The following is a 55,471-nucleotide window of genomic DNA, read 5'->3' as shown; positions in this document are numbered from 1 at the left end:
AAAGCGACCACCACCACGAGGACGACGATGAGAGCGACGATCGAACGGGGCATGGGCTCACAACCTGCAACAAACTGAAAATGGGCAACGACCAAGCTTTTGCCCGAGACGCAGGTGCGCTGTATAGCGCTCGCTTCGATGTTGCAAAGCCCCGCCCCCTCCCCGCCCGAACCGCCCATCTGGACCGGCCAGCCGATCGTGCTGGTGGGATTGATGGGGGCCGGCAAATCGACCGTCGGGCGCAGGCTCGCCACGCGCCTCGGCCTCCCCTTCGTCGACGCCGATAGCGAGATCGAGATCGCCGCCGGCATGGCGGTGTCCGAAATCTTCGAGCGATTCGGCGAAGCGCATTTCCGCGACGGCGAACGCCGCGTGATCGCCCGCCTGATGGACGGCGAGCGCCGCGTCATCGCGACCGGCGGCGGCGCCTTTGTCGATCCGCAGACGCGCGCCGCGATCCTGTCGAACGGCTTTGCGATCTGGCTCGACGCCAAGCCTGCGGTGCTCGTCGAGCGCGTCTCGCGCCGCGACACCCGCCCGCTGCTGCGCAACCGCGATCCGCTCGCGGTGCTCGAAGAACTGGCGCGCGTCCGCAACCCGTTCTACGCGACGGCACACCTCCGCGTCTCGAGCCACCGCGCGCCGCATGACGCGACCGTCAACGCCATCCTGAAAGCGCTCGGCAAGATATGACGACCATCCCAGTGGCGCTCGGTTCGCGCAGTTACGACGTCGTGATCGAAGCCGGCGTGCTCGCGCGTGCGGCCGAGTGGTTGAAGCCCTTGTCGCGCGGCCGACGGATGGCGATCGTCACCGACGAGAACGTCCTGCCGCACTTGGCGACGCTGCAAGCCGCCCTCTCCGCCGCCGGCGTCGAAAGCGAAGCGATCGTGCTCCCGCCGGGCGAAGGCACCAAGAGCTGGGCGATGCTCGAACAGCTCACCGACCGGCTGCTCGAGCTCGGCGTGGAGCGCGGCGACCATGTCGTCGCGCTCGGCGGCGGCGTGATCGGCGATCTCGTCGGCTTCGCGTGCAGCATCGTCAAGCGCGGCTGCGGCTTCGTCCAGATCCCGACGACGCTGCTCGCACAGGTCGATTCGTCGGTCGGCGGCAAGACCGCGATTAACTCCCGCGCCGGCAAGAACCTGGTCGGCGCGTTCCACCAGCCCGCCTTGGTGCTGATCGACCCGGATGTGCTCGACACGCTGCCGCTGCGCCACGTCCGCGCGGGCTATGCCGAAGTCGTGAAATACGGCCTGATCGACGATCCCGCCTTTTTCGACTGGTGCGAAGCCAACGCGCCCGCGCTGCTCGCGGGCGACCCCGCCGCGCGCGCCTACGCCATCGCGCATTCGGTCGCCGCCAAGGCGCGGATCGTCGCCGAGGACGAGCGCGAGACGACCGGCAAACGCGCGCTGCTCAACCTCGGCCACACCTTCGGCCATGCGCTCGAGGCCGAGGCCGGTTTCTCCGACCGCTTGCTCCACGGCGAGGGCGTCGCCGCCGGGATGGCGCTGGCGTTCGGCTATTCGGCGGCGCACGGGCTCGCCCCCGCCGCCGATGCCGATCGCGTCGCGGCGCATTTGCGCGCGATCGGCTTGCCCGATGGTGTAGCGGCGGCCGGGATCGAGGCCGATGGCGAGACGCTCGTCGCGCACATGCTCCACGACAAAAAGATGGACGCGGGCAAGCTCCCCTTCCTGCTCGCGCGCGGGATCGGCGGGACCTACCTCGACACATCGGTGAACCTCGCCGACGTCCGGGCGTTTCTCGACGCCTGAGCGTCGGTCCACGCGCAGCACCAGGAAGGCCCACTCATGCCCCAAGGCATCGCCAAGGCGAACCTGCCCGAAAAGACCTGCCCGGTCTGCCAGCGCCCCTTCGCCTGGCGCAAGAAATGGGCGCGCGACTGGGACAACGTCGTCTATTGCTCGGAACGCTGTCGCCGCGCCGCAAAGAGCGGGTGACGGCGCGCGGGAGGGTTTGGCGGCGATCGCTGGTGGCAATCCCACCGACATCGCCAAGCGGGCTCGTTACGCTATCAGGCTCGGAAAGTCCGCAGCGACAGCACCGCAAACCCCATGTCGAGCGTGAAGATGATCCAGCATCATCCCGGCTCGTCGTCACGATTGGGCGCACACCATTCTGCTGTCCTACAACCCACCGCACATGATATTGTCGCAGCGGCGTTTTAAAGGGTCCCCTGGGATCCAGCATCGGTACGAAGACGGAAACGATCGCCCCGGTCGATCGCGCGCCTAGGGGGCAATCGCGTCGACCGATCCGAGCTTCGCTTACCCCCGGGCGATCCAGGCCAGCCACAGCCAGCCCGCGATCAGCGCTGCGCCACCGATCGGCGTGATCGCGCCGAACCAGCGCGGCGCGCCGAGCGCCATCAGGTAGAGCGAGCCCGCAAAGATCGCGCCACCGGCGAGGAACAGCCACGCCGGCCCGCGCGCTTCCAGCTTCAGCGCGACGAGCGCCGCGACCGCATGGATCAGCTGATAATGAGCGCCGGTCTTGAGCCATTCGGCCGGCTGCCCGCTCACGCCGTGCGCACCGAACGCCCCTGCCCCGACGGCGATCGCGCCCGACAGTGCAGCGAGAATGGCGATCCAGTTCATCGTGGTTCCTCCACCGACGCTTCGTCTTCGGGAAGCGCCGATTCGCGTTCGTCCTGCGTGATGATCTTCTCGCGCGCGGCGCGGATGTCGCCCGCGGCGACTTGCGCGCGCAGCCGCTCCTTGTCCTTGCGGCGATAGGTATCCTCGGTGCGGTCGATCTCGGCCTGGTCGACGCCGATGCTCTTGAGCGCCATCCGCCCCATCTTGACCGCCGATTCGAGCACTTCGCGCACCACCCCGTCGAGCGGCGCGCCCTTGAGCTTGATCACCGCGCGGCGATCATAGGCGCGGACGTAGATCGAAGCGTGCGGAAAGGCCTCCTTCACGCCCTTGACGAGATCGGCAGAAATCTGGTCGCCATCCATGCAGAACATGATCAGCTCGGCCTCGCCCGCCCCCGCCTGGCGCAGCATGTCGAGCCGCGTCCCGTCGCCATAATAGACCTTCGCGCCGAACTCGCTGGCGATGTCGATCATCTCGATATCGGTGTCGATCAGCGTCACCGGCACCCCTTGCGCGATCAGCATCTGCGCGACGGTCTGGCCGAAGCGCCCATAGCCGACGATCAACGCATTGGCGCCGTCCGCGGTCGGCCCGTCGCGCTCGCCGGCGATGATCGGCTCTTCGCGAATGCGCTGCGTGATCATCATCAGGAACGGCGTCGTCGCCATCGACAGCGTGACGATCGCGCCGAACAGGCTCGCCGCCTCGGGCGCGATCAGGAAGGCGTGCTGCGCCTGCGCGAACAGCACGAAGCCGAACTCGCCGCCCTGGCTCAGCAACAGCCCGAGCGCGAGCGCGGCGCGCCACTTCATCTTGAACAATATGCCGATGCCGAAGATGATCAGCGCCTTGGTCGCGATCAGCGCGAGCGCCATGCCGATGACGAAGAACGGCCGCTCGGCGATCGCGTGGAGATCGAGCATCATCCCGACCGCGAGGAAGAACAGTCCCAGCAGGATCGAGCGGAACGGCTCGACGTCTGCTTCCAGTTCATGCCGATACGGGCTGTCGGCGAGCATCACGCCCGCGACGAACGCGCCGAGCGCGGTCGACAGGCCAAGCGATTCCATGATCGCCGCCGCGCCGATCACGGTGAACAAAGCGGCAAACACGAACATCTCGCGCTCGCCCATATTGCCGATGATGCGGAACAGCGGCCGCAGCAGGAAGCGTCCGGCGGCGACCAGCCCAGCCACCGCACCGACGGTGTAGAGGAACAGCAGCCATCCCGGTGGCCCACCGGCATCGGCGGGATTGCGCGACAACACCGTGACGAGCGTGATCAAAGGAACGATCGACAGATCCTGGAACAGCAGGATCGAGAAGGCGCGCTCCCCGAACGGTGTGCGCAGCCGCCCCGCCGATTGCAGCATCGGCAAAACCTGCGCGGTCGACGACAAGGCAAGCGGCAGGCCCAGCACGAGGGCGGCGGCCCAAGAGAAATGCTGCGGCGATCCGCCGAGCCGCGTCGAAAGCCAGACCACGCCCGTCACCGCGAGCCCGCACAGCACGACCTGCATCAGGCCAAGCCCGAAGATTTCCTTCTTGAGCGCCCACAGCCGCGTCGGGTTGAGCTCGAGCCCGACGATGAACAGCAGCAAGGTGATGCCGAGCTCGGCGATGCCCATCTTCGATTCGGCATTGCCGACAAGATGCAGCACTTGCGGCCCGACCACCGCGCCCGCGACCAGATAACCGAGCGTCGCACCGAGCCCGAAGCGACGGAAGATCAGGACGAAGACGAGCGCGAAGCCGCCGAGGATGACGCCATCGAGCAGCAGCGATTCGCTCATGCCGGTGCCTTGCTGGCAGCGGCTTGCGCCGCCTCGGCCGCCGCCTCGAAGGCGAGCCGGATCGAGGCATGGCGCGCGCTGTGCGGCAGCGCGGGCGCGAACAGCTCGAGCCCCGTCCAGCGCGGCGGCGGCCCCTCGCTCGCCAGCCAGGCAGCCAGCGCATCGCGCGCTGCGACGAGTTCGGCGGGGGTCTTGCCGATCACTTCGGCTCCCATCAGCGATGCCGAAGCCTGGCCCAGCGCACAGGCGCGCACCAGCATCCCGAGCTCGGCGACCCGCCCGTCGCGATCCATGTTGACGTCGACCGTCACACGGCTGCCGCACACCGGCGAGCGCTTCTCCGACGAGCCCATCGGATCGGGCAAGCGTTGGTGGTGCGGAATCGTCGTCGAGAGGCGGAGGATCTCGGTGGTGTAGAGCGGCGCGGTCATGTCGCCTATGTAGGCGGGCTCGCCGCGCGCGTCACCCCGCCGCGGTCAGTCGGCGGCGTTGTCGGGCTCGGCGGCGCGCGGCGTCCGCACATGGGCCGGGCCGAACACCGGCTCGCCACGGCGCCGACGGTCGACGAAGTCGGCGATGCTCGCGCTCGTCGTGTTGAGCAACGGATAGACCTTGGCCTGGGTCAGCCACTCGGGCCGGTGCGTCGGGCCGCCGCTCATCGTGTCGGTCATCAGCACGACGAGCAGGAAGGCGAGGCTCGCCAAGATCAGCCCCTTCAGCGCACCGAAGCCGAAGCCGAGCGCACGGTCGACCGGCCCGAGAATCGAATCGCGCGTGCGCGCACCGATCGCATTGGCGACCATCCGCCCCCCGAAATAGGTCACGCCGCCAAGGATCGCAAAGGCGAGCACCGCAGCGCCCGTTGTGGTGCCGACCATGCCGGTCAGCGCGTGCGTCAGCGGCACATGGAACAGCTTGAGCGCAAAGACGATCGCCACCCAGGCGAACAGCGAGAGCACTTCGGTGACGAACCCGCGCACGAGCCCGAGCGTGGCCGATCCGCCGACGGTGAGCAGGACAAGGATATCGAGCGCGGTAAGATGCATCCCCGCGCCTTATCGCCGAGCGATGGGTTAAGTCGAGGGGCTGCTATCGTCCAAGCATATGCTCGACGAAACTCCCGAGCGTGCGGAAGCCGGTCAGCTTCAACCCGCTCTTGTCGTCCTGCACCGCGGCGGGCAGCAACGCGCGCTCGAAACCGAGCTTGCCCGCTTCCTTCAGACGCAGCGCGCCGTGCGCGACCGGGCGCACCTCGCCCGACAGCGCAAGCTCGCCGAACACCACCGCATCGGCGGGCACCGGCCGCTCGGACAGCGCCGAGATCAACGCCGCCGCCACCGCGAGATCGGCCGCCGGATCCTGCACGCGGTAGCCGCCCGCAATGTTGAGATAGACTTCGCTCGACGAGAAACTCAGGCCACACCGCGCCTCGAGCACCGCGAGCACCATCGCCAGCCGCCCGCTGTCCCAGCCGACCACCGCGCGCCGCGGCGTCGCCCCGCTCGCGAGCCGGACCACCAGCGCCTGGATCTCGACCAACACCGGCCGCGTCCCCTCGAGCGCGGGGAACACCGTCGTCCCCGTCATCCCCTCGTCGCGCTGCGTCAGGAACAGCGCCGAGGGATTGCCGACTTCGGACAAGCCTTCCGAGACCATCGCGAACACGCCGATCTCGTCGGTCCCGCCGAAGCGGTTCTTGATCGCGCGCAGGATGCGATATTGGTGGCTGCGCTCGCCCTCGAAGCTCAGCACGGTGTCGACCATATGTTCGAGCACACGTGGCCCCGCGATCGAGCCGTCCTTGGTGACATGGCCGACCAGCACCACTGCCGTCCCGCGTTCCTTCGCGAAGCGGATCAACTCCTGCGCCGAAGCCCGTACCTGGCTGACGGTGCCCGGCGCACCTTCGATCAGGTCACTGTGCATCGTCTGGATCGAATCGATCACGAGCAAGGCGGGCGGCTGCCCCTGCCCCAGCGTCGTCAGGATATCGCGCGTAGAACTCGCCGCCGCGAGCTGGACCGGCGCGTGCCCCAATCCCAGACGTCGCGCGCGCAGGCGGACCTGATCGGCCGCCTCCTCGCCCGAGACGTACGCAACGCTCAGTCCCGCGAGCGCCATCTTCGCCGCCGCCTGGAGCAGCAACGTCGACTTGCCGATCCCGGGATCGCCGCCGATCAGCGTCGCCGATCCCTCGACAAAGCCACCGCCAAGCGCGCGGTCGAGCTCGGCAATTCCCGACGTCATCCGTTCGGGCAGCGCGATCTCGGCATCGAGTCCGACCAGCGTCATCGTCCGCCCGCCCGACTGGAGGTTATGCTTGGCCTGGAACGGCGTCACGGTGCCGCCGCCTGCCTCCTCGACCAGCGTGTTCCATTCGGCGCAATCGGCGCACTGCCCCTGCCAGCGGTGCGACACCGATCCACAGGCCTGGCAGACATAGCGTTTTTGAGGTTTTGCCATGGGACGAGCATAGCGAGCAGAGAACGAGAGGGGAACAGATTTTCCGACGCGTTACCTTTATGCGCTTTCAAAATGTCGTAGCGCGAGATCTTAACCGTTCTTTCGCGCTTTGCGCAGAAACCGGAGGTTCCAGGTCTGGAGCGTAAGCATGCAGCGTCTTATCTATATAAGCAGCACGAGATCCCCGCTCACGACGGCGGAACTCGATGCTATCCTGATCGCCTCACGCCGTAACAATGCCGCGGTCGGCGTGACCGGCCTGCTCGTCGCGGGTGGACGCCGCTTCCTCCAGGCGCTCGAAGGCCCGGAAGCTGCCGTCGAGACCGTCTTCAACAGGATCAAGGCCGATCCGCGCCACCACGCCGTCGTCATCCTCTCGCGCACGACAATCGATACGCCGACCTTTGGCCAATGGGCGATGGGCTTCAACCGCGGCGGCACGGGAAGCGGCGATGCAATAACGCTCCCCGAAACCGTCGCCACGCTGGTCGAGCCGATCACCGACCCGACCGTGCGCGGCTATTTCGAAGGCTTTGCGCAAGTCCACGCCGCCGCGTGAGCGCTACCCGCGCGCCGGGATAGTGAGCCCACGCTGCACCGCCGGCCGCGCGAGGCCACGCGCGAGCCACGCCTTGACGTTGGTGAAGTCGTCGAACCCGACAAGCTCGCCCGCGCCGTAAAAGTCGACAACCGCGTTCACCCAACCCAGCATCGCGATATCGGCGATCGTATAGTCCTCGCCAACGAACCAGCGCTTGTCGGCGAGCGCAACATCCATCACGCCGAGCAAGCGCCTGGCCTCGGCGACATAGCGGTCGCGCGGACGCTTGTCCTCGAAGTCCTTGCCGGCGAACTTCACGAAGAAGCCCATCTGGCCGAACATCGGGCCGACGCCGCCCATCTGGAACATCACCCATTGGATCGCCTCAAGCCGCGCGACCGGGTCGCTCGGCAGGAACTGGCCGGTCTTCTCGGCAAGGTAGAGCAGGATCGCACCCGATTCGAACAAGGCCAGCGGCGTGCCGCCCGGGCCGTCGGGATCGAGGATCGCGGGGATCTTGCCATTGGGGTTGAGCGATTCGAATTCGGGGGTCTTCTGGTCGTCCTTCGCGAAATCGACCAGGTGCGGCTCGTACGGCAGCCCGGTTTCCTCGAGCATGATCGAGACCTTGACGCCATTCGGGGTCGGCAACGAATAGAGCTGCAACCGCTCGGGATGCTGTGCCGGCCAGCGCTTGGTGATCGGGAAAGCGGAAAGATCGGGCATTGCGAACTCCTTTGGCGCGCCACGATGGCGTGCAGGAGATAGTCACGCGCCCCGCGCTTCGCTATGGCGCCATCCGATGCAAGCTTCCGATCTCCGTGTCGCGCTCTTCAGCGGCAACTATAACTATACCCGCGATGGTGCGAACCAGACGCTCAATTTGCTCGTCGGCCATTTGCTAAGCCGCGGTGTGAAGGTGCGCATCTATGCCCCGACCAGCCGCAAGCCGGCTTTCCCGCCAACCGGCGATCTGGTCAGCGCACCCTCGATCAAGATCCCCCTGCGCGGCGAATACAAGCTGACGCGCGGCATGGGCAATCGCGTGCGACGCGATCTGGCGGCGTTCGCGCCGAACCTGATCCACCTCTCGGCGCCCGACTGGCTCGGCCACAAGGCGCTCGCTTATGCCGAGAAGCACGACATCGCGTGCGTCGCTTCGTACCATACGCGCTTCGAGACCTATATGAGCTATTACGGGCTCGGGTTCCTCGTGCCGATGATGATCCGCGCGCAACAGCGCTTCTACAGCCGCGTCGACGAAGTGCTCGCGCCGAGCCAGATGATGGGCGAGATCCTGCACGACTGGGGCGTTCCGACGCCGGTCACGCGCTGGTCGCGCGGCGTCAATCACGAACGCTTCAATCCCGCGCGGCGCGATCTCGCGTGGCGCCGCAGCCTCGGCATCGCCGATGACGAGATCGCGGTCGGGTTCCTCGGCCGGCTGGTCAAGGAAAAGGGCCTCGACGTGTTCGCGCAGGCGCTCCGCGCGCTCGACCAGCGCGGCGTCAAGCATCGCACCTTCGTCGTCGGCGAAGGCCCCGCGCGCGACTGGTTCGCGCAGCAAGCGCCCAATGCGGTGTTCGCAGGCTATCTGACCGGCGACGATCTCGGGCGTGCGGTCGCGTCGATGGATGTGTTCTTCAACCCGAGCCTCACCGAGACCTTCGGCAACGTCACGCTCGAGGCGATGGCGGCGGGCGTACCCGTGGTCGCGGCGCGCGCGTCGGGTGCGGTCGGGCTGATCGCCGATGGCGTGACCGGACTGATCGTCCCGCCGACCGATATCGAAGGCTATGCCGATGCGCTCCAGCGCTTCTGCGAGGATGACGCGTTCCGCCACAGCGCGGGCGCCGCGGGCCACGCGGCGGCGGCGGCCTATCAGTGGGAGCGAATCAACCAGGTCGTGCTCGATACCTATCTCAAAGTGCTCGAGCGCCGCGCGTCCGGGCACCCGACCGGCGCCGCGCACGCCGCGTAAAGCGGTCGTTGCCCGCGATCCGTCACTCCCTTGCGGGAAGCGCGGATCGCGGGTCAACCACACGGCGGTCAGGGCCTAGCGCCAGTCATAGCTCAGCGGCGCCTCGCGAAACGCGAAGCGATCGACATGGCGCGCGACGGCACCCTTCAGCCCCTCGAGCTGCTCGACCGACGTCGCGTCGATCCGCACCTCAAGCACATCGGGATGCGCGTCGAACGTGACCGTCGCATCGCCGGGATGCGCGGCGCCGCGCGCATCCTTGGGGAAGACGATCGTCCCATGGTCGGGGGTGAACACCACCGCCAGATTGTGCTCCCAATGCTTGCACGTCTGCTGGAGGTATTTGCTCGCCGAGGCGGTCGGCACGCGGGCGGTTGCGGTATAGGCCATCACAGCCGCTCGATCTTCTGCGCGGCGTCGTCGATCAGCGCGACGATCTGGTGGAGCGTTTCCTGCTCGACCTGCTCGTGGCGCAGCTTGTGCACCAGCACCTCGCGCAGATTGCCCATCGCGCGGCGCACCGCCGAACTCTCGGTCCGCGCCCGCTCGGCACCGACCTCGGCGAGCCGCGCGAACAGCGCCTCGACCAATTCGCCATTCTCGGCGAGCAGCGCCGTCCCGCCCTCGGTGATCGCGAAGAGCTTCTTCGCCCCCTCGGCCTGCCGCGCCTCGATCAGCTCCATTTCGTCGAGCAGCGTCAGCGTCGGATAGACCACCCCCGGGCTCGGCGCGTAGGCGCCACCGGTGAGATCCTCGATCGAGCGGATCAGGTCATAGCCGTGGCGCGGCTCGTCGGCGATCAGCTTGAGCAAGACGAGCCGCAGCTCGCCGCCGTCGAACATCCGCCGGCCGCGCGGGCCACCGCGCCCCTCACCCTCGACCCGACCGCTGCCATGCCCGGCGCCGCGCCCGCCACCGAAGTGCCGCCCGCCGCCCGGTCCACCGCGCATGCCCATACGGCCGTGCCCGGGTTGGCAGCCGTGGCTGCCGCGTTCTGAAAATCCAAACATATCGTTCCTTCTGTATAACACGATGGCACTAAGATATATCTTAATGCACTCTTCGCAAGAGCTGCCCCGCACTTTTTTGAGACCCGGCTCGCGCCTCGCCCGCCCGAACCAGCCCTGGCCCCATCCGCCACGGGTGGTTAGCGCCCGTAGGAACGCCTATCTTGCCTGGATGCCCGATCTTTTCGCCGCCTTCGATCCGCCCGCCGCCGAGGCTGTCAGCGCGACTGCCCCGCTCGCCGATCGCCTCCGCCCGACCACGCTCGCCGAGGTCGTCGGGCAGGAGCACATCACCGGCCCCGAGGGCGCGATCGGGCGGATGGTCGCCGCCGGGCGGCTGTCGTCGATGATCCTGTGGGGCCCGCCCGGCACCGGCAAGACGACGATCGCGCGGCTGCTCGCCGATGCCGTCGGCCTGCGCTTCGTCGCGATCTCGGCGGTGTTTTCAGGCGTCGCCGACCTCAAGAAAGCCTTTGCCGAGGCGCGCGACCATGCCCGGCTGGGCAAGCGGACCTTGCTGTTCGTCGACGAGATCCACCGCTTCAATCGCGCGCAGCAGGACGGCTTCCTGCCCTATGTCGAGGACGGTACCGTCACCCTGGTCGGCGCAACGACCGAGAATCCGTCGTTCGAGCTCAACGCCGCCGTGCTCAGCCGCGCGCAAGTGCTGATCCTCCACCGGCTCGACCACGCCGCGCTCGGCAAATTGCTCGACCGCGCCGAGCAGATCGAGGACCAGCCGCTCCCGCTCACCGCGCCCGCGCGCGACGCGATGATCGCCAGCGCCGATGGCGACGGCCGCTTCCTGCTCAACCAGGCCGAGACGCTGTTCGCGGTCAACCTGCCCGAGCCGCTCGACCCCGCCGGCCTTTCCGCGTTCCTGCAGCGTCGCGTCGCGGTCTACGACAAGGATCGCGAGGGGCATTACAACCTCATTTCCGCGCTCCATAAAGCGGTGCGCGGATCGGACCCGCAGGCCGCGCTCTACTATCTCGCGCGCATGCTCACCGCGGGCGAGGAACCGCTCTATCTGCTGCGCCGGATGGTCCGCATGGCGGTCGAGGATATCGGACTCGCCGATCCGAACGCGTTGACGCAGTGCCTCGCCGCCAAGGACGCCTACGATTTCCTGGGATCGCCCGAGGGTGAGCTCGCGATCGCGCAGGCATGCCTGTATCTCGCCACCGCACCCAAATCGAACGCCGCCTACAAGGCGCAGAAGGCGGCGTGGAAATCGGCACGCGAGACCGGATCGCTGATGCCGCCCGAGAACATCCTCAATGCGCCGACCAAGCTGATGAAGGAGATCGGCTACGGCAAGGGCTATGCGTACGATCACGATACGGCCGATGGCTTTTCAGGATCGAACTATTGGCCTGCGCAGATGGAGCCGCAGACCTTCTATGTCCCGACCGATCGCGGCGTCGAAAAGCGCATCGCCGACCGCATGGCATGGTGGGCGAGCTTGAAAGACGCGCAATGAAGGACTGGGCTTCGCGCGCCGCCGCCGCGTTGACCTTGCCCGACACGATCGCCGCGACGCCAGATGACGGCGCGGCGGTGAAGGTCGGATCGAACGGCCGGACCTTCGTCTCGATCAGCTGGCCCACCCTGCTCGTCCGCCACGGCAGCGACGATCCCGACCGCGTCCAGGCGGCTGCGCGCAAACGCAGCAAACCGCGAACAAGGGCGTGATCCCGACGCACTTCACTCGCTTTGCCGCGATCGATTGGTCGGGGGCGAAAGGCGCGCGCCACCCCGGCATCGCGCTCGCGCTGTGCGAGACGGGCGCGGCGGCCCCGACGCTCGTCTCGCCGCCGCGCGGTGTCTGGTCGCGCGCCGACATCCTGCACTGGCTGCACGATCAGGCAGAAACGCCGCTGCTCGTCGGCTTCGACTTCAGCTTTGCGCCGCCTTATGTCGAGCGCGGCGCCTATCTGCCCGGCGAGGCCACGCCGACGACCGCGCGCGCCTTCTGGGGCTATGTCGATGCGCACGCCCCCGATGCCGATCTCGGCGCTGCCTCGTTCCTCGAATTGCGCCGCGGGACGCATTTCTATCTCGGCGCCGCCGACGGCACGAAGGCCGATTTCCTCCACTTCCGCCGCTGCGAGGCGCATTACAATGCCGCCGGGTTCGGCAAGCCCTCGACCGTCTACGATGCGATCGGCGCAGCGCAGGTCGCCAAGGCGAGCTTTGCCGGCATGAGGCTGCTCCACCATCTCGCGCCAGCCATCCCGGTCTGGCCGATCGACCCCGCCCCCCACACCGGTGCCTGCGTCGTCGAAATCTACACGACGATCGCCGCGCGCGCCGCCGGGGTGCGCAAGGGACGCAGCAAGCTGCGCGATGCCGCCGCGCTCGACACGGCGCTCGCCACGCTCGGCAGCCGCGCCCACACGCCGCTCGCGCGCTATACCGATCACGCGACCGACGCGATCCTCACCGCCGCCTGGCTTCGCGAGAGCGCGGCACGCACCGATTTTTGGCACCCGAGCGCGCTGACCCCCCAAATTGCGCGCACCGAGGGCTGGACCTTCGGCATATCCTGACGCATTGAGCGACAACGTGCCGGCTTAGCTCAGTTGGTAGAGCGCCAGTTTTGTAAACTGGATGTCGCGGGTTCGATTCCTGCAGCCGGCACCACTTCGAATCCTCGAGATTCGGACCGTAACTCATTGATCCAGAAAATTTAAAGTCGGCCACTGGGTTCGCCTGATTTAGACCAGGCTAGACTCACTTAGACAGGCCTTGTGTTCCGATTTGTGACCTGTTTTGCCCTGTTTGTGTCCCGATTTGTGACCTGGATTTTTGATTCGTCGGACCGACTTGGAGTCGGAAAATGGAAAGAAGGAAAGCATTCACCCCTGCCGCCATCGAGGCGTTGAAGGACGGCAAACACGCCGATCCGTCGGTCGCGGGTCTGTCCATCGAGGTGCGATCGGCTGGCAAGAAAGTGTGGCAATTCCGCCGCAGGATCGCAGGCGATGGGGCGATCGTGAAAATGACGCTTGGCCCATTCCCCACTTTCAGCATCGCTGCCGCCAGGCAATGGGCGACCGAGCTGAATAGGCAAGTTGAAGCCGGGATCGATCCACGCGCTCTCGAGGCAGCCGCGAACGAACGCGCAAAGATGACCGTTGAGTTCGCGCACGCGCTGTACATGACGGCGGTTCGTGAGGGTCGCGCCTCACGAGCGAAGCGGATTAACAAACCCAGCACAATCACAGAAAAGCTTGCGATCTATGGGTGCGACATCGCGCCCAAGCTGGCTAAGAAGATTATCTATGACATCGTCGAATCCGATTTGACGAAACTGGTTCTGGCGAAGGGCAAACGTTCCCCCGTTCGCGCGAACCGGCTAGCGGCGGAACTCAAGGTCTTTTTCGGATGGGCCTCTTCGTTACGCGGCACCGAAATCGGACTAACGTCCAATCCAGCTGCTCGATTAACGGACCTCAAGTTCGCGGAGGCACCGCGAAGCCGCAAACTGAGTATGGAGGAAATAGGATGGTTTCTGCGCGCCGTGGCGCTGGAACCGAAAAAGTATCAGCGGGGGTTGTTACTTTTGCTGCTGTCTGCAGCACGGCTCAAAGAGGTCATTCATGCCAGATCCGCCGAGCTGGAGGGAGATGTGTGGGAAATCCCTGAAAACAGGGTGAAAAATTCGCGAGCCCATCGCATAGCACTCGGGCCTTGGGGTCTCTCCCTGTTCCGCTCAAGCGGCGGCTGGGTTTTTCCTTCTGCCCGGACCGACGGCCCGCAGACGTCGTGCGGCTGGTACAAATCGCGCAACCGTGTCCTCGCGAGGATGTCGGAATATGCAGGACGCCCGATCGAGCGATGGACCCCGCATGATATGCGCCGAACTTCGCGATCGAACACCAAGCGGCTCAAGGTCGACTTCGAAACCGCGGAAGCAATGCTCAATCACGCGAAAAAGGGATTGGAGCGCGTCTACGACGGATACGAACTCGAGGACGAGATGCGCGAATGGTTTCTCAGGTGGGAGACGGAAATCGTCAATATCGCCAGGAGCGCGGGAGTAGCGGATTCGCTCGGCGTACCCGAGCCAAAAGCTTTGGCGAATATCGGGGTTCTTCCGCCATGGTCGAGACGGCACCTTACCATAAAGCGCGGCTCTCCATCCACGCCATCACGTCGTCGAGCTTGAACCTGGGGCAGTGGCCATGCTTGCTCTTGCCACTGCCCAGATCGTACTCCGTGGGAAAGCCTTCGGGACGTTTTCGTCGAAGTCTATCAACTTGGCGCCGAGAGAGCCGAACGATGGCAGCGAACTCGTCGGGGGTCACGAAAATCTGCGTCGGCATTGGAGTTGGCGCCATGGTCACACCGCCTATTTCCCTCGCCGGGCAAAGTCGCGATCGCCTTCGATGAAAGCCTTGAGCATCGCAGGGATGAGGTCCGCAACCTCTTCCTTGCGCCCATAGGTCGCTTCATAGACCGCCGCATAATCCAGAAGAGACCGGTGTTGGTCGGGAAGCACCGTGATGGTGATTTTGATCGGCGTTCGGTCCGGCAGTTGCGCCAGTTTAATGTCCGGCATGACAAATTCCTATTTTGCGATCGGTGTAAAATCCAGATCGCGATGAACAATGAGGCGAACCGGCGCACCCGGCCGGATCGTGATCGTGGGCTGTATCTGCAGGTTTCGAGAGGTGAGTTGGTCCCCGGCGCGCGAGATGTTTTGCTGTGTTGATTCGCGGATCGCCTGGACCAAATCGCTTTCGCCGGTGAAAGTCAGACTTGAGCCGACCCCCAGCAACGTGGACAGCGCCACGCCCTTAAGTAGCGACCAGGTGTGGAAATCTACTTTATCCGCAAGCCCGGCATAGCCGGATGGATCGGCCGCGGGCACATTGTCGATTTGCAGCGAACTCCCATCCGGCATGATGATCCGTTGCCACACAACCAATGCGCGACGTTGTCCGAAAGCCACCACGCTATCGTAGGATCCGATCAACCTTGCCCCCTGCGGGATGAGCAGAATTCGTCCGGTGGCGCTGTCATGGACGCGTTCGGTAACCTGCGCGGTCACGAGCCCCGGCAGATCGGAGCGAAGCCCGGTTATCAGACTGGCCGCGATTACGCTGCCGGCCGATAGCATGTACGGCGACCGCGCAGCGATAAGGGCGTGCGGGTTGACGTCGCCCCCTTTGACCTGGGCACTCACGAAATCGGCTTTGCGCTGCTGCGCATTGGGATCGTGATCGGGGTCCATCGCGAGCCTGACCGGCTCTGTCGCGGTCGGAGAGGCGTTGGGCGAGGCAACGGGATCATTTGCTGCCGTCCGGTTGGCGGATTGGACGATCAAGCCCGACTCTCTCGCTGCTTTAATTTCGGCGTCGCGGCGCTCGCGCGCGGCAACTTCCGCTTGATCGACCTTGGTCCCCTCTCCCATTGCGGCCTGTGGCATCAGGCTGCGCTGGCGCTCAAGGATCCCGCGGCCTAGATCGCCCGGTAGAGGCGGACCGAGCTTTGGCGCTGTGGCATAGGTGGCCGGCAAAGCGTTCAACGCGTCCGGCGTACCTTTGCCCACAACAGCGCGCTCATCTTCCGGATGGATCATCCGCGCTACTGTCGGCCTCATGGCGATGTAACCGACCACCACGAAGACGATCACTGCAAGAGCAGCCCCTCCAATGATAATCTGCCGCTTGAACCGTATCGCACGGGAGGGCCTTGCCCTTAGCACCATCGCTTCGGGATCGAGCTTGGGTGGGGCGCCCGCGTCATCGATTTCTCGCTCGTGTGACCGTTCTTCGACGGCGGGTTCGGCGACCTCGGTCACGACGCCCTCCCTCGCGGAGCTGCAGGCCCGGCAGCGCGCGCGATCCGAACCACGTCCTGATGTTTGGTCCCGAGCCTGAGTTCTGCGGCATCGAACAAGCGATCGACGATGTAGAAGCGCCCCAACACCCGGTAGTTCACGAGTTGCGCAACGCCGTGGCCATCAACGAGGAACAGCGGCGGCGCCTCACCAACAGCCAGTGAAGCGGGGAACTCGATAAACGTTTGCCGCCCATCGTCGAACGCACGCAACGGTCGCCAGGTCGGATGGTCACCAGATAGCGCGTAATCGAAGTGCAGCTTTTCTAATTCGAGTCCCGTCGCCACCGGAGGCGCGGTCTGAGCCAGTCCCTCGACGTGTTTCAACGCGATCATTGCATCCTGCGGATAGATCCAAGATATCGCCGCCATGGCCGCGGCAGTGCTCGCCAGCGTTATATGATACGTCCGACGATCGGTCGTGATGACGAGATTTGTGGTGAGCCCCGTCGCGAATGGCTTTACCAACACGTGCGTCCGCTTTTCGGCGCCGGTGCCACTGCTGGTATCGCCGATCACCCACCGAACGGTATCACCGCTTGCGACCGCGCCGAGCGCCTCGCCGGGCTGCAACGCGATGTCGGTCACCCGCTCGGGCGCTGCATACACGTGGTAGAGCATGCCCTCGGCATAGGGATAGACCTGTACTCCGTTGAGATAGGCGTGCGATGTCGGCTCGAGCGTCGCTGCTCGATTGGCCGCTGCGACATGTGCCGAGGCAGACGGTAACGCGCGGCGACGTAGGCGGCTGACGCGCCCCGCGGGTCTCAACGAGACCCGGGTTCCCTCCCGGGCGGGCACCGCGCTGGGCACAGGTCCAGGCTTGACAATAGTCGGGACTGGCTTTGCTGGGATGGGGAATGCGCTGGCGGGCGGCACGATCATCGCCACGGTCGACAGAACTGCGAGGATAGGAAAGCGGTTCATGGCTTAACCTCTGGAGATTGGTTGGATGGGGTTGCGAGCGTCGGGTCAACCGGCGAACCGACCGGAACGGTGTGCGCTTGGTCCGGTGGTGGAAGGGCAGGATGCGCAGGCGCGGGCGCCGACGGATCAAGCTCGCGGCTCCAGTCGATCGCGTCGACATAGATGCCCAGCGGATTCCTGCGCAGCGTTTCGGCGTTCGACGGTGTCCGGTTGGCGATCGTAAGGATGCCGGTCCAGTGCGATACCCCGACGGAGGCACCGTGGTCATATGCACTCTCGATCCACTTAATCTGAAATGACCGATCCGACGCGCGCACGACGCTGACAACCTGCACCGACACCGCCTTATCGCCGATTGCGGCGAACGGATTGGCGGTGTGCGCGTAATCGCCGAGGGCTACGGCGCCACGGGGGGTTGCGAAGTCGTAGGCGGATAGCCAGTCTCGCCGCATCAGCACGGGATCTAGCGAAATCGAACGGACGTTCTCGATGAACTTGGCCAAGTGCCACGCGATCTGCGGATCAGTTGCACGGTAGCCCGCTTCGGCCGCCGTGACCGCTCGGGCCTCTCCAAGGCGATCGACCTCGACGACATAGGGCGTAACACGGCTCTGTGACGACTGCCAGATCAGAGCCGCTGACATCATGCTCGAGAGGGCAAGGCCACCAAACGCCATTAAGCGCCAATTGCTGGCCTGAGCGCGCGCGGTACCGATGCGGTTGTCCCACACTTGGCCGGCACGCTGATAGGGAGTCTCGGGCTCGGGAGTGCGGCCATAGCGTTGGACGCTTCGCTTAAAGACCATGGGATCAATCCTCCTTTTCCTTGATATCGGGGGTTGCAGATGCGCCGCCGCGGTCGCCCTCGCGCAGCGCCTGCACGGCAGCGTGGCGATGATGCCGCGCGGATTGCTCGTGACGCATGGCGCGTGCCCATCCGGGCACCGACGGGTCACCATCGGAACGACCACCGCGCGGACTAGAGCTAGAGCTGCCATTCAGCGCGGACCAAGCGGCGTCGCGACCTGATTGCCGCGCCTCAGCGAGACCAAGCGTCGCACTGGCCTTCTGCCGCAAGGCCCCACCAGCCGCCTGAGCTAGGCCATTCAAGCCAGCACCGACGGTGTTCAATCCCGCGGAAGTCTGGCCGAGGCCATAAGCGGTGGATGTCGCCGATCCCATCGCCGCCCCGGCGCGGACTGCGCCGAGCGCTCCAGCTCCGGCCGCGCTCACGGCGCCGGCCACCGCGCTGCCGCCAAGGGCGGTTATGCCGGCGGCGCCGATCGTGGTCCCAATCGCGGCGCCAGCACCAAGCTGCGGAGCGCCGGCCACCAAACCCGAGGCGATGCCCGGTCCGAACATGCCGAGCCCGAACAGGCTGAGCGATCCCAGCACCAGGCTCATGGCCTGGCCGATATCCGGCTCGTGACCCGCGAGCGCTGTGGTGAAATCCGTGAAGAAGCCCGAGCCGATTCCCACAATCACGGCGAGTACCATGACTTTTACGCCGGAGCTGACGACGTTACCGAGCACGCGCTCGGCAAGGAAGCTGGTCCGATTCCACAGCGCGAACGGCACCAGCACAAAGCCCGCAAGCGTGGTCAGTTTAAACTCGAGGATCGTCACGAACATCTGCACCGCGAGGATGAAGAAGGCGCAGATCACCATCACCCAGGCAAACAGCAGCACGACAATCGTCAGGAAATTGTCGAAAAAGGTCGTGAAGCCGCTCAGCTGCCGCACCTGATCGAGCAAGGGCCACGCTGCGGTGAAGCCCGTCGCGGCAAGGCGGCCCGGTTTAAGCAAATCGTCCGCGGTGATCGTACCCCCGCCCGCGGTCAGGCCTGCCGCTGCGAAAGACCGGAAGATGATGTCGGCGAGCGTCGAGAAGCGGTTGAGGATAAAGGCGAAGGCACCGACGTACAAAATCTTCTTTAGCAGTTTGCCAAGAACATCCTGATCGCCGCCCATTGCCCACCACAAACCGGCGAGCGTGACATCGATCGCGATCAACGTACTCGTCAGGAACGCAACGTCGCCGCCCAGGAGACCGAACCCGCTGTCGATATAGCGAATGAAGGTGGCCATGAACTGGTCGACGACGTTGAGGTCATTCATCGGAGTGCCTTCCCGATCGTGAAAGATGCCGCGAGGCGCGCGTGGGGGCCGCGCGCCCCGCGGCGACGGCGACGGCGAGAGGACCGCGGCCGTCTGTCCGACCACCTACCTGGGCGTGTAGGCGGAGCCGGAACCAAGAAACTTTGCGGTGGCGGCGCTGCTGTCGCTCTGCGACTGAAGTTGCCGGGCCTGATCGAGCGCGGAGGCGCGCCCCTGCGATACCAACAGGTTCTGGAGCTGCATCTGTTGCTTGGCGATTAGCGCAAGCAGCTGGTTGGTCGCTTGCGCTGCCTGCAGCGCGCCTTCCGCACTCTGGCTCTTGGCGGTCAACGCCGACAAGGTCGCGGCGTCGGCGGTCACATTCGCAACGATCTGCGCCTGCACGCCCATCGTCTCCTGATAGGCCGACATCGAGGCATCCATCCTGGCCTTGGCAGCGGCGACATGACCGTTCGACGTCAGTGCCGCGTTGAAGCTTGTCGGAAACATCTGCCGGAATTGGGCATCGACATTGCCGACCTGATATTCGATCGCTTTGGCTCGTCCCATCAGCGTGTCGATCTGCTGCAGCGTCTCACGCAGCGCTTGGAGCTCGGGAAAATCGATATGGCTGAGGTTCTTCGCCATGTTGGTAAGCATCGTCGCCTGATTTTGCAGCGACTGGATCTGGTTGTTGATCTGCTGAAGCGAGCGCGCGGCGGTGAGCAGGTTCTGCGAATAGTTGGTCGGGTCGAACACCGTCCATTGTGCGCGGACCGGCACGCTCGCAAGCGTCAGAAGTATGGCAAGGGTCACGCCGGAACCCCGTTTGGAGATGGTATGCAAGCGGACCGGGCGAATTGGGCTGAGCAAAATCATGACGGCATCTCCAAGTCTGATGGTTGCGGTTGGGAATCTGCGAGAAAGCTGAGCAGTGTCGCTGCCCAGTCGAGGCCGACCTCACTGAGCCAGTGCGTGGCGAAGCTCTCGGCACCGTGCTCGGCGAGCAGGGCATCGATGCGTTTCTGCGACTCCGGATCCGACACTCCACAAAGCGCCAGAGCGACCGGCCCCAGACCAAGTTCGAAGAGCCGATTGCCGCGGGTCGATTGGAGGTAATATTGCCGCTTGGGCGTTGCGCGGGCGATCAGTTCGATCTGGCGGTCGTTGAGTCCGAACCGCTCATAAGCGGAGCGCGATTGAGGTTCGATCGCGCGGTCGTTGGGCAATAGGATACGCTGCGGGCAGCTTTCGATGATGGCGGGCGCTATGCTGCTGTCGGCGATATCGGCGAGACTCTGCGTCGCGAACAGCACCGCGACATTCTTCTTGCGGAGCGTTTTCAACCACTCGCGTATGCGCGCGGCGAACAATGGATGGTCGAGGAAGATCCAGGCCTCGTCGAGGATCAGCAGCGTGGGTCGACCATCGAACCGCTCCTCGAGGCGATGGAACAGATAAGTCAGCACCGGCGCGACCACACCCGCCTGCCCCATCAGCGCTTCAGTCTCGAAACACTGGATATCCCCGAACTGGAGCCCGCTTTCGGCGGCGTCGAGCAGCCGACCGTATGGCCCCTCCAACGTGTAGGGCATGAGCGCGGATCGCAACGCGTTGGACTGAAGCAGCAGCGATAGGCCGGTGAGGGTTCGCTCTTCCTCCGGGGCCGAGGCGAGACTCCCCAGTGCCGACCAGGCTGCCTCCTTGATCTCGGGGGTTATGACGATCTTTTCGTGCGCGAACAGCGCGGTGACCCATTCGGCCGCCCAGGCGCGTTCGGCAGGCGCGTCGATGTCACGCAGCGGCTGGAACGCGATACCGCCCTGCCCTCTCGTTTCAGCGCCGAGGCCGAGCGCGTGATGCGCGCCTCCCATGGCCAGTACCGCGGCGCGCGCCGAGTAGCCCTTGTCGAAAATATAGAGTTGCGCACCCTGATAGCGGCGGAATTGCAATGCGATGAGGGCGAGCAACACGGACTTTCCCGCGCCGGTGGGGCCGACGACCAGCATGTGGCCGACATCGCCAACGTGCGTAGACAGCCGGAACGGGGTCGAGCCCGCCGTCTGCGCGGTCAACAATGGTGCCCCGCCAAGATGCGTGTTTTCGGTGGGGCCCGCCCAGACCGATGACAGCGGCATCAGATGCGCGAGGTTGAGCGTGTGGACGAGCGGCTGGCGAACATTGGCGTAAACCTGTCCAGGCAGCGATGAAAGCCATGCCTCGACGGCGTTGATGCCCTCTCGCAAGCAGGTGAACCCGAGCCCATTGACGATGCGCTCGACGCTACGCACCTTCTCGTCGGCGCGAGCGCGGTCGGCATCGGCAACGGTGATCGTTGTCGTCAGATATCCAAACGAGACATAATCGCTTCCGAGCGCCTGGAGCGCGAGATCGGCGTCGATCACCTTGTTGTCGGCGTCGCTGTCGAGGAGTTGCGCTGGCTGGTTGTACATCACTTCGCGCAGGATCGCGGTGATCGACTTGCGCTTGTTGAACCACTGCCGCCGTATCCTGGTCAGCGCCTTGGTGGCTTCGGTCTTGTCGAGTGCGATGAAGCGAGTAACCCAGCGATACCCGAAGTCCTGGTGGTTGAGCGCGTCGAGAATTCCGGGTCGACTAAGGTTGGGAAAGCCCATCACGGTCACGGTACGCAGGTGCAGGTCACCGAGTTGTGGCTCAAGACCACCGACCAACGGCGTGTCGGCGAGCACCCCGTCGAGATACATCGGCGTCTCGGGCACGCCGACGTGATGGCGGCGGGTCGAGATCGTGCTGTGAAGGTAGGTGAGGGTTTCGGCGGACCCGAGTCCACGCACCTCGGGCATGAAGCCGGCGAGCAGATCGAGGATGCGGTCGGTCTCTGCGACGAATGCGGCGAGACTTGCCCGCCAGTCCCTGCCCTTTGCATCCTCGGGCCGCTCGATCATCGACCGGCCTGCCGCGTCTGCACCATCAGCGCCCGGAAGCCACGTCAATGTGAGGTGAAAACGGCTTTCGAAATGGGCGCCCTCAGCCTGGAAGGTCGCGCGGCGCTCCTCGTCGATCAGCCGCGACGCGACGTCCGGAAACACGCTGTCGGGGTACCCAATAGCTTCGCGCCGCTCGGCCTCGAAGAACAGCGCCCAGCCCGAGCCGAAGCGTTTCAGGACGTTGTTGGCACGCGCACAGGCCGAGACCAGTTCCGCCTCTGTCGCGCTCTCCAGATCTGGGCCACGAAACGCGAGCATCCGTTGGAAGCTGCCGTCCTTGTTGAGCACCACCCCCGGTGCCACCAGAGCGGCCCAAGGAAGATGATCGGCCAGCCGGTCGGCACGCTGGCGGTATTCCCGCAGGTTCAGCATGCGAAATACCCCTTCTGCCGGAGGTGGCGGAGCAGGACGGGGGCGAAATCCGGATCGCGCCTGGCGGCGAACACCGCGAGACTGTGCCCGCCCGCCCAGAGGACCAGTCCGACCAGCCATTGCTGGAGCCCGAGGCCGAAGGCGGCGGCGATCGTTCCGTTGACGATCGCGATACCGCGCGGTGCGCCCCCGAGCAGGATGGGCACCCCGAGCGCGCCATGGATCGGCGCCTCGAAGCCGGCGATGTGCTGGCCGGACCCGATCATGCGATCAGCGCCCCGCCGCCGAAGCTGAAGAAGCTCAAGAAGAAGGACGACGCGGCAAAGGCGATCGAAAGCCCGAAGACGATCTGGATGAGCCGGCGGAAGCCGCCTGCGGTCTCGCCGAAGGCGAGGGTAAGGCCGGTGGTGATGATCACCATTACTGCGACGATCTTGGCAACGGGCCCCTGAACGGAATCGAGCACTTGCTGGAGCGGCTGCTCCCACGGCATTCCCGTTCCGGCGGCGGTCGCCTGGTGGGTGACCGTCATCGCCAAGGCGGCGGCGGCACTCAGCATGAGGGTCGAGGAACGACGAGGCAGGCGTGACGTGCGCATAGTCAATCTCCTTGGTTTGCGCTGGTGGAAGTCTCTGAAAGCGCGAGCACGGCGTAATCGCCGTTCGGATCGAGCCCGACGACACGGGCGAGCGTTTCGACGCGGCGCGCGGTGCCGCGGCCGGCGATGAACACGATCGTGTCGATTGCTTCGGCAATCAGCCGCCGGGGAACGGTGACCACGGCCTCCTGCACCAACTGCTCGATCCGATAGAGCGCCGACACCGCGCTGTTGGCATGGACCGTCGCGATGCCGCCGGGGTGGCCGGTGTTCCAGGCCTTGAGCATGTCGAGCGCCTCGGGGCCGCGAACCTCGCCGACGATGATCCGGTCGGGGCGAAGCCGCAGCGTCGAGCGAACGAGATCCGCCATGCTGACAAATCCTGCGCGAGTGCGAAGCGCTACCGTGTCGGCCGCCGGGCATTGCAGCTCGCGCGTGTCCTCGATCAGGATCACGCGTTCGTCGAGATGTGCCATTTCGGCGAGCAGAGCATTGGCGAGCGTCGTCTTGCCCGAACTCGTTCCGCCGACGACAAGGATGTTGCGACGTGCGACCACCGCCAGCGACAACAACCGTGCGGTGTCCGCGGACATGATGCCGTCGTTCACATAATCGATGAGCGTGTAGACGCGCTGCGCCGGCTTGCGGATCGAAAAACACGGCGCGATCGAGACCGGCGGCAACAGTCCCTCAAACCGCTCGCCTGCCCCTTCACCATGAGACGGAAGCTCTGCCGATACGATCGGTGCGGCGCCATGTACCTCGGCGCGCGAATGGCTTGCGACCAGGCGGATGATACGCTCGACCTGAACAGGGTCGAACTGGACCCCGGTGTCGGTCCGGCCTTCGCCCAAACGGTCAAGCCGAAGCGAGCCATCGGGATTGACCATGATCTCGAGCACGAACGGGTCGGACAGTGCCGCGACAATGGCAGGCCCCATCGCGCTGCGCAGCATCGCCCTGCGGCGGTCGGTGGATTCGTCCCGGCTCATGGGAGGACCTCAGATTCACCACCGGCGATCTTGCGCTGACGCGCTTCGACCTGACGTCCGACCTGCCGCACGAATTCGCGGTAGCGCTCCCGCCCCTGCGCAATTCGGGCAGGGTCGTTCTCCGGCATTGGCGGGTTGATAGTGAGCTCGTAGCGAACGAAGGCTGCAAAGCTCTCGAACAGGACGTCGAAGTCGCGTCTCAGCGTTACGAGCTCGCGCTGCAGCCGATCGAACCTTGGACCGAAAGTCTGATCCAGCTCGCGCGTTCCACGTTGTCGCAGGAAGTCGCGCAAAGCATCCTCCACGATCGCCGACTTGGGTGCCCCGGAATCATTGGCGAGTGCTTCGAGCTCAGCGCTCCGGCTTTCACTCAAATAGATGTGATGCCGGGGCTTCATCGACCGTTCCCGAATGCTGGCACCGGGGCGTCGCGTCCCGCGCCTTCATCGATCGCCACCGCCTTGGTGAGCGCGTTCGTCGAGCGCGTTTGGTTGATCGCGCGAAGGTCGGTTCCCGGATCGTCCACCTCGTCGAACATGCCCGCGAAAACCTGCTGTTCAGGTGCGATAGGCTTGGCCTGCGGCTCGTCGGCAAGCTCTGGATGGCGTTGTTGCTGAACACCCCCGTCTTCGCTCGATGCATCGCTAATCGTCGGCGCGGCTTCCTCGAGAATCCGCTCGAGTCGTGGATCTGGCCGGCGCGCGAGGGCCCCCCATGGATTGGTGCGCGGTGCCGGACGATCGGCATAGCCGTCGAGAGCCAGAGTCGGCGGCGCAAGCACGCGACCACGGAAATTCCGGTCCATGAAATAGCGCAATTTGGTAGCCCGGATCGGCGCCATGCCGGATATCAGGACGAGTTCATCGGTCGGCGGAAGCTGCATGACCTCGCCGGGCGTCAGCAACGCACGCGCGGTCTCTTGCCGGCTGACCATGACGTGGGCGAGCCATGGCGCAAGGCGATGCCCGGCATAGTTGCGCATCGCGCGCTGCTCGGTCGCGGTGCCGAGCGCATCGGAGATGCGCTTGGCGGTGCGGTCGTCGTTGGTGCTGAACGCGACGCGCACATGGCAGTTGTCGAGGATCGCGTTATTCTCGCCGTAAGCCTTGGAAATCTGGTTGAGCGACTGTGCGATCAGGAAGGCTCGGATGCCGTAACCGGCCATGAAGGCGAGTGCAGTCTCGAAGAAGTCGAGCCGACCGAGTGCCGGGAACTCGTCGAGCATCATCAGCAATTGATGGCGCCCGGTCTTGGATCTCTCACCATCGAGATGCTCGGTCAGCCGTCGGCCGATCTGGTTGAGAATGAGGCGGACAAGCGGCTTGGTTCGCGAAATGTCGGAAGGCGGCGTGACGAGATAGAGCGAAACCGGACGTTTGCCCTCGATCAGGTCGGCGATCCGCCAGTCACATCGCGACGTGACGGCTGCGATTGTGGGATCACGATACAGGCCGAGGAACGACATTGCGGTCGACAGAACCCCGGAGCGCTCATTCTCCGACTTGTCGAGCAGTTCGCGTGCGGCTGATGCGACAACCGGGTGCACGCGCGGATATTTGTCGTCGCCGAGATGATTGGTGTTCATCATCCGCTTGAGCGTTTCGAGAAACGTACGCTGCGGATCGGACAGGAAGGTCGCGACCCGCGCGAGCGTCTTCTCCTCCTCTGCATACAGAACGTGCAGGATCGCGCCGACCAACAGGGAGTGGCTGGTTTTTTCCCAGTGACTGCGCCGCTCGAGCGCTCCTTCGGGATCGACCAAAATGTCTGCGATGTTCTGGGTGTCGCGCACCTCGTTTTCGCCGCGCCGTACCTCGATCAGAGGGTTGTAGCGTGCGGACATCGGATCGGTCGGATTGAACAGAAGGGTGTGCGAGAAGAGCGAGCGCCAACCAGCTGTCAGCTGCCAGTTTTCGCCCTTGATGTCGTGAACCAGCACCGAGCCAGTCCATGACAACAATGTCGGCACCACAAGCCCAACACCCTTGCCCGAGCGCGTGGGCGCGAACGCCATGACGTGTTCAGGCCCGTCATGCCGCAAGTAGCGACCGTGTAGGATCCCGAGGAAGACGCCGACGTCGCGGAATAGGCCAGCCTTCTCGATTTCATGGACTGCTGCCCAGCGTGCCGACCCGTAGGTAGTGACGTTTCCGAGCGCGCGTGCGCGCCAGAGGGAGCCTCCAATCGCGGCGCCACAGGCGAAAAATCCGCTCGCCCCGGCCAGCATACCGGCCTTGTTGAAGACGCGAGGAGCATAGGCTTCATAGTGATACCACCAGTCGAACAGCGCCCAGGGAGCGTAGATCCGGTGCCCGAAGGCAATCATCCAGGCCGGACCGAGTTCGGGCTGATACGCCAGCATCGCCGCCGCCCACTGCGTCGCGCCCCAGACGCCCGCGATCACGATCGCGAAGACAAGCACAATCTGGCCAACGAGCAGTCTGGTAGGTGTCATTTCGCGAAATCCGGCTACGGCCGCACCACGCGCGCCGATCACGTAAAGTCGCGCGTATCCTGCTTTAGAGGAACGACGCTGCGTGACTTTGCGCGACGATATCGATGCAAACTTGACGTCGTTCCGCCCGGCTTTGTCGCTGCCAGCTTCCGATTGGGCTCAAGAGGCAGGTAAGCTCCCGTTGGCGTACCAGCGGTAGCTACGCGCCATTCCTCGTCGTTCTTGGCCGCCGAGACGAACCATGAAAGCTTCCATAAGGTCATGCGCAGCATCAACTTCGGGGATGACCAGGTTTGGGACATTCCGGTCTTTCGAACCAGCCGCCTTGGACGGCGGCTTCGGCCAGAAGCGGTCATCCCGGATGACGCGATTTAAAACCCGTGTACGCGAAGAATTGGTGGAATAGGCACCGGCAATCTTTTTGGGGTTCGCATAGCTATGATCGGCCCCTCACTGGTGTCGCAACCGTTTGGTTTTGACCCTTGGGGCGGTCGAGTAACTATTAGCCTTAGAAGCTATTCGGCCAAACGTTCGATGATAGGGCAATCGGGGCGATCATTTCCGTGACAGGACTGAGCAAGTTCAGTGAGTGATCGGCGCATTGCTTCCAAGGCGCGGACCTTGCGGCCCAGTTCGGCAGCGCGCGATTGGGCGAGGGCCTTCACTTCGGCGCTCGACCGCGCGCGATCCGACCAGAGTCCCAGCAGCGTGCGGATTTCCTCGATCGGGAACCCCAGGTCGCGCGCGTTGGCGATAAAGCGCAGCCGATGAATGTCGGCATCCGAGTAGTCACGGTAGCTCCCGCGCCGGGGCGGCGCGGGCACCAAACCGATTTTCTCGTAATGGCGAATCATGCGCTGCGAGACGCCGCTGGCATCCGATGCCGCCCCGATGTTCATAGCTTCACCGTGTTCAACCGCAGCGCGTTGAGGACTACGGTGAGGGACGAGAGCGCCATCGCCGCGCCAGCCAGCATCGGCGAGAGCAAAATGCCAGCCACGGGGTAGAGCACCCCGGCCGCGACGGGCACGCCGATCCCGTTGAACAAGAACGAGAAGAACAGGTTCTGGCGGATATTCCGCATCGTCGCGTGCGCGAGCTTGCGGGCACGCACGATCGCCGAGAGATCGCCGCGCGTGAGCGTTATGCCGGCGCTTTCGATCGCGACGTCTGTTCCCGTGCCCATCGCGAGGCCCACATCAGCAGCCGCCAGAGCGGGCGCATCATTGATTCCGTCGCCGGCCATCGCGACCTTGGCACCGCTCGCCTTCAGCTCACCGATGATACGCGCCTTGTCTTCCGGGCGCAGACCGGCGCGCACGTCGTCGAGTCCGCCGACAGCGCGGCCGACCGCATCGGCAGTCGTCTGATTGTCACCGGTCAGCATGATGACGCGAAGCCCCTGCTGGCGAAGCGCGGCAATTGCCTCGCCGGCGTTGTCGCGCACCGGATCGGCGACCGCGAGCAAGCCGGCAAGAGCGCCGTCGATCGCCACCAGGATTACGCCTGCACCGTCGCCACGATGACGATCGGCATCGGCATCAAGCGCCTTGGGATCAGCGCCAATCCGGCTCATTTGCTCGGCGTTCCCGATCACGACCGAACGGCCATTGACCTTGGCGCTGACCCCTAGACCGGTTTGCGAGGCGAAGTCCGTGACCGTGCCGAGCTGCAATTCTCGATCCTTGGCGGCAACGACGATCGCGTGTGCGAGCGGGTGTTCCGATTGCCCTTCGACGGCCGCAGCGAGGGCGAGCATGTCGTTCTCCACGACGGCGCCGATCGTCTGGACCGCGATGAGCTTAGGCTTGCCTTCCGTGAGCGTGCCCGTCTTGTCGATGACCAGTGTATCGACTTTCTCTAGCCCCTGTAGCGCTTCCGCGTTCTTCACCAGAACGCCGGCCTGAGCCCCGCGGCCAGTCCCGACCATGATCGACATGGGCGTAGCGAGACCCAGCGCGCAGGGGCAGGCGATGACAAGCACGGCAATGGCATTGAGCATGGCGTGGCCCATGCGCGGCTCAGGACCGACCAGCGACCACACCACGAACGTCGCGATCGAAACCAGCACGACCAACGGCACGAACCAGCCAGACACCTGATCGGCGACCGCCTGGATCGGGGCACGGCTGCGCTGCGCGTCTGCGACCATACGGACGATGCGGGCGAGCATCGTATCCGACCCGACCGCGCGCGCTTCCATGACCAGGCTGCCCGTGCCGTTGACCGTTCCACCCGTGACGGCCGCCTCGACCTCCTTGAGGACAGGGGCCGGCTCGCCGGTGAGCATGGATTCATCGACCGAGGAGCGTCCCTCGACCACCACGCCGTCGACGGGGATCGCATCCCCGGGACGAACGCGTAGCCGATCACCGGCCGCCACGTCGGCAAGGCTGACTTCCTCCTCGGATCCGTCTGATCGCACCCGGCGCGCCGTCTTGGGGGCAAGATCCATGAGGGCGCGGATCGCGCGCCCGGTTGCAGCCCTGGCACGCAGTTCAAGGACCTGTCCGAGCAGCACCAAGGCTACCACCACTCCGGCCGCCTCGTAATAGACCGGGACCACGCCGCCGTGCATGCGGAAGGTCGGCGGGAAGATGCCGGGCGCGACCGTCGCGACCAGGCTGTATAGGAAGGCTGCACCGACCCCGATAGATATCAGCGTGAACATATTGAGATGGCGGGTGCGAAGCGAGGTCCATCCTCGCTGAAAAAACGGCAAGCCTGCCCACAGTACGATCGGGGCGCTTAGCGCCAGCTGTACCCAAGGCGATGCGGCAGGACTGACGACATGGACGCCGAGCATTTCGGCGACCATCGAGATTGCCAGCAGCGGCACGGCGAGCACGCCCGCCACCCACAGCCGACGTGTGAAGTCGACCAGTTCCGGATTAGGCCCATCATCGAGCGACGGTTCTTCCGGTTCGAGCGCCATGCCGCAAATCGGACACGTCCCCGGTCCCTCCTGGCGGATTTGCGGGTGCATGGGACACGTCCAGATAGCTCCCGGCGTCGCCGTTGGCTCAGGCTTCGGCTTGTTGCCAAGATAGGCGTTAGGGTTGGCAACGAATTTGGTCCGGCAACCGGCGCTGCAGAAATGATAGGTTTGGCCGGCGTGCTCGGCATGATGCGCCGTTTTCGCCGGATCGACCGTCATCCCGCACACCGGGTCCGTAACTGTCGCTGCGCCTTCAGAGACCTTGCCGCCAGCGCAGCAACCTCGAGCCTCAGGGTGATGCTCCTCGTGTTTGGCCGTCTCAGGAGGCCCCTCAGCCGCTCCACCCGAGCAGCAAGCCGCTGGCGCGGAAGAGACATTCGCGGCCGCAGGCTCAGTGGTACTCTGCCCGGAACAGCCGCACCCGCTGGCTTGAGGCGTATGGGAATGAGGGGCGTTCATGGCGTGAGACTCCTTCGACCCGAAAGCATGTAGGGTCTGACATCGTGTCAGGGTCAAGGCCTATCCGCTGCGATGGTCAACTATCGGAATCTACGCGGCCTGGGTCGGTTGCCCTTGGAAACAAACGGCAGTGGTCCGCCGATTGATACATCAGAGCAGGAGGCCGGCAGCCACGAGGACCGCCCGGCCGATCCTCACGTCGCCGATGCAGGGGGAGCGAGGGTCCCCAGCCAGGCGACGAGGCCGAGGATGACGACGATGCACCCGGTCTCGGTGACGAGGCTCGCGCGCAACGTACCCAGAGCCCTGCGATGATCGGCACTGGCGATCGATCGCTCAAAGGTCGGCGTCAACCGAAAGCGGTTGAGGGCGGCAAGACCGAGCATGGCTGCGAACAGCATCAGCTTGGCGAGCAGGAGCTGACCATAGAGCGACTTGCCGAGGTCCGTGAGGTGGTCGACACCGACCAACATCCAGCCGTTGATCAAGCCGGTGACGACGATCGTAGCGACCACGACCGTTCCGACCATCCCGAACCCGTACAGCGCGCGGTGCGTCAGTTCGAGGTGTGCTGCATCGACCCGCGCAGCGGGCCGCGAGACAAGAAGGATCAGCCCGAACAAGGCGCCGACCCAAGTCGCCGAAGCGACCAGGTGCAGAATATCGGCACCGAGGTGAACCCAGCCGATCGCGGCGTCATCCATCGCACCGTGCCCGGTCCATGCCAGCGTGCCGATCGCAACGACGCCGCAAAGGGCGACGATGCACAGCCAGATTCCGTGGCGAGCAATCATCATTGCCGCTACCCCAGCGACGATGAGCGCGACCATGCGGAGCTTCCAGGCCACCCCGATCGCAGAGCCGGTGAGCAGCGCGCCGATCGCTTCGCCATCGATCGGCCACGCTGGCGTTCCCGCCATCGAGGATGCCATCAGCACGATCCAGGCGGCCGAGAATAAGAGGCCGAGGGCGGCGCTGCCGACCAGCCATGCGCGCAGCCCGAGCGCATCACCGCGCTCGTCGGCTCGCAGCCCATAGATGCCGAATGCAGCGAGGCCGAACAGCGCCGCCAGCGTCAGGTAGAGCGCGAAGCGGATGCCGATCAGCGACCAATCGGTCATCGTCTTACTTCACCGCAAAGGCATAGCTTCCGGCGACCTTGTGCGTGTCTGTCGAGACCACCTGCCATGCCACGCTATAGCGGCCGTGCGGGAGCGAGCCGTTGGGAGTGACGATCAGCGTACGACCATCAGGCCCCAGTTTTGCTACGCTGGCCATCTTCATGGCGGCCATCCCAGGCATGGCCGCCATAGTCAGCTCGGCCTTGGAAAAGGCTGGCATCAGCTTTTCGCTGAAATGCAGCTCGATATGCGTCGGCTTGGCAACGGTCGCATTCGCGGACGGGCTCGCAGACAGCAGTTTGGGGTGCGCGTAGGCGGTGCCGGCGAGTGCAAGGCTAGCGGCAGTGGCGATCAGGACAGGGAAGCGGCGCATGGATGGCTCCTTCGTAATAGGGACTATCCTTCGTTACGCGCCCCAATCGACTACCCCTCGAAAGGTCGTGTTGAGGGATTGGGCTACGGCATGCGTAACCTATGCTAGAGGGGTGGAGTGAACGACATGGATGACCTCGACGCAGTGTTGACGAGGATGGCGCACGCTCCCGTGCAAGCCAGCCTCGACGGAATGGAAGCCAGGGTGCTTGCGCGCATCGCGGCGCGGCCAGCGGCGCGAGCCGGCACCGGCATCGGCGCGGTGACGATCGCCGTAGCGCTCGTCATGGGCGTATTTGGCGCGGGCTTTCCGGCCAGAGAGGCCGGGGCTGTGTCTGCGCTCTCGCCACTCGGGCCAATGTCGCCGCTCGCCCCGTCGATCTTGCTTGCCGGCGCGCCATGAGCGGTCGCGTCCGGCTGATAGTGTGCGTGATCGCCTGCTTTGTTGCGGCGATCGGCGGTGTGTTCATCGGGCGGGCACTTCTTCCCTCGCCGGTGCAGCCCGGCGCGGAGCTGCACGAGGTGTTGCATCATAAGCTGGCGCTGGACGCAGACCAGCAGGCACGCCTGCAAGTCTTGGAACAGCGCTTCGCGGTCCAACGACGCGCCTTCGAGCTGGAGTTGCGGGCCGACAATGCCCGTCTCGCGGAGGCTATCGAAGTCGAACACGGCAACGGACCGCGCGTTGTCGCGGCAGTCGATCGGAGCCACGCCGTCATGGGCGAGCTTCAGAAGGCTACGCTCGCGCATATATTCGCCATGCGACAGCTTCTCCGGCCGAACCAGACCGGGCAGTTCGACCAGGCGGTGGTGAAGGCGCTCACCGACGATCAGCGTTGAGTCTAGACTGGACCTCGCTCACCGAGGCCGAGCTTGCGACGCTCAGCATCGCGGGGCGGGAAGCGGCCTTTGCCGAGATCATGCGTCGCCATCGGCAACCGATTTTCCGGATGGTCCGCGCCTGCGTCGGTGAACCCGACGAGGCGCTGGACCTGTTGCAGGAGACCTTCGTCGCCGCCCACCAGGCCATGCCACGCTACGATGGCAATCGGTCGATGCGGGCGTGGCTTTCCACGATCGCGCTCAACAAATGCCGTGATTGGGGACGCAAGCGGACCGTGCGCCGCTTCCTCTCATTCGCGATCCCGGTCGGCATCGAGGCCGAGGCGGTTACAGACGATCAGGTGCCGATCGACGACGCCGCCAGCGATCGGCAGGAGCTGGACCGGGTGACACGCGCCATCGCTGCCCTCCCCGTTGCCTTGAAGGAGCCGCTGGTTTTGCGGACGATCGAAGGCTTGAGCCAGGCGGAAACCGCGGCGGTGTTGTCGATCAGCGAGAAGGCGGTGGAAACGCGGCTTTATCGCGCGCGTGCCAAGCTGCTCGAGCAATTAGGCGATCGTTGAGGGGTAGCGCGACGCACCGCGTATCAAGGCTAGGGGGACATCCCCGATCGAAAGCCTTGAGGATCGTATGAGCCGCATTATCGACCGACGCCAGATGCTACGCGGTGCCGCCCTTGCAGGCGGCGGACTCGCGCTGTCGGCCTACATGCCGGCATGGGCGCAGACCAATTCGGCAGGCATCATCACGCCGCTGCCGACCGTCACCGGCAACGACATTACGCTCCGGATCGCGCGCCAGACGATGATGATCGATGGCCGCGCGTCCAAGGCGATCGGCATCAACGGCACCGTGCCGGCCCCGCTGATCCGGTTGCGCGAGGGGCAGACCGTTCGTCTCAATGTCATCAACGATCTCGACGAGGACAGTTCGATCCACTGGCATGGACTGCTAGTTCCCCCGCAGTTTGATGGGGTGCCCGGCATCTCGTTTCCCGGCATCAAGCCCCGTTCGAGCTTCCTCTACGAGTTTCCGATCCGGCAGAACGGCACGTATTGGTATCACAGCCATTCCGGGCTTCAGGAACAGCTTGGGCATTACGGGCCGATCGTGATCGATCCTGCCGGCGCCGATCCGGTGCAGTCCGACCGCGAACACGTCATCGTGCTGTCCGACCACAGCCAGCTCAGCCCGGCTACCATCTTCCGCGACATGAAAGTCGACCCCGGTCACTTCAACTATCAGCGTCAGACCCTCGCCGGCCTGCTTTCCGGCAAGGATCAGCCGCTCAAGGACCGCGTGGATTGGGGCAGGATGCGGATGGACCCCACCGATATTTCCGACGCGACCGGCCCCGCCTATACCTATCTCGTGAACGGTCACGGCCCGCGCGACAACTGGACCGCGCTGTTCACGCCCGGGCAGCGCGTGCGACTACGCGTCATCAATGCATCGTCGATGACAACCTTCAATGTCCGCATCCCCGGTCTCAAGCTCAGCATCGTCCAGGCTGACGGGCAAAACGTCATGCCGGTCGAGGTGGACGAGTTCCAGATCGGTGTCGCCGAAACCTACGACGCAATCGTCACTCCGATCGACGACCGCGCCTACACGCTTGTCGGCGAGGCGATCGACCGATCCGGCTTGGCGCGCGCCACCCTGGCCCCGCGCCCCGGCATGGCGGCCGAGGTGCCTGCGCTTCGTCCGCGCCCGCTCGCGACGATGAAGGACATGGGCATGGATATGTCGTCGATGGGCGGCATGGATATGTCGAACGGCGGGATGCGCGGCCCCGACCCGACCAATGAGAAAAACCCGTCCGCCGGTCTCACCACCCCCGGCGCCGGCATGGCAGCAGGCGCGATGGGAATGGGCGGAATGCCGCAAGGCGGCACAATGTCAGGGATGGATCATTCGGCGATGAACCACGGTGCGATGGCGACGGGCGGCAGCGCGGGCGGCATGGCGGGGATGGACCATAGTTCGATGGGCGGCCAGCAGGGCATGGCCGGCATGGACATGGGGTCCATGAAGATGCGCGACTTCTCCAAAGCCCCGCAGGTCAAGAAGGGACCGGGTGTCCAGACGATCTCGCCGATGCCGATGGATCGCACCGGCGACCCCGGTCAGGGGCTTGAGAATGTCGGCCACAAGGTGCTGGTCTACCGGGACTTGATGGCGCTGGAACGCAACCCGGACGTGCGGGCTCCCAGCCGCAGCCTCGACATTCACCTGACCGGCAACATGGAGCGCTTCATGTGGTCGTTCGACGGCGTGAAGATGTCCGACATGATGGAGCCGATCCCCTTCCTCGAAGGCGAGCGCGTGCGGATCAACCTCATCAACGACAGCATGATGGGGCACCCGATCCATATCCACGGGCACTTTTTCGAGCTGGTGACGGGGCATGGCGATCATGCGCCGCGCAAACACACCGTCATCGTCCAGCCAGGCGGCAAGGTAACGTGGGATTTTACTGCCGATGCGGTCGGCGATTGGGCGTTCCACTGCCATCTCCTTTACCACATGCACGCCGGCATGATGCGAACCGTGAGTGTCCGTCCGCGGGGAGACGCCGCATGACGCGCCTCGCTCCCATGTTGGCGTCGGTCGCCATGCTCACCCTCGCGGCTCCGGTCGCTGCGCAGTCGATGCAGGGCATGAACATGCCCGGCATGACGATGCCGGCTCAAAAGAAACCTGCGGCCAAATCGTCCGCGCCAGCCAAGCGTGCCAAGGCGAAGCCCGTTGCCGCGAAGCGCAAGGCGCCCGCGAAAACCACGGCTGACCCGATGGCCGGCATGGCGGGCATGGACCATTCGGCGATGCCGGGCATGGCCATGCCCGGCGATGCCTCACAGCCAGCGCCGGGCGCGTCCCAATCCATGCAGGGAATGGAGATGCCCGCGAGCGGCCAAACGGCTCCACAGGGCGCTCAGCAGGCAATGCCGGGGATGAATATGTCCGGCGAGCAGCACAGCGGCCGTGATATGCAGGCCATGCCGGGCATGGTCGGGATGGCAATGTCCGCAATGGAGCAGACCGGCACGGCGCTTTCCGCCGGGAACGCACCGGCTCCCGCGCCGCCGATGGATCATTACGCCGATCGTCAGTTCGCGCCGGCCGATATGGCCAAGGCGCGGCACGACATGATGTTCGAGCAAGGCGGCCAGCCCTTCTACCAGGTCATGTTCAATCTCGCCGAATATCAGGCACGCCAAGGCCGCGACGGATATCGTTGGGATGGCGAGGCGTGGTTCGGCGGTGACATCAATCGCTTGTGGCTGAAAAGCGAGGGCGAGGGCGCGTTACGCGAGGGTGTCGAAAGTGCCGAAGTCCAGGCGCTTTACAGTCGAGCCGTCGGGCCGTACTTCAACCTTCAGGCAGGCGTCCGCCACGACTTCCAGCCGTCACCCAACCGCACCTATGCGACCGTCGGGTTCGAGGGTCTTTCGCCTTATATGTTCGAGGTCGAGGGCGCTTTGTTCCTGTCGACCAAGGGGGATCTGCTCGGTCGCCTCGAGGGGTATTACGACCAGCGCATCACGCAGCGGCTGATCCTTCAGCCGCGGGTCGAGTTCAACCTATCGGCGCAGGACGTGCCCGAAAACCGGCTTGGCGCGGGGCTGACCGACGCCGAGCTGGGGCTCCGGCTCCGCTACGACATCAGGCGGCAGTTCGCGCCCTATATCGGCGTCTCCTATGTCGCACAGACCGGACGTACCGCCGATTTCACACGCGCCGAGGGCAAAGATCCAACCACTACGAGCTTCGTGGCCGGTGTGCGGGTGTGGTTCTGACGATGAAAGACGCGGGGGCGCAAATAGGGAAACACGAAGATGGATAACCACGAGAAAAGTAGCGGAACGGGTTACGGTCGTTTTGCCGCGATGATCGCGACTTCGACCATCGTGATGTTCGGTCTGATGTATCTGAACACCTACACGTGGAGTCACGTCGAATATAGCCAGACCCGAATGTGGATGGCCGTCGTCATGGGAGCGACGATGGCCGTCATCATGCTCGGCTTCATGTGGTCGATGTATAAGAACCGGACCGTCAATTTGGCGATCCTGGCCGGTAGCGTCGTGGTCTTCGCGCTCGCCTTATGGCTGGTCCGCAGCCAGGAGACGGTGGACGACGTGAGCTATATGAAGGCGATGATCCCACACCACTCGATCGCGATCATGACGAGCGAGCGGGCGCACATCAAAGATCCCGAAGTTCGCCGACTGGCCGATGGGATCATCGATGCCCAGGTTCGCGAAATCACAGACATGAAGCGGATGATTGCGCGGCTGGAAGCGCACCCCACGCCGAACGGCGCGCCGGACCTACCGTCCTACCGCGACAAGCAGGTTCCCCCTCCCCCGCCCGAAACCGACGAGAGCGCCGGGGTGAACACCCTACAGCCGATCCGCTGACGGCGTGAGGGATGCGATGTGTGCCGCGTAGAAGGTTGAGTAATCACCGAGGAGATCGAGAATGCGTTTGATACCGATGTTTGCAGCCTTTGCGATCCTCGCCACCCCCGCGCTCGCGCAGCAGGGCGGGATGCAGGGCATGGATCATAGCCAGATGAAGGGCATGAACCACGACGACATGGCCACGATGATGGCCGGCAATCCGTACGGTCAGGCCGAGATGGACATGCACCAGAAGATGATGGCCGCGAAGCAGGGCGACCCATCGGAAATGTGGACCCGCAAGATGATCGAGCATCACCGCGGCGCGATCACCATGTCGCGTGTCGCGGTGCGCGACGCCAAGGATGCCGAGACGCGGCAGATGGCGCAGATGACGATCACCAAGCAGGAAAAGGATATTGCAGAGCTACAGGCGTGGCTCCGCAAGCACGGTAAGCGCCCGCAATAACGGGTGTTGCCCCGCCCTGTTTTCCCAAGCACGGGCAACAGAGCGGGGCTTTCGATTTCATCATGTAACCAAATCGATGATCTCGCGAAGAAGACTTGGCCGATTGACAGTTTCAAAGGCGCCCCGCAGGAAATGCATGTGAAGCGCCTATTCCTTTTCCTGATGCTGATCGGCGTGATGGCCGGGCTTGCTGTGCAGCAGCCGGCCCAGGCGCTTGCCGCCCCGGCAGGTGCGATGGACATGTCAGCGATGGCAACGAGCGACATGGCGTCGATGCCGGATTGCATGTCGGCGATGGAGAAGGACGCATCTCAAAAGCCGTGCAAGTGCGGCTTGGCCGGCTGCATCGCTATGATGGCGTCGGGCGGATCGATGATGCTGTCCGACGCATCGATGGTTCTCCAAGCTGCGGCCCGCTCCGATCGTGACGAGCAGATCGGTATCTTCGCAGCCTTGCGCGGCCGTTCGACCGCCCCCGAGCCAGAACCTCCTTCGATCCTGATCTGATTTCAAGTCCGCGCGCGTGCTCGTCACGCGACCCGGCGCGCATGCGCCGGGTACGACGCGATGTGAACTCAAGGATCAGGACATGACGAAATGCGAACCCCCTTACGCCGCCGCGCGTCGCGCGCGCTGGTATGGCTCGCGCTCGCGTCCGTCAGTATGCCGGCAATTGCCGGACCGCTGACCTTCGACGCGGCGCTCCAGAAAGCGGCTGCCGACGCGCCGTCCATCAAGGCGAAGTCGTTCGGCGCCGATGCGACACGATCGGCGCGAAGCGCCGCAGGACAGTTGCCCGATCCCAAGCTCGCGCTGGGGATCGACAGCTTTCCGATCTCGGGACCGCTCGCGTTCGAGCCGCAGCGCGATAATTTCACCTGGGCGCGCGTCGGTGTCTCGCAGGACATTCCCAATCTCGCCAAGCGTCGCGCGCAACGTGGTCGCGCCGAGGCGGACATTGGCGTTGCCGACGCAGAGACCGGCGTGGAGGCGCGCATCGTCAAGGTCCAGGCCGCGCTTGCCTGGATCAGTCTCGCTTATGCCGATCGGCGACTTGCAGCGCTCGACACGGTGCTCCAACGGCTCGAGCGCTTCGTCAAAGCGTCGCCAGGTGCGGTCGCGTCGGGAGCATCGCGGCCAGCACAGGTGCTCGCCGGGCGCGAAGCCGTTGCGAAATTGCAGGACCGCCGCGACGAGCTGGTGTCGATGGTCGGCCGCGCGCGCGCCGACCTCACGCGCTGGACGGGCGAAGCCGACCCCGACATCGCAGGTCCGATCCCGGATTTCGCGGTAGAGCCATCGCGCCTGCGCGCATCGCTTCGCGAGCATCCGACGTTGGTGTTGGCCGGTGCCACCATCGGTCGCGCGGATGCCGACCTTCGCTTGGCCGAGGCCGAACGGCGTCCCGATTTCGGCGTCGATCTGTCCTACCAACGCCGCGATCCCCGGTTCGGCGATTACGTGTCTGCAGGCGTCACGATCGGCCTGCCGTTGTTTAAAAAGCGGCGTCAGGAACCGTTGATCGCGGCCCGCGCTGCCGATGCCAACAGTGCACGCGCCGGCGCAGATGCCAGTTTGCGCGAGCTGACCGCCGATCTCGAAGCAGGTCTTGCCGATCACGCGATGCACCACGCGCAATGGTCACGTGCCCGCGACGTGCTGCAGCCCCTCGCGGAGCAGCGGGTGACGCTCGAGACCGGGAGTTACAGCGCCGGGCGCGCCACCCTCACCGACATCGCCGACGCTCATGCTGCGCTGGCCGATGCGATCCTCACCACGCTCGATCGCGAAGCGACTGTCGCAGCGGATGGCGCGCGGCTCATTCTCCTGTTCGGGAGCGCCGACCAATGACCCTCACGTCACTTCAACGGTCGCAGCTCGCGGCGACGTTTGCCGCTGTCGCCCTCGTGGCGGGCGCTGGAGGCTATTATCTGGCCGGCACGCGGAATGAGGCACCTGTCGCCGCGACGCCGGATACTCCTCGCAAGCCACTCTATTATTACGACCCGATGGTGCCGCAGGAGCATTACGACAATCCGGATTCCCTGTCGTCGATGGGGATGAAGACTGTACCCAAATATGCCGACGCGAGTAGCGGCCCAACGGCAAAGCCAGGCGTCACGGTCGACCCTTCGGCAATGCAGAGCCTCGGCATTCGGCTTGCGACCGCAACCACCGGCACGTTGGCCGGCACGCTCGATGTGACCGGCGCGATCGACTTCAATCAGCGCGAAATCGCAATCGTGCAGGCACGTGCCGCAGGCTTCATCCAGCGCGTCTATGGCCGCGCACCGGGAGACATAATTCGTGCCGGGGCGCCGATCGCCGACGTGCTGGTCCCCGAATGGGGCGGCGCGCAGGGGGAATATGAAGCGGTGCGCAAAACCGGCGATCCATCGTTGATCGCTGCCGCGCGCCAGCGTCTGCGACTGATCGGCATCCCGGGCGGCGTGGCGGGCGGGCGCGGGATGACCACCATCCGCAGCCCGATCGGGGGCGTTATCCAGACACTAGATGCCCGCGCCGGCGTCACGCTCGCACCCGGCCAGACGCTCGCGCAAGTCAACGGCCTCGGCACGGTCTGGTTGAACGCTGCGGTGCCGGAAGTGCGCGCGAGCGCTGTCAAAGTCGGGCAGACGGCGACGGCTGATCTGGCGGGGTTCGCCGGTGAGCGTTTCATCGGCCGCGTCATTGCCGTCTTGCCGACGACGCAGGCGGACAGCCGAACACTGACGGTACGGATCGAGCTGCGTAACCCCGGTGGTCGCCTGCGCACCGGCATGTTCGCGACCGTCCATCTAGGTGGCACGTCCGACACCGCGCTGCTAGTGCCGAGCGAAGCCGTGATCCGCACCGGCAAGCGCACGCTCGTCATGCTTGCAGACGGCAAGGGTCGTTTCCGACCCGCCGAGGTCCGTATCGGGCGCGAGGCGAGCGGTCAGACCGAAATCCTCGCAGGACTGACGGCAGGGGAGAAGGTCGTCGCATCGGGCCAGTTCCTGCTCGATAGCGAGGCGAGCCTGACCGGCATCGCCGCGCGCCCGATCACGGGGGACACGAAGTGATCGCGCGGATCATCGAGGCGTCCGTCAAGGCGCGCTTCCTCGTCCTGCTCGCAGCTCTCGCGCTGATCGTCGTCGGGGTGGGCGCTTTGCGCTCGACTGCGGTCGATGCGCTGCCCGACCTGTCCGACGTCCAGGTCATCATCCGCACCACCTATCCGGGCCAGGCCCCGCAGATCGTCGAGAACCAGGTCACGTACCCGCTTGCGACGACGATGCTTTCCGTGCCGGGCGCGCGCGTGGTGCGCGGCTATTCGTTCGTCGGCGACAGCTTCGTCTATGTCCTGTTCGACGACGCGACCGATCTCTATTGGGCGCGCAGCCGGGTCCTCGAATATCTGAGCCAGGTGCAAAGCCGCCTGCCCGAAGGTGCAAAGGCATCGCTCGGCCCGGATGCTACCGGGGTGGGCTGGGTCTATGAATATGCGCTGGTCGACCGAACCGGGCGTCATGACCTCGCACAGCTCCGCAGCATCCAAGACTGGTTCCTGCGCTACGAATTGAAGACCGTGCCGGGGGTCGCCGAGGTCGCGAGCATCGGCGGCATGGTGAAAGAGTATCAGGTCGTCCTCGATCCGCAGAAATTGGCCGCTTACGGCATCACCCACGAGGCGGTGACCGAGGCACTGAAGCGCGGCAATCAGGAGAGCGGCGGATCGGTCCTCGAGATGGCCGAGGCCGAATATATCGTCCGCGCGACCGGCTATCTGAAGACACTCGACGATTTCCGCAGCGTGCCGCTCAAGACGGTTGGCGGCGTGCCCGTGACACTCGGCGACGTCGCCACGGTTCAGATCGGTCCGGAAATGCGGCGCGGGTTGGCAGAGCTCAATGGCGAGGGTGAGGTTGCAGGCGGCGTCATCGTGATGCGCCAAGGCAAGAACGCGCGCAAGGTGATCGACGGGGTACGCACTAGGCTCGAGGAATTGAAGAAGAGCCTGCCACCCGGCGTGGAGGTCGTCACCACCTATGACCGCTCGGGCCTGATCGATCGGGCGGTCGACAATTTGCGCAGTAAGCTGATTGAGGAGTTCATCGTCGTGGCGCTCGTCTGCGCGCTGTTCCTCTGGCACGTTCGATCGGCGCTGGTCGCCATTCTCACGCTTCCGCTCGGTATCCTCATCGCCTTCATTGCGATGCGCGTCCAGGGACTGAACGCCAATATCCTCTCGCTGGGCGGCATCGCCATCGCCATCGGCGCAATGGTTGATGCGGCCGTCGTCATGATCGAAAACGCGCACAAGCATCTCGAACATTGGGCGCACGATCATCCGGACGAGACGTTGGCGGGTGCCGAGCGCTGGCGCGTGATCACCGCCGCAGCGGTCGAGGTCGGCCCGGCGCTGTTCCTTAGCCTTCTCATCATCACCTTCTCGTTCGTGCCAATCTTCTCGCTCCAGGGCCAGGAGGGGCGGCTCTTCGCGCCCCTCGCCTTCACCAAAACCTATGCGATGGCAGGTGCAGCAATCCTGTCGATCACGCTGATCCCGGTGCTGATGGGGTTGCTGATCCGCGGCCGCATCCCGTCCGAGAATGCCAATCCGATCAATCGCGTCCTCACCCGCATCTACCGTCCCGCGCTCGACTGGGTACTGGCGCGGCCGAAGCAGGCGCTGGTCATCGCCGGCCTCGTGTTTGCGACCAGCCTCTGGCCGATCAGTCAGCTTGGCGGCGAGTTCATCCCGCAGATGAACGAGGGCGACCTGCTCTATATGCCTTCCGCGCTGCCCGGCATCTCGACCGGCAAGGCCGGCCAGCTTCTCCAGCTCACCGACCGGCTCATCAAGACCGTACCCGAAGTGGAAAGTGTGTTCGGCAAGGCCGGTCGCGCCGATACCGCGACCGACCCTGCCCCGCTCGAAATGTTCGAGACGACGATCCGCTTCAAGCCCAAGGATCAGTGGCGCGCGGGCATGACGCAGGAAAAATTGATCGATCAGCTCGACAAGGCGGTGAAGGTGCCGGGCCTCGCCAATTTCTGGATTCCGCCGATCCGTAACCGGATCGAGATGCTGTCGACCGGCATCAAGAGCCCGATCGGGATCAAGGTGGCAGGGGCGAACCTCGCCGAGATCGACGCGGCCGCGCGCGATATCGAACAGGTCGCGAAGACCGTGCCTGGGGTGGGGTCTGCGCTCGCCGAACGGCTCACCGGCGGGCGGTATATCGATGTCGATATCAACCGGGCCGCTGCGGCACGCTATGGTCTCAACGTCGCCGACGTGCAGTCGATCGTGTCGGGCGCGATCGGCGGCGAGACGATCGGCCAGACCGTCGAAGGGCTCGCGCGTTATCCGATCAGCGTGCGTTATCCGCGCGAGCTGCGCGATAGCATCGAGGGCTTGCGCAACCTGGCCGTGCTGACGCCGGCAGGGCAGCAGATCACGCTCGGCACCGTCGCCGACGTTCGCATCACCGATGGACCGCCGATGCTACGCAGCGAGAACGGCCGACCGGTGACGTGGATCTACATCGACGGGCGCGGCGCGCCGCTCACCACCATCGTTCGTAATCTGCAGAACGCGATCGCCGCCAAGGTGAAACTGCCGCCCGGCGTCAGCGTCACCTATACTGGCCAGTTCGAGTATCTGCAGCGCGCGGTCGAGCGATTGAAGATCGTCGTTCCGGCGACTTTGGTCATCATCTTCCTGCTGCTCTACGCGACCTTTCGCCGACTCGATGAAGCCGCGCTGGTGATGGGCACGCTCCCGTTCGCGCTCACCGGCGGTCTATGGCTGCTTTATCTGCTCGGCTACAACCAATCGGTCGCGACCGGTGTCGGGTTCATCGCGCTCGCCGGTGTCTCAGCGGAGTTCGGCGTGGTGATGCTGATCTACCTCAAGCACGCGCTGGATGCCCGCGGTCCCACACCGGACGATGCCGAGGTCGAGGCTGCGGTGCGCGAAGGCGCCCTCCTTCGCGTCCGGCCCAAGGCGATGACGGTCGCGGTGATCCTGGCCGGTCTGTTTCCGATCCTGATCGGCACAGGCACCGGCTCCGAAGTGATGAGCCGGATCGCGGCTCCCATGATCGGGGGCATGCTAACCGCACCCTTGCTCTCGATGCTGGTGCTGCCGGCAGCGTTCCTGCTGCTGCGGCGCTCCCGGCGATCGTCTCACCCTTCGACCCCAGTCTCACCGCTGCAAAGGAATACGCTATGAAGAAGACCCTGTTGGCATTCGCCGTCCTCGCGGGCCTCACAACGACCACAGCATCGGCGCAGTCGAGCGCTTCCATGCAGGTCATGCCGATGAAGGGGGCCGTGAAGGTCGGTCGTGGCAGTGGCGTCGTGACCGCGCTCGATCCCAAGGCCGCCAAGGTGACGATCCAGCATGGGCCGATCGCGGCATTGGGCTGGCCTGCGATGACGATGGCGTTCACGGCAATCCCACCGGCACTGCTCAAGACCGTGAAAGTCGGACAGCGGGTCGACTTTGCCATGAGGATGCGCGGTTCCGTGGCGGAGGTCACAGCTATCCGACCGCGTTGAGCCGGTGTCAAATAATCGAGGGCCTGGGCCAAGGCGCCGCCGGACAGGTCATGAATTTCGGGGCGGCTGCTCTTGTCCGATCCTGACGTTCGCTACGACGCCATTGAACGTCGTGGTTTGGTCGCGAGCTGTTGGCATTCGGTGTCGCGTGAACGACAGCTATTCAAGGCTCGCTACCTAGAACCGGCGGACCGCAGTCGACCCAAGCGTTGCCGTTCACTAAATCGACGGACCTCTGGATCGCCCAAACGACCAGCTGACGCCGTCGCCGCGCACGACGCCCGAAAGCTCCTTGCCAACATGCCGCTCCAGCACGGGGCGCCACGGCACCAAGGTGAATTCCTTTGCCTTTTGCACGACCGCGAAGCGCCCGCTCGCGAGGTCGACGTGCCGCACCAAGGTACCCGCCACCCGCTGCCCCTCCCCGGTCTCCACGAAGCGAAGGCCAAGCTCCTCGGACATCTGCGCACCGACCCGTAGGAGTTCGCGCCGCTGCAGGATCGCGAGCAGATTGGCGCGGTACGTGATCCGCCCGTCCTCGGCGTCGGCCAGTTCGTTGTCGATCAGCCATTGCCGTCGCGCCAATTGCGCGGCGCGCACCGTCTGCCCGAACCCCGCGTCCCTCACCGGCTCCGCCTCCGTTGCAACCATGTCGCGATCGAGCCAGGTCGCGCCCGCGATATCGACCTGCTTCTCGACCGGGATCGCGGAAAGGATCTCGACCGTTACCGGCTTCCTGGCGGCTACGCGCTCGGCATATAGCGCCGCGCGGGCAAGATGATCCGGTTCGATCTGCCAACGCCCGTCGGGCAGCCGCTCGACCGCCCCGGTCTCGCGCCGCATCGCCTCCAGGCGACGGACATGGGTTTCGGCAAAGGCTTGGGTCGCGTTCGGATCATGCCGAAGGTGCGCGTCGACATCGTAGACGCCGCCATTCGCGGCGGCGACCGCCGCGATCGTCCGATCGGCGGCACGAACGCTGGCGTCGACGGGGCTTAGCCGCACGATCGCGCCGTCGGGGATCGGTTCCAGATCGTGACCCGCACCGATGTCGACATAGTGGGATCGACCGTCCAGCGCATCGACGATCAGATAGTGACGGTCGGCGAGCTCGTCGGACAGGCCTTGTCCGATCAATCGTCCGGTCAATGGTCGGGCATCAGCACTGCCGGGTTCGAAGACGCCCCAGTCGGCCGGCGCGCGCTCGATCCGTTTCGCGGCGATCTCGCGCTGCATCGTCTTGAGGATATCGCCGCGCTCGCCCATTCGGCGGAGTGTGTCCTCCAATCCCTCTTCGAGCCCCCAGCGGCCACCCCCGAGCGACTGCGCAAGCCCGAGACGTTCGAGCTTGGCCAGCCGACCCGTTCGCAGGGTGTGCCGGAACGGCTCGGGCGCTGCGGCGACCACCGTCCGATCCGGGCCGCACTCGCGCAGCAACTGCCGATCGATCGACGTCAGGCGTTCCTGCTCGACCTCGGCGCTCAGCGCGCGCTCGATTTCGCGATGGCTCCGCGGCCCAAGATCGAGCCCGACGAGTTCGGCGGCGCGCTCACGAATGCCGTGCGTGAGATAGTCGGGCGCGATGACCAGATCGCGACCGCGGTCATCCTTTCCCCGGACGATGATGTGGGTGTGCGGATGGCCGGTGTTGAAATGGTCGACCGCAACCCAGTCTAGCCGCGTGCCGAGATCGGCTTCCATGCGCGCCATCAGCCGCCGGGTGAGCGGTTGCAGGTCGTCATATTCAGCGCCGTCCTCGGCCGAGACGATGAAGCGGAATTGGTGCCGATCGCCGTCGGCGCGTCCGTGGAACGCCTTGGCGTCGGTCGCCTCCTCGGCTGGCCCGTAGATCCGGCCGGGTTCGCCTTCCCGAGTAACGCCATCGCGCTGAATATAGCGCAGGTGCGCGCGTGCCGCCGCATACCCCTTGCCGCCGAGCTTGACGATCCGGGTCTTGACCACGACGCGGCGCGCACGAACCGCCGCTTGGACATCACGCCGGGCGAGCACAGCCCCATACCCCGCGCCGCGACCAATCCGTGCACTACCGCTGGCCGAGCCTGTGCGTCTTCCGCCAAGCGGGCCGCCGCGTGCCAGCGTCGCGGCGGCGAGCACCTGATGGAGATAGCGGCGCCCCCCCTTCCCGCCGCCTGCCCGCATGCGACCCAGATGTGGTACGAAGTCGTCGTCGTCGGCCACCTAACCTACTCCGTCCGGGTGATCTTTCGAGATGGTGCCGCAGTTCGGACCCCGATGAAATTGGCGCCACCGAAACCCGCGGAAATCCGCCGTTTCCGAGGCAGATGGCGCCATGTCTCGCAACATGGCGCCATGCGCCCGCTCAAAAAACGATGTGCAGACAATAGTTTATGGCGAAGATCCGGAGGATGGCGCCATGCTTTATCTTGCCTTACGCGCCCTCCCCTACCTTCCCGCTCACCGCTCGATCACCTCTGACAACTGTTTCGCTCTTTGCCTCAGAACGGGGGATCAAGAGCACGACGCAAGCGGGAACGAAGCCTGACCGACCCCGCTCCCGCTCGCACTTTGTCATCGCGCCGCGATATAGGCTTCCTGCGCATCCCGCACGCTCTCGAACCGCCGCAATCCACTAATCCGATCGACTTCGCCCTCGCCATCCACGATCGCTACCGCTACGAACCAATGCGCGTCCAGACAGCCGATAATCGCCACCCGATCGCGCTCCTCGCCCTCGTCATCCAGGCCCTCAAACCGGCCCAACCACCGCTCTCCACTGCGCGCTTCCCAGTGAAAATCGGCGCTTTCCGCCTCGATGAAATGCCGCGCCAGTGTCTCCACGCCGCCGCTTCCGAACTCGATTTCCAGCCCCGACATCAGCGCTGGGAAGATGTCGTTCGAGCCTGCGATCACGCTGTCCATGGTCATCAGAACCTCCGCTTGCTGTGTGCCTTCTTGAGTGAAGGACAGCCCTCCGACGGCGGGTGCCGGCGCGTCTGTCAGGGCCACCGGAGCGCAAGCGGAGGTGCCGCGCAGCGGCGGCGGAGGAACCGATTTTGTTGCGCTGCTACACACAGACTCGGCTGCGCAGCAGCCACCATTTCGCAGCAAAATTGGAGGGGCCGCCGGCCTTGAGAGACGTGCCGGCGCCCGCCATACTCGCTCGATCCGAGACGAGCCCTCCACAGATGTTGCGACGGGTAGCCGTGCCGCGTGTGCCCCGAGGCGTGCCGGCGCCGCCGCCTTCCAAAGCGGAAGACCGGCCATCGATACTGCGCAAAAAGGCCCCCGCGCCGATGCGACGCGGGGGCAATGCGGTTCAGTCGGCCGGGTTCCAGATGATGGCGTAGGTGTCGTCATCGTCCTGGCCGGCGGCGCGCCCGAGATTGGCGTAGAGGCGGCGCGGACCGAATTCCGGAGCGGCGAGGCTGAGCGACACATAGTCGTTGCCCGAACTCTCGCTGCGACGGATCCAGCCGGCCCCGACCTCGGCGCCGCCCGCCATCACGCGGTAGTCGGGCTGGACGTCGTTGGCCTTGCGGCCGTTGGGCAGGATCTCGACGTCGGTGCGGATCGAGAGGGTGCGGAGCTGGCCTTTGAAGCCGTTTCCGTCGCGGGTGACATAACCGATTGCGGGCATTTCAAGTCTCCTTCGAGTGTCGCCCCGAACCGTTTCCGGGCGATGGGCGGACCTGAGGGCCGGACCAGGCGGCCCGTGCGCACCGGCACGGCCGCAGCGGAGCGGAGGACCGGAGCCGAAGGCGTATTTGAGAGCGCAAGCGGGCGCGAGGAGCCCGTGGCACACGGGCGGGGAAATACGCCGGAGGCGATGGTTTCGCAGGGGGCGCGGCCGGCCCAGGTCATGCGCCCGAGGAGCCGGAACGGGGCGCGCGCACGCCGCAGGAGAGCGTCGACCGCACGATCGGCTATGCCCCGATCCGCAAGACAAGGACGCTCTGCCCGCCTGATCACCGCGCCGCCAGCGATCGCAATGGGTGGAAGGACGCGGCAGACCGTAGCGCGGATGGGGCCGGTACGCGGCGGCCCGGCGATCCTTTGTCGCGGTGTCCGGCTGCCGCGTGACCGCGCAAACGCACCCAAATCCGCGGACCGCGCCGCCGTATCCATCCTGTGCAGCCTGCCGTTTCATCCTGCGAACCAGCGTAATTCGGGCTCACCGGGAGCGCGTCGCCAGCAGCCCCTGCACCGACCACCGCGAAAACCGCATTGAAATATGTTCTTCTTTCGTTCTACGTTACCCGCATGTCGAGACTCGCCACCCAGCCCGCTGCAACTGACCTCCGTTCGGCGATTCTCTCGGCGCCCGGTTGGGCCAGAGTGGGGATCACGATGCCCGACGCGCGGATGCGCGAGCGCGCGGCGGACGCGCTGGCGCAGTCGATCCTCGAACAGCTGTTCGAGCAGGACCGCACCGCCCATGCCGACCAGTTCAACCTGCCGCTTTAACGGATGTATTCGATCGGTGGGCCGCGACGAAACGCACAGTCAACCGCTTGATGCTGCATGGTCGGCGCAACGCAATTCGCGCACCACGTACTCGAACAGGTCAAAGAAGCGGCGTTCCAGTTCGCCCTCGGACATCGCGAAGGCGTCGCGCGCGCGCGCAAGATCGAGGGCTCGCGCGGCCGAAAGCCCGTCTTCGCGAAAGCGCGGGGCGAGGTCATGGGCGATCGCGAGATCGCCAGCGTTGCGCATGGCATAGTCGACCACCCAGAAGCGATGGATCAGCCGTTCGCGCGGGCTTAGCGCGTCATCGCCCTGTGCGCAGCGCTTTTCGATCACCGCATGCGCCGTGTCGATCAGCCAGGTTTCGTGGTCGCGGTGATCGATCTCTTTCCCCATGCGGCCATCCTTAAGCCCGCTGGGCGGAACTGATCCAGTGATTCGCGGGCGCACCATGCACTAGAAAAATCCCCGCGCCGAGCGCCGGAGGCGCGAGGCGCGGGGCGAATTTCGACCCTCTGTGGAAAAGCGGGACGGCGGCACCGCCGCCGTCCCAACAGATCACGCGGCGACCGCCTGCGCACCGCTATCGGTGTCGGGGTCCGGCCCTGCGGACGCGCCGTCCGGTTCGGCAGGCAGGTCTGCGGGGCGCGCCGCTTCGACCAAAGCATGCGCCCTGACCGTGCCGACGCCGCCACGCGCGGTGTAGGCGGAGGGCGGGAAGGTCATCCAGCGTGGCACCCAATGCTCGCGCCGGGTACGGCCCCCCGCCCCTGCCAGATGGTCGACGACGATCTGGCGCAGCGTCTTGGCCTTCTCGCCCGCATTGGCGTCGGCGACCCTCGGCCCGGCCACCTCGGCGACGAGCGACAGCAGCACGTCGCGGTCGCGGATCAGGTCGAGCAAGGCCGGATCGGCCTGCCAACAGCGCTCCATCCGCACGCCCAGATGCAGCCCGACCGCCTCGACTGCGGCACTGCCTGCCGCCAGACTTTCGCCCATCACGACCGCGATCACGTCGAACACGGCGGCGTCGGGCAGCTCGAGCAAGCGTAAGAAGACAGCAGAGAGCCGATCTCCCGCGGCATCGTAAGGATAGGGACTGCCACCAATCACGGTCGGGTCATCGGGTGAAAAACCGAGCAGATCGAGCACGGCCCGGCGGCGTGCGTCGAACGCGGCCTCGCTCGTGCTGTTCTCGACGCTTTCGGCAATGGCGTCGTTGCGCGCCGATTGGGGTTCGGCACGGACGCTCCACAAATGCGATCCGCGAATGGCGTGCGCCACCATCAAGCGCAACGCGACATGGGGCGCGCCGGTCAGCGCGGCGCGAACGGCGGCGTGGCGATGCAGGTCGATATAGGTCTGCATCGAGGCCGTGAGTTCGGGGCGCGGCGGCGTCTTGGACTGGCTGATGCTTTCGCCCCGTGCGATCCGCGCGGCCTCCTTGCGGCTGATATAGCCTTCGTGGAACACCACTTCGCCGCTGGCGCGGACATCGACATAGATACGCCCGCCCTTGCGCTTGGGGGCCTTGTCATACTCCCACGACGCGAATTGCTCGGTCGCGGGCACGATCACGACATCGTCCCAGCCCGCTTCCAGATACGCCACGCGCCGCGCCGCGATTTCGGCAGTCTGCGCGGCCCAGAAAGCGTCATTATCCGCGAAATAGCGGTCTTCGCCGAACAGGTCGGCGACGACCCCGCCCGCATAGCTTTCGACATCGAACAGCGCGCGAGAGACCGCGATCGACTGCCCGCCGAACAGCCACGCCTTCAATTGATGGCCAGCAGGGGCGCGCTGCTCGGGATCATCAACGAACGCCAGCCACGCCTTTTGCTGGCTCTTGCTGGCGAGCGTGAGGTGGCGGACGGTGGTACGGTCGATCTCGCCGCGCGCGAAGAGCGCGCGGATCCGTGGCAGCAGATTGCCGAGCGCAAGCGTGCGGCGCACCGCCAGATCGGGCAAGCCAAAGGTCGTGGCGATATCTTCGATGCTGCGCCCTTCGCGCACCAGCCGCGTGAAGGTCGCCCATTGGGTGACCTCGTCGGGATCGAGCCGCGCGAGATTTTCGATCAGCGAAGCCTCGATCGCGGCGGCGTCATCGCCGTCCTCAAGGATCGCGCACGGCACCGGTTCGGCGGTGCCGGTTTCCTCCGCGACGGCGCGCGCGGCATGGTACCGCCGCAGGCCGGCGACGACGCCGTGTGCGTCGCTGTCGCCTTCGGGGCGGACCAGCACGCTTTGCAGGATGCCGTATTTGCGCACCGAGGGTAGCAGGTCCGACACGTCGGGGGCCTTTTTGCCATAGCGCATATTGGTCTTGCTCGGGCTGAGTTTGTCGAGCGCAAGCATTGCGAGTTTCATCGGTCTTCTCCTCTTACCACGCCGGTTCTCCGAGCAGGGCGGGACCGGCCGAGAAGCGGCGGGAACGCGCCGCGCGTCTGCCGCCCGGTCAGCGATCGGGCGGAAGGGCTTCAGAATCTTGGGGTGCGATCCGCGCGGATTGGATGCGGCGCAGGATGGTTTCGGTGATCGGGATCGAGCCAGTCGCGCGCGCGGCGGCGGCCCATTTCGACAGCGGCAGGCGACTGGCAAAGCTCAGGTCGCGCTCGATGCCGAGCCCGAACGGCAGCGTGATCCGCGCCAGTTCGGACAGGCTGAACCAGCCAAGTTCGGGACAGCCGAAGCCGAGATCGGCAAGGCCGAACAGCGCGTCGCCGTCCTCGGCCAGCTCGGTCGCGAGCCATGTTGCCGGGCCTGCCGGATTGAACAGTTTGACGAGCGGCGCGGGGTCGTGGCCGGGCCCGTCGGCGCGGGCATGATTGGCGCGGAGCGCCAGGCGCAGATCGGGGGTGAGCAAGTCCATCGCGGGTTCTCCTCGGGTTCGGGCGTGATCAGGCGGCGTCGACCAGATCGGGGATGAGCGGCAGCGCGTCGCTGTGCGCCACGCGGTGGCGAGCGAGCAGCCAGTCGGCGGCCTTGCTGGCGGCGCTGGCGGCGCGGAAGATCGCGCGCGCATCACCGCGCAGCACGTCGAGCCAGCTGGCGAGATAGTCGGCGTGGCGAACGGTCGGCACGATCCCCAAGGCGGCGCACAAGAAGGCCGAACCAAGTTCGGCGACGAGTTCCTCGCGGGCATAGCCCTCGGAACCGAACGCGTTTTTGAGGTCGCGCGCGAGCCGGGTCTGATGGCCGGTCGCGTGGGTCAGTTCGTGCAGGGCGGTGCGATAGAAATTGATCGAATCGAAGAAGGCCGATTGCGGCGGCACCACGACGAGGTCGGGACCCGGCGCGTAGAACGCACAGGTGCCGCCGATCCGGAAGGCGATACGGCTGGCGGCGATGACCTCTTCGGCAAGCGGCACGGCGCATGCGTCGGGCAAGGGCGCGGGATCGGCGGCAAGCCCGTCGCGGAGTCCCTCGCACTGTGCGACGTTGAAGACGGTAAAGCGCTTGAGAAAGGCAACCTGCCGGGCATCTTCCCCGCGCTCGACCGCTCGCACTTTCTCCACTTCGGGCGTGAAGCGGTCGGCATAGACGACTGTGGTGCCGCGTTCGCCCTTGCGGACGCAACCGCCCGCACCCTGCGCCTGTTTGAAGGTCAGCCAGCTTTGCGAGGGGTACCCGCGCTCGATAACGCATCCCCACAGGATCAGAACGTTGATCCCCGAATAGGGCCGCGCGGTCACCGCGTTGCGCGGCATGCCGGGCGCGGTCGCACCGTCTGATTTCCACGGCTGAACCCATGGAAAGCGCCCGGCTTCCAGCTCGGCGACGATCCGATTGGTCACTTCGCTGTAGAGATCGGCACGCGGATGGACGGGCGCGGGCGCGACCTCGGCCGCGCGGTCTTTGCCCTCTCCACGTGCGCGACGCGGGTTGCTTGCAGACATGGCTCACCTCCAGCGCCACCCAAAACCCATGTGACCGCCCCGATGGCGGGGGGTGGGCGGCGAGAGCGACTGGAGAGGGCCGTCTCGAGCGGCGGCGGCACCTGCCAAGGCCGCAATGCAATGGAGGAGCCGGGCGGAGCCCGGCTTGCCGCCGGCGCGGGCGGCCCTAGCAGGGAGCGCCGACCACGTCCCGCCGAGGACGCGGTCACACCCGACGCCACCGCGCGCCAGCGCGGCGACCGCGTTCGCCCCAGCGATCGTCACCGCCAGGCCGAGACCCGTCAGGGGCTCGGGGGCGAAGCGCAGCGCAGCGCTAGAGCGCGATCGCGCATCCGCGCGAGGGGCACATTCGATTGGGTAATATGGGGACGCTGCCGTCGTGTGGCCGACCCCGATCGGGTCAGCGCGGGCCCGCGATGATCACGGCGACGGCGCTGGACGCGTCCGGCGGCGCTTTGTCCCAATCCCGCGCGAGCGGCCAGAGCAGCCACGCCGCCCGCATCGTCGGTCGCTTCGCGGCTAGATGCGTTTCACGAAGAGGGCGTGCGCCGCACCGCGAGCGCATCTTCGATCAGACGCATGAGATCGGACAGACGCGCGCGCTCGTCGCGGCTGGCTCCCTGGCGGATCGCCACGATGGACAAATCCACGACGTGCTGCGGCGCGCGGTGGGCGTGCGCGGCGACCAGCGCGTTCGCGATCGATTCGGTGGAAGCCAGCTGTGTCATGGGCAGCAAGACGCGTCTGCGTCCGATTAGGATCCCGGCACCGCCGCGTCGCTCGCGGCATGGTGCAAATATCCCACATAGCTTGATTGCGTGGCATCGCCCGGATCCTTCGACGGCGGGGGGACGTTGATCGAGCTTAACTATTGGTCCCGCATCATCTGTCACGTTCTGATCATTGAAGACGAACCCTTCTTCGCACTCGACCTTCAGGGAGTGCTCGAAGCCCAAGGCGCGACGTCGTTCGATTGTGTCGACACCCATGTCGATGCGGTCGCAGCAGCGGTCGCACGGCGACCGGCCGTTATCACCTCGGATGTCCATCTCTATGACGGGAAAGGCCCGGACGCCGTGGCCGAGATCCGTCGGTTGATCGGCCCGATCCCGGTGATCTTCATCACCGCCACGCCGCAGGACTGTCTCGAGATCGTGGCTGGCGATGCGGTAATGAACAAGCCGATCGACCGGGATGCGTTGCGCGCCGAGTTCGATCGGGTGCGGCGCTAGAGGGGACACAAGCTCAAAAAAACGCGGGACTGTCGCGGTGCCCCATTAGCGTCCAGGGACGGGCACATCGCGAACGACTGAGCGATTTGCACCATCATGGCCGAACAAGCCGCGAACGCGCGCTCCTCTCGCGGCAGCGCGGCCGGTTCACCTAATCAGGGTCGAACCGTCGCTTCCGCCGATCCGCCAAGCATACCCAAGGTCGTAGCGACTTTTGGTGCGCGCGTCATTCATCCTGCCAGTCGCATATCGCTCGGCGGCAAGCGCGCCGGCTTCGGGCCCGCACCGATGATCGCGATAGCGTGTCGCGGCATAGCCCTCGGGTGCACCGACAGGCGACGTCGGTGGATCGCACAGCCGCGATCATCGGCCGGGTTTCATATCGCTGCCGCGCCATGACGTCGCGGAAAACCCGTTCGAAAGCGCTGCCGCTCCACTACGTTGCCGCGGTTCACCGGCAAGGGGTGTCGCATCACGGCCGGGCTGGCGCGCGTTACCTCGACCGCGCGCGAGCACTTACGCGGCCCCGCCCTAGCCGTGGAGCGCAACGAAGAGCGTCGGGCGCGGCAGCGACCGGTCCGGGGCGGTGGTGCCGCCAATCGCGAAAAGCGAGTTGATTTTTGGGCGAACCGGAAGCGCGCGCGCGCCATCGCCGCGGTCGGAACCGACGGAGCGGTTGCGCGGCGGCGACACGACCGCGCCCGCAACTTTGGCGACGTAACCGCGCGTCTCGGCCGGAAGCGGTGTGCCAGAGGCGAGATAGGCAGCGTAGCGCGCAGGGCCAGCATTGTACGCGGCGAACAGGCCGGGATAGCCGAACCGGTCGTACATCAAACGCAAGTACGCGGCACCGGCGAGAATGTTGTCGCGCGGATCGTCGGGGTCCGGCCCCAGCCGCAACGAGCCGCGCAGCGCGATCCAGGTGCGCGGCATGATCTGCATCAGCCCGATCGCCCCGGCCCGCGATCGAATCGGCGCGCCGCCGAGCGTCGTTCTTCCGCCACTCTCAGCGCGGAGTACGCGGGCAATCCAGGTCTCGGGAACGTCGAAGCGTTGCGACGCCTCCGTGATGAAAGGGAGCCACGGATCGATCGGATCGGCCCACACGGGCGTGGCCGCACACAGCACAGCGAGCGTAGCCAGAGCCTTCAACGCGGCCACAGCAGCAGCGCGCGCCCAATGACCTCGGAGGGTTCGGTGATCCCGAAATAGCGGCCATCGAAGGCGTTCGGATTGTCCTCGATCAGCAGGAACAGCTCGCCTTCCCCGAGCACGCGGCACCCCGACCATCCCGGCATTGCCCTGCCCTTGCCGTCGGTCGCCAAACGTGCGGCGACCCAGCGTCCGTTGATCGAAATGTCCGGACCTTCGGCGCAGACGATATCGTGCTCGAGTGCGGCAACGCGTTTCACCAGCGGCACATTGAGCGGGATATAGTGACGCGTCGCGGCAAGGCGGCGCATCGCAAGCGGCGTCCAGGCAACGACCATGTCATCGACGTCGAGATCTCGCCCCGGGGTAACGCGATAGAGGCCGAGCGGCGCGCTGGCCGACGCGTTCCACACCAGACGCGGCAATGGCGCGGCGGGGATCGTCGCGAGCAATGCGAGCGTGATCATGCCGACCGCTGCCCAGCCGGCGCGCGGTGCGATGCGACCCCGGCGCTTACGCATTGGCCTCGCCCAGCGACCAGCGATCGAGATCATCGATATGGTAGCGATAGGTCACACCGTGGCGCCGGGCACGCGGGCCCTTGCCGCGGATGCGCATGTCAGCGAGCGTGCGGTGCGACAGCCCCAGGTGGAAGGCGGCCTGTTTGGTGTTGAGATAGGGGCAGGCCGCGCGGGCGCGCGCCGCACGCGCGCCTGCATCGTCATCCCTGTCGCGGCCGGACTCGTCCATCCTCGCTCTCCGATTGGTCGCGGCACAGCGACTCGCGATCGACCAGGATGTGCGCCTCTGCGGCGATCTTGGGGGGATACGATTTTCGGGGCCCCGGGCGGGGGGGGGGGGGGGGGGCCCCCCCCCCCCCCCCGGGGCGGCGGGCGGCGGGCCCCGCGGCGGC

Annotated in this window: 59 protein-coding genes and 1 tRNA gene (1 of these 60 cut by a window edge); 24 read left to right on the top strand and 36 right to left on the bottom strand. The window is 65.5% G+C overall.

The features are described 5' to 3' along the window. On the bottom strand, positions 1-53 hold the 5' end (the start) of the coding sequence (locus tag ABIB28_RS15480) for a hypothetical protein (protein WP_165954491.1). It extends 85 nt beyond the left edge of the window; only the first 53 of its 138 coding nucleotides appear in the window; the start codon lies at positions 51-53; the stop codon falls past the left edge of the window. An 85-nt stretch (positions 54-138) separates the two neighbouring features. Between ABIB28_RS15480 and ABIB28_RS15475 the strand changes: the two genes are divergently transcribed. Genes ABIB28_RS15475 through ABIB28_RS15465 form a run of 3 tightly spaced genes read left to right on the top strand, consistent with a single transcriptional unit; the run spans position 139 to position 1,967 of the window. Continuing rightward, positions 139-693, top strand: a complete 555-nt coding sequence (locus ABIB28_RS15475; RefSeq protein ID WP_133192011.1) for a shikimate kinase — start codon at positions 139-141, stop codon at positions 691-693. Continuing rightward, complete coding sequence (gene aroB, locus ABIB28_RS15470; protein ID WP_354288980.1) at positions 690-1,781, top strand: 3-dehydroquinate synthase; 1,092 nt, start codon at positions 690-692, stop codon at positions 1,779-1,781. The genes ABIB28_RS15475 and aroB overlap by 4 nt, the downstream gene beginning before the upstream one ends. A gap of 36 nt (positions 1,782-1,817) precedes the next feature. After that, positions 1,818-1,967, top strand: a complete 150-nt coding sequence (locus ABIB28_RS15465; protein ID WP_133189151.1) for a DUF2256 domain-containing protein — start codon at positions 1,818-1,820, stop codon at positions 1,965-1,967. 327 nt (positions 1,968-2,294) lie between these two features. Here ABIB28_RS15465 and ABIB28_RS15460 read toward each other — a convergent pair whose 3' ends face one another. The 5 genes from ABIB28_RS15460 to radA are packed head-to-tail and all read right to left on the bottom strand — an operon-like array spanning position 2,295 to position 6,883. Beyond that, positions 2,295-2,624 (bottom strand): DUF423 domain-containing protein, encoded by a 330-nt coding sequence (locus ABIB28_RS15460; RefSeq protein WP_133189152.1) that lies wholly within the window; start codon positions 2,622-2,624, stop codon positions 2,295-2,297. Continuing rightward, the gene (locus ABIB28_RS15455; protein WP_354288978.1) at positions 2,621-4,420 is read right to left on the bottom strand and encodes a cation:proton antiporter domain-containing protein; all 1,800 of its coding nucleotides are present in this window, start codon (positions 4,418-4,420) and stop codon (positions 2,621-2,623) included. The genes ABIB28_RS15460 and ABIB28_RS15455 overlap by 4 nt, the downstream gene beginning before the upstream one ends. After that, complete coding sequence (locus ABIB28_RS15450) at positions 4,417-4,851, bottom strand: iron-sulfur cluster assembly scaffold protein (protein ID WP_354288977.1); 435 nt, start codon at positions 4,849-4,851, stop codon at positions 4,417-4,419. The genes ABIB28_RS15455 and ABIB28_RS15450 overlap by 4 nt, the downstream gene beginning before the upstream one ends. A 45-nt stretch (positions 4,852-4,896) precedes the next feature. Next, positions 4,897-5,466: a CvpA family protein gene (locus ABIB28_RS15445; RefSeq protein ID WP_133189155.1), complete on the bottom strand. Its 570-nt coding sequence runs from the start codon at positions 5,464-5,466 to the stop codon at positions 4,897-4,899. Between the two features lie 43 nt (positions 5,467-5,509). After that, positions 5,510-6,883 carry a DNA repair protein RadA gene (radA, locus tag ABIB28_RS15440; protein WP_133189156.1) on the bottom strand — a complete coding sequence of 458 codons (1,374 nt, stop codon included), beginning with the start codon at positions 6,881-6,883 and terminating at the stop codon, positions 5,510-5,512. Positions 6,884-7,031: 148 nt separating this feature from the next. Between radA and ABIB28_RS15435 the strand changes: the two genes are divergently transcribed. Further along, a complete protein-coding gene (locus ABIB28_RS15435; protein WP_354288976.1) occupies positions 7,032-7,442 on the top strand; it encodes a BLUF domain-containing protein in 411 nt (136 codons plus the stop codon). Positions 7,443-7,445: 3 nt separating this feature from the next. Here the strand turns inward: ABIB28_RS15435 and ABIB28_RS15430 are convergent, their stop codons facing one another. Then, complete coding sequence (locus ABIB28_RS15430) at positions 7,446-8,150, bottom strand: glutathione binding-like protein (RefSeq protein WP_354288975.1); 705 nt, start codon at positions 8,148-8,150, stop codon at positions 7,446-7,448. 76 nt (positions 8,151-8,226) lie between these two features. On the opposite strand from ABIB28_RS15430, the gene ABIB28_RS15425 reads away from it, so the two are divergent. Continuing rightward, on the top strand, positions 8,227-9,405 hold the full coding sequence (locus tag ABIB28_RS15425) for a glycosyltransferase family 4 protein (RefSeq protein WP_354288974.1): 1,179 nt from the start codon (positions 8,227-8,229) through the stop codon (positions 9,403-9,405). Between the two features lie 75 nt (positions 9,406-9,480). Here ABIB28_RS15425 and ABIB28_RS15420 read toward each other — a convergent pair whose 3' ends face one another. Then, a complete protein-coding gene (locus tag ABIB28_RS15420; protein WP_354288973.1) occupies positions 9,481-9,795 on the bottom strand; it encodes a DUF2218 domain-containing protein in 315 nt (104 codons plus the stop codon). Beyond that, positions 9,795-10,361, bottom strand: a complete 567-nt coding sequence (locus ABIB28_RS15415) for a PadR family transcriptional regulator (RefSeq protein WP_502958253.1) — start codon at positions 10,359-10,361, stop codon at positions 9,795-9,797. Before ABIB28_RS15415 ends, ABIB28_RS15420 begins: the two co-directional genes overlap by 1 nt. Before the next feature lie 223 nt (positions 10,362-10,584). Here ABIB28_RS15415 and ABIB28_RS15410 point away from each other — a divergent pair, with 223 nt between their 5' ends. The 5 genes from ABIB28_RS15410 to ABIB28_RS15390 all read left to right on the top strand — a co-directional run bounded on the left by ABIB28_RS15410 (position 10,585) and on the right by ABIB28_RS15390 (position 14,586). Beyond that, positions 10,585-11,895, top strand: a complete 1,311-nt coding sequence (locus ABIB28_RS15410; protein WP_354288970.1) for a replication-associated recombination protein A — start codon at positions 10,585-10,587, stop codon at positions 11,893-11,895. Continuing rightward, complete coding sequence (locus ABIB28_RS15405; protein ID WP_354288969.1) at positions 11,892-12,107, top strand: hypothetical protein; 216 nt, start codon at positions 11,892-11,894, stop codon at positions 12,105-12,107. The genes ABIB28_RS15410 and ABIB28_RS15405 overlap by 4 nt, the downstream gene beginning before the upstream one ends. After that, a complete protein-coding gene (locus ABIB28_RS15400; protein WP_354288968.1) occupies positions 12,104-12,964 on the top strand; it encodes a hypothetical protein in 861 nt (286 codons plus the stop codon). Before ABIB28_RS15405 ends, ABIB28_RS15400 begins: the two co-directional genes overlap by 4 nt. An 18-nt stretch (positions 12,965-12,982) precedes the next feature. After that, positions 12,983-13,058, top strand: a tRNA-Thr gene (locus ABIB28_RS15395). 196 nt (positions 13,059-13,254) lie between these two features. Next, positions 13,255-14,586, top strand: coding sequence for a tyrosine-type recombinase/integrase (locus ABIB28_RS15390; protein ID WP_354288967.1), 1,332 nt, complete (start codon positions 13,255-13,257; stop codon positions 14,584-14,586). A gap of 183 nt (positions 14,587-14,769) precedes the next feature. Here ABIB28_RS15390 and ABIB28_RS15385 read toward each other — a convergent pair whose 3' ends face one another. From ABIB28_RS15385 to copC, 16 genes are all read right to left on the bottom strand, one after another. Further along, positions 14,770-14,979, bottom strand: coding sequence for a DUF2274 domain-containing protein (locus tag ABIB28_RS15385; RefSeq protein ID WP_133189165.1), 210 nt, complete (start codon positions 14,977-14,979; stop codon positions 14,770-14,772). Between the two features lie 9 nt (positions 14,980-14,988). After that, positions 14,989-16,224, bottom strand: coding sequence for a TraB/TrbI/VirB10 family type IV secretion system protein (locus ABIB28_RS15380; RefSeq protein ID WP_354288966.1), 1,236 nt, complete (start codon positions 16,222-16,224; stop codon positions 14,989-14,991). Continuing rightward, positions 16,221-17,189, bottom strand: coding sequence for a P-type conjugative transfer protein TrbG (gene trbG / locus ABIB28_RS15375; protein WP_354288965.1), 969 nt, complete (start codon positions 17,187-17,189; stop codon positions 16,221-16,223). Before trbG ends, ABIB28_RS15380 begins: the two co-directional genes overlap by 4 nt. Then, entirely contained in the window at positions 17,186-17,995 is an 810-nt protein-coding gene (gene trbF, locus ABIB28_RS15370) for a conjugal transfer protein TrbF (protein WP_354288963.1), read from the bottom strand. The genes trbG and trbF overlap by 4 nt, the downstream gene beginning before the upstream one ends. Before the next feature lie 4 nt (positions 17,996-17,999). Next, complete coding sequence (gene trbL / locus ABIB28_RS15365; protein ID WP_354288961.1) at positions 18,000-19,307, bottom strand: P-type conjugative transfer protein TrbL; 1,308 nt, start codon at positions 19,305-19,307, stop codon at positions 18,000-18,002. Positions 19,308-19,412: 105 nt separating this feature from the next. Further along, positions 19,413-20,102 (bottom strand): P-type conjugative transfer protein TrbJ, encoded by a 690-nt coding sequence (gene trbJ / locus ABIB28_RS15360; protein ID WP_354288960.1) that lies wholly within the window; start codon positions 20,100-20,102, stop codon positions 19,413-19,415. A gap of 59 nt (positions 20,103-20,161) precedes the next feature. Then, positions 20,162-22,627 (bottom strand): conjugal transfer protein TrbE, encoded by a 2,466-nt coding sequence (trbE, locus tag ABIB28_RS15355; RefSeq protein WP_354288959.1) that lies wholly within the window; start codon positions 22,625-22,627, stop codon positions 20,162-20,164. After that, complete coding sequence (locus tag ABIB28_RS15350) at positions 22,621-22,893, bottom strand: VirB3 family type IV secretion system protein (RefSeq protein ID WP_133189169.1); 273 nt, start codon at positions 22,891-22,893, stop codon at positions 22,621-22,623. Before ABIB28_RS15350 ends, trbE begins: the two co-directional genes overlap by 7 nt. After that, positions 22,890-23,186 (bottom strand): TrbC/VirB2 family type IV secretion system protein, encoded by a 297-nt coding sequence (locus ABIB28_RS15345; RefSeq protein ID WP_354289044.1) that lies wholly within the window; start codon positions 23,184-23,186, stop codon positions 22,890-22,892. Before ABIB28_RS15345 ends, ABIB28_RS15350 begins: the two co-directional genes overlap by 4 nt. 41 nt (positions 23,187-23,227) lie before the next feature. After that, positions 23,228-24,217 carry a P-type conjugative transfer ATPase TrbB gene (gene trbB, locus ABIB28_RS15340; protein ID WP_354288958.1) on the bottom strand — a complete coding sequence of 330 codons (990 nt, stop codon included), beginning with the start codon at positions 24,215-24,217 and terminating at the stop codon, positions 23,228-23,230. Next, entirely contained in the window at positions 24,214-24,615 is a 402-nt protein-coding gene (locus ABIB28_RS15335) for a ribbon-helix-helix protein, CopG family (RefSeq protein WP_354288956.1), read from the bottom strand. Before ABIB28_RS15335 ends, trbB begins: the two co-directional genes overlap by 4 nt. Continuing rightward, positions 24,612-26,672 carry a conjugal transfer protein TraG gene (locus ABIB28_RS15330; protein ID WP_354289043.1) on the bottom strand — a complete coding sequence of 687 codons (2,061 nt, stop codon included), beginning with the start codon at positions 26,670-26,672 and terminating at the stop codon, positions 24,612-24,614. The genes ABIB28_RS15335 and ABIB28_RS15330 overlap by 4 nt, the downstream gene beginning before the upstream one ends. 515 nt (positions 26,673-27,187) lie before the next feature. Then, a complete protein-coding gene (cueR, locus tag ABIB28_RS15325) occupies positions 27,188-27,571 on the bottom strand; it encodes a Cu(I)-responsive transcriptional regulator (protein WP_140851499.1) in 384 nt (127 codons plus the stop codon). Further along, complete coding sequence (locus ABIB28_RS15320; protein ID WP_354288955.1) at positions 27,568-29,838, bottom strand: heavy metal translocating P-type ATPase; 2,271 nt, start codon at positions 29,836-29,838, stop codon at positions 27,568-27,570. The genes cueR and ABIB28_RS15320 overlap by 4 nt, the downstream gene beginning before the upstream one ends. A 425-nt stretch (positions 29,839-30,263) precedes the next feature. Continuing rightward, positions 30,264-31,190: a copper homeostasis membrane protein CopD gene (copD, locus tag ABIB28_RS15315; RefSeq protein ID WP_354288953.1), complete on the bottom strand. Its 927-nt coding sequence runs from the start codon at positions 31,188-31,190 to the stop codon at positions 30,264-30,266. Positions 31,191-31,194: 4 nt separating this feature from the next. After that, the gene (gene copC, locus ABIB28_RS15310; RefSeq protein WP_133189194.1) at positions 31,195-31,563 is read right to left on the bottom strand and encodes a copper homeostasis periplasmic binding protein CopC; all 369 of its coding nucleotides are present in this window, start codon (positions 31,561-31,563) and stop codon (positions 31,195-31,197) included. A gap of 126 nt (positions 31,564-31,689) precedes the next feature. Between copC and ABIB28_RS15305 the strand changes: the two genes are divergently transcribed. From ABIB28_RS15305 to ABIB28_RS15250, 12 genes are all read left to right on the top strand, one after another. Then, the gene (locus ABIB28_RS15305) at positions 31,690-31,965 is read left to right on the top strand and encodes a hypothetical protein (RefSeq protein ID WP_354288951.1); all 276 of its coding nucleotides are present in this window, start codon (positions 31,690-31,692) and stop codon (positions 31,963-31,965) included. Continuing rightward, positions 31,962-32,402, top strand: a complete 441-nt coding sequence (locus ABIB28_RS15300; RefSeq protein ID WP_010165212.1) for a periplasmic heavy metal sensor — start codon at positions 31,962-31,964, stop codon at positions 32,400-32,402. The genes ABIB28_RS15305 and ABIB28_RS15300 overlap by 4 nt, the downstream gene beginning before the upstream one ends. Continuing rightward, positions 32,399-32,968, top strand: coding sequence for an RNA polymerase sigma factor (locus ABIB28_RS15295; protein WP_010165211.1), 570 nt, complete (start codon positions 32,399-32,401; stop codon positions 32,966-32,968). Before ABIB28_RS15300 ends, ABIB28_RS15295 begins: the two co-directional genes overlap by 4 nt. A gap of 67 nt (positions 32,969-33,035) precedes the next feature. Further along, complete coding sequence (locus tag ABIB28_RS15290) at positions 33,036-34,988, top strand: copper resistance system multicopper oxidase (RefSeq protein ID WP_354288949.1); 1,953 nt, start codon at positions 33,036-33,038, stop codon at positions 34,986-34,988. Beyond that, positions 34,985-36,205 carry a copper resistance protein B gene (locus tag ABIB28_RS15285; RefSeq protein ID WP_354288948.1) on the top strand — a complete coding sequence of 407 codons (1,221 nt, stop codon included), beginning with the start codon at positions 34,985-34,987 and terminating at the stop codon, positions 36,203-36,205. The genes ABIB28_RS15290 and ABIB28_RS15285 overlap by 4 nt, the downstream gene beginning before the upstream one ends. A gap of 39 nt (positions 36,206-36,244) precedes the next feature. Beyond that, a complete protein-coding gene (locus ABIB28_RS15280; protein WP_354288946.1) occupies positions 36,245-36,829 on the top strand; it encodes a DUF305 domain-containing protein in 585 nt (194 codons plus the stop codon). A gap of 76 nt (positions 36,830-36,905) precedes the next feature. Then, entirely contained in the window at positions 36,906-37,280 is a 375-nt protein-coding gene (locus tag ABIB28_RS15275; protein ID WP_322849789.1) for a DUF305 domain-containing protein, read from the top strand. A gap of 132 nt (positions 37,281-37,412) precedes the next feature. Continuing rightward, complete coding sequence (locus ABIB28_RS15270; protein WP_354288945.1) at positions 37,413-37,787, top strand: hypothetical protein; 375 nt, start codon at positions 37,413-37,415, stop codon at positions 37,785-37,787. A 90-nt stretch (positions 37,788-37,877) separates the two neighbouring features. Beyond that, a complete protein-coding gene (locus ABIB28_RS15265; RefSeq protein WP_354288944.1) occupies positions 37,878-39,131 on the top strand; it encodes a TolC family protein in 1,254 nt (417 codons plus the stop codon). Then, positions 39,128-40,345, top strand: a complete 1,218-nt coding sequence (locus ABIB28_RS15260; RefSeq protein WP_354288943.1) for an efflux RND transporter periplasmic adaptor subunit — start codon at positions 39,128-39,130, stop codon at positions 40,343-40,345. Before ABIB28_RS15265 ends, ABIB28_RS15260 begins: the two co-directional genes overlap by 4 nt. Beyond that, the gene (locus tag ABIB28_RS15255) at positions 40,342-43,503 is read left to right on the top strand and encodes an efflux RND transporter permease subunit (protein WP_354288942.1); all 3,162 of its coding nucleotides are present in this window, start codon (positions 40,342-40,344) and stop codon (positions 43,501-43,503) included. The genes ABIB28_RS15260 and ABIB28_RS15255 overlap by 4 nt, the downstream gene beginning before the upstream one ends. Further along, a complete protein-coding gene (locus ABIB28_RS15250) occupies positions 43,500-43,832 on the top strand; it encodes a copper-binding protein (RefSeq protein ID WP_354288941.1) in 333 nt (110 codons plus the stop codon). The genes ABIB28_RS15255 and ABIB28_RS15250 overlap by 4 nt, the downstream gene beginning before the upstream one ends. A gap of 219 nt (positions 43,833-44,051) precedes the next feature. On the opposite strand, the gene rlxS is transcribed toward ABIB28_RS15250, so the two are convergent. The 3 genes from rlxS to ABIB28_RS15235 all read right to left on the bottom strand — a co-directional run bounded on the left by rlxS (position 44,052) and on the right by ABIB28_RS15235 (position 47,451). Beyond that, on the bottom strand, positions 44,052-46,031 hold the full coding sequence (rlxS, locus tag ABIB28_RS15245; RefSeq protein WP_354288940.1) for a relaxase/mobilization nuclease RlxS: 1,980 nt from the start codon (positions 46,029-46,031) through the stop codon (positions 44,052-44,054). Between the two features lie 351 nt (positions 46,032-46,382). After that, positions 46,383-46,739 (bottom strand): hypothetical protein, encoded by a 357-nt coding sequence (locus tag ABIB28_RS15240; protein WP_354288939.1) that lies wholly within the window; start codon positions 46,737-46,739, stop codon positions 46,383-46,385. 391 nt (positions 46,740-47,130) lie between these two features. After that, complete coding sequence (locus ABIB28_RS15235) at positions 47,131-47,451, bottom strand: DUF736 domain-containing protein (RefSeq protein ID WP_133189212.1); 321 nt, start codon at positions 47,449-47,451, stop codon at positions 47,131-47,133. A gap of 623 nt (positions 47,452-48,074) precedes the next feature. Between ABIB28_RS15235 and ABIB28_RS15230 the strand changes: the two genes are divergently transcribed. Beyond that, positions 48,075-48,278 (top strand): DUF6771 family protein, encoded by a 204-nt coding sequence (locus tag ABIB28_RS15230; protein WP_354288938.1) that lies wholly within the window; start codon positions 48,075-48,077, stop codon positions 48,276-48,278. A gap of 39 nt (positions 48,279-48,317) precedes the next feature. On the opposite strand, the gene ABIB28_RS15225 is transcribed toward ABIB28_RS15230, so the two are convergent. The 5 genes from ABIB28_RS15225 to ABIB28_RS15205 form a co-directional block, all read right to left on the bottom strand. Then, positions 48,318-48,728 (bottom strand): hypothetical protein, encoded by a 411-nt coding sequence (locus tag ABIB28_RS15225; protein ID WP_354288936.1) that lies wholly within the window; start codon positions 48,726-48,728, stop codon positions 48,318-48,320. 108 nt (positions 48,729-48,836) lie between these two features. Next, the gene (locus tag ABIB28_RS15220) at positions 48,837-50,645 is read right to left on the bottom strand and encodes a ParB/RepB/Spo0J family partition protein (protein WP_354288935.1); all 1,809 of its coding nucleotides are present in this window, start codon (positions 50,643-50,645) and stop codon (positions 48,837-48,839) included. Positions 50,646-50,733: 88 nt separating this feature from the next. Beyond that, the gene (locus ABIB28_RS15215; RefSeq protein WP_354288934.1) at positions 50,734-51,147 is read right to left on the bottom strand and encodes a DUF2958 domain-containing protein; all 414 of its coding nucleotides are present in this window, start codon (positions 51,145-51,147) and stop codon (positions 50,734-50,736) included. A gap of 28 nt (positions 51,148-51,175) precedes the next feature. Further along, positions 51,176-52,174 (bottom strand): ArdC family protein, encoded by a 999-nt coding sequence (locus tag ABIB28_RS15210; RefSeq protein ID WP_354288933.1) that lies wholly within the window; start codon positions 52,172-52,174, stop codon positions 51,176-51,178. A gap of 530 nt (positions 52,175-52,704) precedes the next feature. Continuing rightward, positions 52,705-52,902, bottom strand: coding sequence for a hypothetical protein (locus tag ABIB28_RS15205; protein WP_354288932.1), 198 nt, complete (start codon positions 52,900-52,902; stop codon positions 52,705-52,707). Positions 52,903-52,992: 90 nt separating this feature from the next. Between ABIB28_RS15205 and ABIB28_RS15200 the strand changes: the two genes are divergently transcribed. Continuing rightward, positions 52,993-53,406 (top strand): response regulator, encoded by a 414-nt coding sequence (locus ABIB28_RS15200; protein ID WP_354288931.1) that lies wholly within the window; start codon positions 52,993-52,995, stop codon positions 53,404-53,406. Positions 53,407-53,937: 531 nt separating this feature from the next. Here the strand turns inward: ABIB28_RS15200 and ABIB28_RS15195 are convergent. Genes ABIB28_RS15195 through ABIB28_RS15185 form a run of 3 tightly spaced genes read right to left on the bottom strand, consistent with a single transcriptional unit; the run spans position 53,938 to position 55,308 of the window. Then, positions 53,938-54,567 (bottom strand): lytic transglycosylase domain-containing protein, encoded by a 630-nt coding sequence (locus tag ABIB28_RS15195; protein WP_502958251.1) that lies wholly within the window; start codon positions 54,565-54,567, stop codon positions 53,938-53,940. Next, complete coding sequence (locus ABIB28_RS15190; RefSeq protein ID WP_354288930.1) at positions 54,555-55,079, bottom strand: S26 family signal peptidase; 525 nt, start codon at positions 55,077-55,079, stop codon at positions 54,555-54,557. The genes ABIB28_RS15195 and ABIB28_RS15190 overlap by 13 nt, the downstream gene beginning before the upstream one ends. Then, entirely contained in the window at positions 55,072-55,308 is a 237-nt protein-coding gene (locus ABIB28_RS15185) for a helix-turn-helix domain-containing protein (protein WP_354288929.1), read from the bottom strand. The genes ABIB28_RS15190 and ABIB28_RS15185 overlap by 8 nt, the downstream gene beginning before the upstream one ends. Positions 55,309-55,471: the final 163 nt, after the last annotated feature.

Origin of the sequence: Sphingomonas sp. UYEF23 (assembly GCF_040546165.1) — a bacterium.
GTDB classification, from domain to species: domain Bacteria; phylum Pseudomonadota; class Alphaproteobacteria; order Sphingomonadales; family Sphingomonadaceae; genus Sphingomonas; species Sphingomonas glacialis.
The sequence above is the reverse complement of the archived record's forward strand: the minus strand, read 5'-3'. Positions and strand labels throughout refer to the sequence as shown.

Bases quoted from the DNA above. Each gene is read 5' to 3' on its own strand.
- ABIB28_RS15475 (WP_133192011.1), top strand. From the start codon at position 139: ATGTTGCAAAGCCCCGCCCCCTCCCCGCCCGAACCGCCCATCTGGACC.
- aroB (WP_354288980.1), top strand. From the start codon at position 690: ATGACGACCATCCCAGTGGCGCTCGGTTCGCGCAGTTACGACGTCGTG.
- ABIB28_RS15465 (WP_133189151.1), top strand. From the start codon at position 1,818: ATGCCCCAAGGCATCGCCAAGGCGAACCTGCCCGAAAAGACCTGCCCG.
- ABIB28_RS15460 (WP_133189152.1), bottom strand. From the start codon at position 2,624: ATGAACTGGATCGCCATTCTCGCTGCACTGTCGGGCGCGATCGCCGTC.
- ABIB28_RS15455 (WP_354288978.1), bottom strand. From the start codon at position 4,420: ATGAGCGAATCGCTGCTGCTCGATGGCGTCATCCTCGGCGGCTTCGCG.
- ABIB28_RS15450 (WP_354288977.1), bottom strand. From the start codon at position 4,851: ATGACCGCGCCGCTCTACACCACCGAGATCCTCCGCCTCTCGACGACG.
- ABIB28_RS15445 (WP_133189155.1), bottom strand. From the start codon at position 5,466: ATGCATCTTACCGCGCTCGATATCCTTGTCCTGCTCACCGTCGGCGGA.
- radA (WP_133189156.1), bottom strand. From the start codon at position 6,883: ATGGCAAAACCTCAAAAACGCTATGTCTGCCAGGCCTGTGGATCGGTG.
- ABIB28_RS15435 (WP_354288976.1), top strand. From the start codon at position 7,032: ATGCAGCGTCTTATCTATATAAGCAGCACGAGATCCCCGCTCACGACG.
- ABIB28_RS15430 (WP_354288975.1), bottom strand. From the start codon at position 8,150: ATGCCCGATCTTTCCGCTTTCCCGATCACCAAGCGCTGGCCGGCACAG.
- ABIB28_RS15425 (WP_354288974.1), top strand. From the start codon at position 8,227: ATGCAAGCTTCCGATCTCCGTGTCGCGCTCTTCAGCGGCAACTATAAC.
- ABIB28_RS15420 (WP_354288973.1), bottom strand. From the start codon at position 9,795: ATGGCCTATACCGCAACCGCCCGCGTGCCGACCGCCTCGGCGAGCAAA.
- ABIB28_RS15415 (WP_502958253.1), bottom strand. From the start codon at position 10,361: ATGGGCATGCGCGGTGGACCGGGCGGCGGGCGGCACTTCGGTGGCGGG.
- ABIB28_RS15410 (WP_354288970.1), top strand. From the start codon at position 10,585: ATGCCCGATCTTTTCGCCGCCTTCGATCCGCCCGCCGCCGAGGCTGTC.
- ABIB28_RS15405 (WP_354288969.1), top strand. From the start codon at position 11,892: ATGAAGGACTGGGCTTCGCGCGCCGCCGCCGCGTTGACCTTGCCCGAC.
- ABIB28_RS15390 (WP_354288967.1), top strand. From the start codon at position 13,255: ATGGAAAGAAGGAAAGCATTCACCCCTGCCGCCATCGAGGCGTTGAAG.
- ABIB28_RS15385 (WP_133189165.1), bottom strand. From the start codon at position 14,979: ATGCCGGACATTAAACTGGCGCAACTGCCGGACCGAACGCCGATCAAA.
- trbG (WP_354288965.1), bottom strand. From the start codon at position 17,189: ATGAACCGCTTTCCTATCCTCGCAGTTCTGTCGACCGTGGCGATGATC.
- trbF (WP_354288963.1), bottom strand. From the start codon at position 17,995: ATGGTCTTTAAGCGAAGCGTCCAACGCTATGGCCGCACTCCCGAGCCC.
- trbL (WP_354288961.1), bottom strand. From the start codon at position 19,307: ATGAATGACCTCAACGTCGTCGACCAGTTCATGGCCACCTTCATTCGC.
- trbE (WP_354288959.1), bottom strand. From the start codon at position 22,627: ATGCTGAACCTGCGGGAATACCGCCAGCGTGCCGACCGGCTGGCCGAT.
- ABIB28_RS15350 (WP_133189169.1), bottom strand. From the start codon at position 22,893: ATGATCGGGTCCGGCCAGCACATCGCCGGCTTCGAGGCGCCGATCCAT.
- ABIB28_RS15345 (WP_354289044.1), bottom strand. From the start codon at position 23,186: ATGCTGAGTGCCGCCGCCGCCTTGGCGATGACGGTCACCCACCAGGCG.
- trbB (WP_354288958.1), bottom strand. From the start codon at position 24,217: ATGAGCCGGGACGAATCCACCGACCGCCGCAGGGCGATGCTGCGCAGC.
- ABIB28_RS15335 (WP_354288956.1), bottom strand. From the start codon at position 24,615: ATGAAGCCCCGGCATCACATCTATTTGAGTGAAAGCCGGAGCGCTGAG.
- ABIB28_RS15330 (WP_354289043.1), bottom strand. From the start codon at position 26,672: ATGACACCTACCAGACTGCTCGTTGGCCAGATTGTGCTTGTCTTCGCG.
- cueR (WP_140851499.1), bottom strand. From the start codon at position 27,571: ATGAACATCGGGGCGGCATCGGATGCCAGCGGCGTCTCGCAGCGCATG.
- copD (WP_354288953.1), bottom strand. From the start codon at position 31,190: ATGACCGATTGGTCGCTGATCGGCATCCGCTTCGCGCTCTACCTGACG.
- copC (WP_133189194.1), bottom strand. From the start codon at position 31,563: ATGCGCCGCTTCCCTGTCCTGATCGCCACTGCCGCTAGCCTTGCACTC.
- ABIB28_RS15305 (WP_354288951.1), top strand. From the start codon at position 31,690: ATGGATGACCTCGACGCAGTGTTGACGAGGATGGCGCACGCTCCCGTG.
- ABIB28_RS15300 (WP_010165212.1), top strand. From the start codon at position 31,962: ATGAGCGGTCGCGTCCGGCTGATAGTGTGCGTGATCGCCTGCTTTGTT.
- ABIB28_RS15290 (WP_354288949.1), top strand. From the start codon at position 33,036: ATGAGCCGCATTATCGACCGACGCCAGATGCTACGCGGTGCCGCCCTT.
- ABIB28_RS15285 (WP_354288948.1), top strand. From the start codon at position 34,985: ATGACGCGCCTCGCTCCCATGTTGGCGTCGGTCGCCATGCTCACCCTC.
- ABIB28_RS15280 (WP_354288946.1), top strand. From the start codon at position 36,245: ATGGATAACCACGAGAAAAGTAGCGGAACGGGTTACGGTCGTTTTGCC.
- ABIB28_RS15275 (WP_322849789.1), top strand. From the start codon at position 36,906: ATGTTTGCAGCCTTTGCGATCCTCGCCACCCCCGCGCTCGCGCAGCAG.
- ABIB28_RS15270 (WP_354288945.1), top strand. From the start codon at position 37,413: ATGCATGTGAAGCGCCTATTCCTTTTCCTGATGCTGATCGGCGTGATG.
- ABIB28_RS15265 (WP_354288944.1), top strand. From the start codon at position 37,878: ATGCGAACCCCCTTACGCCGCCGCGCGTCGCGCGCGCTGGTATGGCTC.
- ABIB28_RS15260 (WP_354288943.1), top strand. From the start codon at position 39,128: ATGACCCTCACGTCACTTCAACGGTCGCAGCTCGCGGCGACGTTTGCC.
- ABIB28_RS15250 (WP_354288941.1), top strand. From the start codon at position 43,500: ATGAAGAAGACCCTGTTGGCATTCGCCGTCCTCGCGGGCCTCACAACG.
- ABIB28_RS15240 (WP_354288939.1), bottom strand. From the start codon at position 46,739: ATGACCATGGACAGCGTGATCGCAGGCTCGAACGACATCTTCCCAGCG.
- ABIB28_RS15235 (WP_133189212.1), bottom strand. From the start codon at position 47,451: ATGCCCGCAATCGGTTATGTCACCCGCGACGGAAACGGCTTCAAAGGC.
- ABIB28_RS15230 (WP_354288938.1), top strand. From the start codon at position 48,075: ATGTCGAGACTCGCCACCCAGCCCGCTGCAACTGACCTCCGTTCGGCG.
- ABIB28_RS15220 (WP_354288935.1), bottom strand. From the start codon at position 50,645: ATGAAACTCGCAATGCTTGCGCTCGACAAACTCAGCCCGAGCAAGACC.
- ABIB28_RS15215 (WP_354288934.1), bottom strand. From the start codon at position 51,147: ATGGACTTGCTCACCCCCGATCTGCGCCTGGCGCTCCGCGCCAATCAT.
- ABIB28_RS15210 (WP_354288933.1), bottom strand. From the start codon at position 52,174: ATGTCTGCAAGCAACCCGCGTCGCGCACGTGGAGAGGGCAAAGACCGC.
- ABIB28_RS15205 (WP_354288932.1), bottom strand. From the start codon at position 52,902: ATGACACAGCTGGCTTCCACCGAATCGATCGCGAACGCGCTGGTCGCC.
- ABIB28_RS15190 (WP_354288930.1), bottom strand. From the start codon at position 55,079: ATGCGTAAGCGCCGGGGTCGCATCGCACCGCGCGCCGGCTGGGCAGCG.
- ABIB28_RS15185 (WP_354288929.1), bottom strand. From the start codon at position 55,308: ATGGACGAGTCCGGCCGCGACAGGGATGACGATGCAGGCGCGCGTGCG.